50 protein-coding genes, 2 rRNA genes and 2 riboswitches (1 of these 54 running past the window's edge) are annotated in these 57671 nt (G+C 48.5%); of the genes, 47 read left to right on the forward strand and 5 right to left on the reverse strand.

The annotated features are described in order from the left end of the window. From KNP99_RS10565 to ligA, 22 genes are all read left to right on the forward strand, one after another. Nucleotides 1-135 (forward strand): 23S ribosomal RNA (locus tag KNP99_RS10565); the annotation flags it as partial. A 46-nt stretch (nucleotides 136-181) separates the two neighbouring features. Continuing rightward, a 5S ribosomal RNA gene (gene rrf / locus KNP99_RS10570) occupies nucleotides 182-297 on the forward strand. 117 nt (nucleotides 298-414) lie between these two features. Then, entirely contained in the window at nucleotides 415-615 is a 201-nt protein-coding gene (locus KNP99_RS10575) for an NETI motif-containing protein (RefSeq protein ID WP_029332581.1), read from the forward strand. 441 nt (nucleotides 616-1056) lie between these two features. Further along, nucleotides 1057-1158: riboswitch (purine riboswitch) on the forward strand. Nucleotides 1159-1247: 89 nt separating this feature from the next. Next, nucleotides 1248-1739, forward strand: a complete 492-nt coding sequence (gene purE / locus KNP99_RS10580) for a 5-(carboxyamino)imidazole ribonucleotide mutase (protein ID WP_088836265.1) — start codon at nucleotides 1248-1250, stop codon at nucleotides 1737-1739. Then, the gene (gene purK, locus KNP99_RS10585; protein ID WP_088836266.1) at nucleotides 1736-2839 is read left to right on the forward strand and encodes a 5-(carboxyamino)imidazole ribonucleotide synthase; all 1104 of its coding nucleotides are present in this window, start codon (nucleotides 1736-1738) and stop codon (nucleotides 2837-2839) included. The genes purE and purK overlap by 4 nt, the downstream gene beginning before the upstream one ends. Continuing rightward, nucleotides 2836-4131, forward strand: a complete 1296-nt coding sequence (gene purB / locus KNP99_RS10590) for an adenylosuccinate lyase (protein ID WP_214845854.1) — start codon at nucleotides 2836-2838, stop codon at nucleotides 4129-4131. The genes purK and purB overlap by 4 nt, the downstream gene beginning before the upstream one ends. 59 nt (nucleotides 4132-4190) lie before the next feature. Further along, nucleotides 4191-4898, forward strand: a complete 708-nt coding sequence (purC, locus tag KNP99_RS10595) for a phosphoribosylaminoimidazolesuccinocarboxamide synthase (protein ID WP_214845856.1) — start codon at nucleotides 4191-4193, stop codon at nucleotides 4896-4898. After that, nucleotides 4895-5143: a phosphoribosylformylglycinamidine synthase subunit PurS gene (purS, locus tag KNP99_RS10600; protein ID WP_159172781.1), complete on the forward strand. Its 249-nt coding sequence runs from the start codon at nucleotides 4895-4897 to the stop codon at nucleotides 5141-5143. The genes purC and purS overlap by 4 nt, the downstream gene beginning before the upstream one ends. Then, a complete protein-coding gene (gene purQ, locus KNP99_RS10605) occupies nucleotides 5140-5823 on the forward strand; it encodes a phosphoribosylformylglycinamidine synthase subunit PurQ (protein ID WP_214770117.1) in 684 nt (227 codons plus the stop codon). Before purS ends, purQ begins: the two co-directional genes overlap by 4 nt. Then, on the forward strand, nucleotides 5804-8023 hold the full coding sequence (gene purL / locus KNP99_RS10610) for a phosphoribosylformylglycinamidine synthase subunit PurL (protein WP_214770115.1): 2220 nt from the start codon (nucleotides 5804-5806) through the stop codon (nucleotides 8021-8023). Before purQ ends, purL begins: the two co-directional genes overlap by 20 nt. Next, nucleotides 7999-9408: an amidophosphoribosyltransferase gene (gene purF / locus KNP99_RS10615; protein ID WP_214770112.1), complete on the forward strand. Its 1410-nt coding sequence runs from the start codon at nucleotides 7999-8001 to the stop codon at nucleotides 9406-9408. Before purL ends, purF begins: the two co-directional genes overlap by 25 nt. Before the next feature lie 19 nt (nucleotides 9409-9427). Then, entirely contained in the window at nucleotides 9428-10462 is a 1035-nt protein-coding gene (gene purM / locus KNP99_RS10620) for a phosphoribosylformylglycinamidine cyclo-ligase (protein WP_214770109.1), read from the forward strand. Beyond that, on the forward strand, nucleotides 10459-11034 hold the full coding sequence (purN, locus tag KNP99_RS10625) for a phosphoribosylglycinamide formyltransferase (RefSeq protein ID WP_214766759.1): 576 nt from the start codon (nucleotides 10459-10461) through the stop codon (nucleotides 11032-11034). The genes purM and purN overlap by 4 nt, the downstream gene beginning before the upstream one ends. After that, nucleotides 11031-12551, forward strand: coding sequence for a bifunctional phosphoribosylaminoimidazolecarboxamide formyltransferase/IMP cyclohydrolase (gene purH / locus KNP99_RS10630; protein WP_088836279.1), 1521 nt, complete (start codon nucleotides 11031-11033; stop codon nucleotides 12549-12551). The genes purN and purH overlap by 4 nt, the downstream gene beginning before the upstream one ends. Nucleotides 12552-12566: 15 nt before the next feature. Continuing rightward, nucleotides 12567-13820 carry a phosphoribosylamine--glycine ligase gene (gene purD, locus KNP99_RS10635; protein WP_088836280.1) on the forward strand — a complete coding sequence of 418 codons (1254 nt, stop codon included), beginning with the start codon at nucleotides 12567-12569 and terminating at the stop codon, nucleotides 13818-13820. A gap of 662 nt (nucleotides 13821-14482) precedes the next feature. After that, nucleotides 14483-16222, forward strand: a complete 1740-nt coding sequence (locus KNP99_RS10640) for an adenine deaminase C-terminal domain-containing protein (protein ID WP_088836281.1) — start codon at nucleotides 14483-14485, stop codon at nucleotides 16220-16222. Nucleotides 16223-16290: 68 nt separating this feature from the next. Next, on the forward strand, nucleotides 16291-16605 hold the full coding sequence (locus KNP99_RS10645; protein WP_029332595.1) for a YerC/YecD family TrpR-related protein: 315 nt from the start codon (nucleotides 16291-16293) through the stop codon (nucleotides 16603-16605). Between the two features lie 39 nt (nucleotides 16606-16644). After that, nucleotides 16645-18024 (forward strand): TrkH family potassium uptake protein, encoded by a 1380-nt coding sequence (locus KNP99_RS10650; RefSeq protein ID WP_088836282.1) that lies wholly within the window; start codon nucleotides 16645-16647, stop codon nucleotides 18022-18024. A gap of 12 nt (nucleotides 18025-18036) precedes the next feature. Continuing rightward, nucleotides 18037-18261 carry a hypothetical protein gene (locus KNP99_RS10655; RefSeq protein WP_088836283.1) on the forward strand — a complete coding sequence of 75 codons (225 nt, stop codon included), beginning with the start codon at nucleotides 18037-18039 and terminating at the stop codon, nucleotides 18259-18261. A 77-nt stretch (nucleotides 18262-18338) separates the two neighbouring features. Further along, nucleotides 18339-19022 carry a heptaprenylglyceryl phosphate synthase gene (pcrB, locus tag KNP99_RS10660; RefSeq protein ID WP_353049634.1) on the forward strand — a complete coding sequence of 228 codons (684 nt, stop codon included), beginning with the start codon at nucleotides 18339-18341 and terminating at the stop codon, nucleotides 19020-19022. A 43-nt stretch (nucleotides 19023-19065) separates the two neighbouring features. Further along, a complete protein-coding gene (gene pcrA / locus KNP99_RS10665; protein ID WP_088836285.1) occupies nucleotides 19066-21291 on the forward strand; it encodes a DNA helicase PcrA in 2226 nt (741 codons plus the stop codon). Between the two features lie 14 nt (nucleotides 21292-21305). Beyond that, on the forward strand, nucleotides 21306-23300 hold the full coding sequence (ligA, locus tag KNP99_RS10670) for an NAD-dependent DNA ligase LigA (RefSeq protein ID WP_214766753.1): 1995 nt from the start codon (nucleotides 21306-21308) through the stop codon (nucleotides 23298-23300). 116 nt (nucleotides 23301-23416) lie between these two features. On the opposite strand, the gene KNP99_RS10675 is transcribed toward ligA, so the two are convergent. Beyond that, on the reverse strand, nucleotides 23417-23995 hold the full coding sequence (locus KNP99_RS10675) for a class D sortase (RefSeq protein ID WP_214766752.1): 579 nt from the start codon (nucleotides 23993-23995) through the stop codon (nucleotides 23417-23419). A 149-nt stretch (nucleotides 23996-24144) separates the two neighbouring features. On the opposite strand from KNP99_RS10675, the gene KNP99_RS10680 reads away from it, so the two are divergent. From KNP99_RS10680 to KNP99_RS10690, 3 genes are all read left to right on the forward strand, one after another. Continuing rightward, nucleotides 24145-25308, forward strand: a complete 1164-nt coding sequence (locus KNP99_RS10680; RefSeq protein WP_251132020.1) for a CamS family sex pheromone protein — start codon at nucleotides 24145-24147, stop codon at nucleotides 25306-25308. 167 nt (nucleotides 25309-25475) lie between these two features. Next, entirely contained in the window at nucleotides 25476-26330 is an 855-nt protein-coding gene (locus KNP99_RS10685) for a MurR/RpiR family transcriptional regulator (RefSeq protein ID WP_088836288.1), read from the forward strand. A 57-nt stretch (nucleotides 26331-26387) separates the two neighbouring features. Next, nucleotides 26388-27512 carry a M20 family metallopeptidase gene (locus KNP99_RS10690; protein WP_088838420.1) on the forward strand — a complete coding sequence of 375 codons (1125 nt, stop codon included), beginning with the start codon at nucleotides 26388-26390 and terminating at the stop codon, nucleotides 27510-27512. A 41-nt stretch (nucleotides 27513-27553) separates the two neighbouring features. On the opposite strand, the gene KNP99_RS10695 is transcribed toward KNP99_RS10690, so the two are convergent. Beyond that, a complete protein-coding gene (locus KNP99_RS10695; RefSeq protein WP_029332605.1) occupies nucleotides 27554-27745 on the reverse strand; it encodes a YwbE family protein in 192 nt (63 codons plus the stop codon). 197 nt (nucleotides 27746-27942) lie between these two features. Here KNP99_RS10695 and KNP99_RS10700 point away from each other — a divergent pair, with 197 nt between their 5' ends. The 3 genes from KNP99_RS10700 to glsA all read left to right on the forward strand — a co-directional run bounded on the left by KNP99_RS10700 (nucleotide 27943) and on the right by glsA (nucleotide 32513). Next, nucleotides 27943-28806: a DnaJ C-terminal domain-containing protein gene (locus KNP99_RS10700; RefSeq protein WP_088836289.1), complete on the forward strand. Its 864-nt coding sequence runs from the start codon at nucleotides 27943-27945 to the stop codon at nucleotides 28804-28806. A 6-nt stretch (nucleotides 28807-28812) separates the two neighbouring features. Continuing rightward, a complete protein-coding gene (clpB, locus tag KNP99_RS10705) occupies nucleotides 28813-31386 on the forward strand; it encodes an ATP-dependent chaperone ClpB (protein WP_215193232.1) in 2574 nt (857 codons plus the stop codon). A 194-nt stretch (nucleotides 31387-31580) separates the two neighbouring features. Then, nucleotides 31581-32513 carry a glutaminase A gene (glsA, locus tag KNP99_RS10710; protein ID WP_088836291.1) on the forward strand — a complete coding sequence of 311 codons (933 nt, stop codon included), beginning with the start codon at nucleotides 31581-31583 and terminating at the stop codon, nucleotides 32511-32513. Here the strand turns inward: glsA and KNP99_RS10715 are convergent. Continuing rightward, the gene (locus KNP99_RS10715; protein ID WP_088836292.1) at nucleotides 32510-33292 is read right to left on the reverse strand and encodes a CHAD domain-containing protein; all 783 of its coding nucleotides are present in this window, start codon (nucleotides 33290-33292) and stop codon (nucleotides 32510-32512) included. The genes glsA and KNP99_RS10715 overlap by 4 nt on opposite strands. 97 nt (nucleotides 33293-33389) lie before the next feature. On the opposite strand from KNP99_RS10715, the gene KNP99_RS10720 reads away from it, so the two are divergent. From KNP99_RS10720 to KNP99_RS10745, 6 genes are all read left to right on the forward strand, one after another. After that, nucleotides 33390-34745: an MATE family efflux transporter gene (locus tag KNP99_RS10720; RefSeq protein ID WP_088836293.1), complete on the forward strand. Its 1356-nt coding sequence runs from the start codon at nucleotides 33390-33392 to the stop codon at nucleotides 34743-34745. Further along, complete coding sequence (mprF, locus tag KNP99_RS10725; protein ID WP_214770094.1) at nucleotides 34742-37300, forward strand: bifunctional lysylphosphatidylglycerol flippase/synthetase MprF; 2559 nt, start codon at nucleotides 34742-34744, stop codon at nucleotides 37298-37300. Before KNP99_RS10720 ends, mprF begins: the two co-directional genes overlap by 4 nt. Before the next feature lie 165 nt (nucleotides 37301-37465). Continuing rightward, the gene (gene nagA, locus KNP99_RS10730) at nucleotides 37466-38605 is read left to right on the forward strand and encodes an N-acetylglucosamine-6-phosphate deacetylase (RefSeq protein ID WP_088836295.1); all 1140 of its coding nucleotides are present in this window, start codon (nucleotides 37466-37468) and stop codon (nucleotides 38603-38605) included. A 15-nt stretch (nucleotides 38606-38620) separates the two neighbouring features. Further along, on the forward strand, nucleotides 38621-39376 hold the full coding sequence (nagB, locus tag KNP99_RS10735; protein ID WP_088836296.1) for a glucosamine-6-phosphate deaminase: 756 nt from the start codon (nucleotides 38621-38623) through the stop codon (nucleotides 39374-39376). Between the two features lie 112 nt (nucleotides 39377-39488). After that, a complete protein-coding gene (gene tnpB, locus KNP99_RS10740) occupies nucleotides 39489-40661 on the forward strand; it encodes an IS200/IS605 family element RNA-guided endonuclease TnpB (protein WP_214845858.1) in 1173 nt (390 codons plus the stop codon). A gap of 278 nt (nucleotides 40662-40939) precedes the next feature. Continuing rightward, a complete protein-coding gene (locus tag KNP99_RS10745) occupies nucleotides 40940-42040 on the forward strand; it encodes an LCP family protein (protein WP_214845859.1) in 1101 nt (366 codons plus the stop codon). A gap of 511 nt (nucleotides 42041-42551) precedes the next feature. On the opposite strand, the gene phnF is transcribed toward KNP99_RS10745, so the two are convergent. Further along, a complete protein-coding gene (phnF, locus tag KNP99_RS10750) occupies nucleotides 42552-43286 on the reverse strand; it encodes a phosphonate metabolism transcriptional regulator PhnF (RefSeq protein WP_088836299.1) in 735 nt (244 codons plus the stop codon). A gap of 127 nt (nucleotides 43287-43413) precedes the next feature. On the opposite strand from phnF, the gene KNP99_RS10755 reads away from it, so the two are divergent. The 12 genes from KNP99_RS10755 to lysA all read left to right on the forward strand — a co-directional run bounded on the left by KNP99_RS10755 (nucleotide 43414) and on the right by lysA (nucleotide 55926). Beyond that, nucleotides 43414-44562: an alanine--tRNA ligase-related protein gene (locus KNP99_RS10755; protein ID WP_214770086.1), complete on the forward strand. Its 1149-nt coding sequence runs from the start codon at nucleotides 43414-43416 to the stop codon at nucleotides 44560-44562. Next, entirely contained in the window at nucleotides 44559-44987 is a 429-nt protein-coding gene (locus KNP99_RS10760) for a GNAT family N-acetyltransferase (protein WP_088836301.1), read from the forward strand. Before KNP99_RS10755 ends, KNP99_RS10760 begins: the two co-directional genes overlap by 4 nt. 121 nt (nucleotides 44988-45108) lie before the next feature. Then, nucleotides 45109-46314 carry an argininosuccinate synthase gene (locus KNP99_RS10765; RefSeq protein WP_088836302.1) on the forward strand — a complete coding sequence of 402 codons (1206 nt, stop codon included), beginning with the start codon at nucleotides 45109-45111 and terminating at the stop codon, nucleotides 46312-46314. Then, nucleotides 46311-47681, forward strand: coding sequence for an argininosuccinate lyase (gene argH / locus KNP99_RS10770; protein ID WP_214845860.1), 1371 nt, complete (start codon nucleotides 46311-46313; stop codon nucleotides 47679-47681). Before KNP99_RS10765 ends, argH begins: the two co-directional genes overlap by 4 nt. Nucleotides 47682-47752: 71 nt before the next feature. Further along, nucleotides 47753-47931, forward strand: a riboswitch (Lysine riboswitch). A gap of 112 nt (nucleotides 47932-48043) precedes the next feature. Continuing rightward, entirely contained in the window at nucleotides 48044-49243 is a 1200-nt protein-coding gene (locus KNP99_RS10775) for an aspartate kinase (protein WP_029332620.1), read from the forward strand. A 12-nt stretch (nucleotides 49244-49255) separates the two neighbouring features. After that, the gene (locus KNP99_RS10780) at nucleotides 49256-50248 is read left to right on the forward strand and encodes an aspartate-semialdehyde dehydrogenase (protein WP_088836304.1); all 993 of its coding nucleotides are present in this window, start codon (nucleotides 49256-49258) and stop codon (nucleotides 50246-50248) included. A 22-nt stretch (nucleotides 50249-50270) separates the two neighbouring features. Then, complete coding sequence (gene dapA, locus KNP99_RS10785) at nucleotides 50271-51152, forward strand: 4-hydroxy-tetrahydrodipicolinate synthase (RefSeq protein ID WP_088836305.1); 882 nt, start codon at nucleotides 50271-50273, stop codon at nucleotides 51150-51152. Beyond that, nucleotides 51149-51895: a 4-hydroxy-tetrahydrodipicolinate reductase gene (gene dapB / locus KNP99_RS10790; protein ID WP_088836306.1), complete on the forward strand. Its 747-nt coding sequence runs from the start codon at nucleotides 51149-51151 to the stop codon at nucleotides 51893-51895. The genes dapA and dapB overlap by 4 nt, the downstream gene beginning before the upstream one ends. Then, nucleotides 51882-52589: a 2,3,4,5-tetrahydropyridine-2,6-dicarboxylate N-acetyltransferase gene (dapD, locus tag KNP99_RS10795; protein WP_088836307.1), complete on the forward strand. Its 708-nt coding sequence runs from the start codon at nucleotides 51882-51884 to the stop codon at nucleotides 52587-52589. The genes dapB and dapD overlap by 14 nt, the downstream gene beginning before the upstream one ends. A gap of 25 nt (nucleotides 52590-52614) precedes the next feature. After that, nucleotides 52615-53547: a branched-chain amino acid transaminase gene (locus tag KNP99_RS10800; protein ID WP_029332625.1), complete on the forward strand. Its 933-nt coding sequence runs from the start codon at nucleotides 52615-52617 to the stop codon at nucleotides 53545-53547. After that, on the forward strand, nucleotides 53544-54602 hold the full coding sequence (gene alr / locus KNP99_RS10805) for an alanine racemase (RefSeq protein ID WP_088836308.1): 1059 nt from the start codon (nucleotides 53544-53546) through the stop codon (nucleotides 54600-54602). The genes KNP99_RS10800 and alr overlap by 4 nt, the downstream gene beginning before the upstream one ends. Before the next feature lie 13 nt (nucleotides 54603-54615). After that, nucleotides 54616-55926 (forward strand): diaminopimelate decarboxylase, encoded by a 1311-nt coding sequence (gene lysA / locus KNP99_RS10810; RefSeq protein ID WP_088836309.1) that lies wholly within the window; start codon nucleotides 54616-54618, stop codon nucleotides 55924-55926. A gap of 121 nt (nucleotides 55927-56047) precedes the next feature. Here the strand turns inward: lysA and KNP99_RS10815 are convergent, their stop codons facing one another. Then, nucleotides 56048-57247, reverse strand: a complete 1200-nt coding sequence (locus KNP99_RS10815) for a LysM peptidoglycan-binding domain-containing protein (protein WP_214802528.1) — start codon at nucleotides 57245-57247, stop codon at nucleotides 56048-56050. A gap of 191 nt (nucleotides 57248-57438) precedes the next feature. On the opposite strand from KNP99_RS10815, the gene KNP99_RS10820 reads away from it, so the two are divergent. Beyond that, nucleotides 57439-57671, forward strand: the 5' portion of a protein-coding gene (locus tag KNP99_RS10820; RefSeq protein WP_088836311.1) for an ABC transporter ATP-binding protein. Its footprint extends 895 nt past the window's final position; the window shows 233 of its 1128 coding nt (coding positions 1-233); it begins with the start codon at nucleotides 57439-57441; the stop codon falls past the right edge of the window.

Here is a 57671-nt window from a genome sequence, read left to right on the forward strand (position 1 = left end):
AGCCCCCTCCAAGATGAGATTTCCCTTTGAGTAATCAAGAAAGACCCCTCAGAGACGATGAGGTAGATAGGTCACGGGTGGAAGCATGGCGACATGCGGAGCTGAGTGATACTAATCGGTCGAGGCCTTGTTCTAGCAGATGATTGTTGATGACTTCAGTTTTGAGGGCGCGAGCCCGTCGTCTGGTGACGATAGCCAAGTGGTCACACCCGTTCCCATGCCGAACACGGAAGTTAAGCACTTGAACGCCGAAAGTAGTTGGGGGCTTCCCCCTGTGAGGATAGGACGTTGCCAGGCAAACGGTGGTTCTGGAGCATACGCTCAAGGGCCGCCGCTTTTTTATGGACTTTTTTTGTATCTTGATGTTTTTTCAAAGATGCATGACTTATATAATAAGGAAGGAACGTGACACACATGGCAAAAAAACAAAAACTTCGAGTGGCTGTTGAAGAGAATGAAACAATCAGCGACTGCCTCGATCGGATTGATGCCATGGGTTATCGTCCGACTGTTCGACGTGAAGAACCGATTTTTGGATTAGATGCGAATGAAGAACCGTATCCGATTCGCCAACAGATCATTTTTGACTGTAAAGCGAAAACAGAATCTGACTGATTCCTTTACATGCGCGCCTCCGGACTATTTGTCTCTGACAGAGGTGCGTAGCTCAGGATATGTATCAGGACGTCACGACCGAGGAACAGGTATAGAAAACGCCGATGAATCCGTATGAAAAACGGGGTCATCGGCGTTTTTGCTTACAAAAATGAACCGTTCCTCCCTTAAATAGAGGTTGAAGCAACTTGTGAGTCAGGCCGTGCAACGTCAATCATCCCAGTTCAGCAAACTACATTTTTTGACTACAGGCTAAGGTGAAGTTCACGTAACCGTGATACTTTGCCTTTTTTTGTACAACCAATAGTAAAAATTCCGAATGCAATTAAAAAAAGCATGAGCTAATTGTGTATAAAGACGAACAATAAATTTTCAGATAATTAAATTGTTCGCCTTTGGTTGACGGATGCTTCCTTGTCTTGTTAAGATGAAGGCGTGATAGGAAGATTGAATATAACACCTCGTATAATAGCAGGGATATGGCTTGCAAGTTTCTACCCGACGACCCTAAATCGTTGGACTATGGGGTATATGGATGTTCGTCGATCGTTCTTTGGCGTACCTTTTTATACCCTAAGCCACCCTTTTAGTCGTGGTTTGGGCTTTTTTTATGCAAAAAGGAGGAGACGAAGATGAGTAATGTGGAAATTGGCGTTATTATGGGAAGCCAGTCTGACTGGTCAACAATGAAAGCGACATGTGATGTACTCGATCAGCTGAACATTCGGTACGAAAAGAAAGTGGTCTCGGCCCACCGAACACCGGACTTAATGTTCCGTTACGCAGAAACAGCGCGCGAACGAGGACTGAAGGTCATTGTTGCAGGAGCGGGTGGGGCAGCCCACTTGCCAGGAATGGTGGCAGCCAAAACAACACTCCCCGTCATCGGGGTTCCGATTAAAAGCAAAGCTCTTCAAGGCATCGATTCCTTACTCTCGATCGTCCAGATGCCGGGTGGTGTGCCTGTCGCTACGGTTGCGATCGGTGAGGCGGGTGCAAAGAACGCCGGATTACTGGCAGCACAAATTCTTGGAACAGTAGACGAGCGGATTGCGAGAGCACTCGACCATATGCGCGTTGAACTAGAAGGACAAGTCATCGCTTCCGAGGTGCATCTGACATGACGAAGATTGGAATCTTAGGTGGCGGCCAGCTCGGACGGATGATGGCATTATCGGCACGCGAAATGGGATACGAACTCCTGACACTGGATCCGACGGAAAATGCACCTTGCGCGCAAATCACGGATCAACAAATTGTCGCAGACTTTACGGACGTCGAAGCAGCAAAGCGTCTAGCGCAAGAATCAGATGTCGTCACATACGAATTTGAGAACATCTCGCACGAAGTCGCGATGGCAATCGGTGATAAGTTGGTCCACGGGACAGAGTTGTTGTTTCAGACGCAACACCGGATTCGGGAAAAAGAGATGATTGAACGACATGGTTATCAGGTCGCACCGTATCATGCTGTCCATACCGTTGCAGACTTGAAAGAAGCAAGCGAACGGTTAGGATTACCTTTCGTCCTAAAGACGGCTCGCTTCGGTTATGACGGAAAAGGGCAGACGGTCATTCGGACGGCAGCTGATTTAGCAGGTGCCATTGAAACGTTCGAACCGACCGAATACGTCGCTGAAAAATGGTTACCGTTCGATCAAGAAATCTCCGTCATTGTCACACGGAGCGAACGGGAAACGCGTGTCTTTCCAGTCAGCGAAAACATTCACCGGGATAACATACTCCATCTGTCAATCGTTCCGGCCCGCATTTCAAGTGAGCTGTCACAACAGGCAATTGATTTGGCAACGAACATTGCCGAAGCAGTCGGCTTGATTGGGACGCTCGCAATCGAACTCTTTGTTGTCGGTTCAGAAATCATCGTCAATGAACTGGCGCCACGCCCACATAACTCGGGGCATTATTCCATCGATGCGTGTGAGACGTCACAGTTTGAACAGCACATCCGTGCCATCTGTGGGCTCCCGCTCGGTGATACCCGTCTGACGACACCGGTCGTCATGGCGAACATCCTAGGTCAACATGTCACAGCATTATCCGAGGAACAACATACATTATCGGCACGGACGAAAGTTCACTTATATGGAAAGCAGGAAGCGAAGACAGGACGGAAGATGGGGCACTTGAACATCTTAGCGGATTCAGTCGAAGAAGCATTAGCCGAAGTCGAGCGCCTGCAAATCTGGAAGGAGACGGTTAGATGATCGAACGGTATACACGACCTGAGATGAAAGCGATTTGGACAGAACAGAATAAATTTGAGGCTTGGTTGAAAGTCGAAATCTTAGCTTGTGAAGCGTGGAGCGAGCTTGGTGTCATTCCAAAAGAAGATGTGAAACTCCTTTGGGACAATGCCTCGTTTGATGTGAGCCGCATCAATGAAATCGAACAAGAGACACGCCATGACGTCATCGCCTTTACACGCGCTGTATCGGAGACGCTTGGTGAAGAACGTAAATGGGTCCATTACGGACTGACGTCAACGGATGTCGTCGATACGGCACTCTCGTATCTCTTGAAGCAAGCAAACGATCTTCTCGCAGCGGATCTTGACCGCTTCATCGAGATTTTGAAAGTCAAAGCGAACGAACATAAATACACGGTCATGATGGGGCGGACACACGGTGTCCATGCTGAGCCAACGACATTCGGTCTGAAGCTTGCCCTCTGGTACGAAGAGATGAAACGGAACAAAGTCCGCTTCGACGCTGCACGTGAGACCGTCGAATACGGAAAAATGTCAGGTGCGGTCGGAACGTTTGCGAACATCGACCCGTTCATCGAAAAATATGTCTGTGAGAAGCTTGGAACGAAACCGGCGCCGGTCTCGACGCAAACCCTGCAGCGTGATCGTCATGCCCATTACATGTCGACGATCGCGTTAATCGCAACATCGATTGAGAAGATGGCGACGGAAATTCGTGGTCTTCAAAAAACCGAAACACGAGAAGTCGAAGAATTCTTCGCGAAAGGTCAAAAAGGATCATCCGCGATGCCACATAAACGTAACCCGATCGGTTCAGAAAACATGACAGGGCTTGCCCGGGTCATTCGTGGACACATGGTGACGGCTTACGAAAACGTCTCGCTTTGGCACGAACGGGACATTTCCCATTCATCTGCGGAACGGATCATTCTGCCGGACGCAACCGGTTTACTCAACTACATGTTGAACCGGTTCGGTAACATCGTCAAAAACTTGACGGTCTTCCCGGAAAACATGAAACGCAACATGGACCGGACGTATGGTGTCATCTTCTCCGGACACGTCTTACTCGCTTTGATTGAAAAAGGCTGGTCGCGTGAAGCCGCTTACGACTTCGTCCAACCACGGGCGATGCAGGCATGGGAAGAACAAATCATGTTCCGTGATTTGTTATGGCAGGAACAAGAGATTCAACAACTCTTTACAGAAGCAGAACTCGATGCTTGTTTTGATCCAACGTATCATACGAGCCGGGTCGATGAAATTTTTGAACGGTGTGGCTTGAACTAATCAACCTGAGACGGGGCATTGTCCCCGTCTACATCTTAGGATCCTGGGGGACGAAAGCAATGCAACCACTTTATGAAGGTAAGGCCAAACGATTATACACGACGCAGGAGCAGGACGTGCTCCGCATCGTCTACAAGGACGAAGCGACAGCATTTAATGGAGAGAAAAAAGCAGAGTTCGCAGGTAAAGGTGAACTGAACAACCGCTTGACGAGTCACTTCTTTGAAGTACTTAAAGCGGCCGACATTCCGACCCATTTCATTGAACGCATTTCCGAGCGCGAACAGCTCGTACGCCGTGTCACCATCATTCCACTCGAAGTCGTCGTCCGCAATGTCGTCGCCGGAAGCCTCAGCAAACGGCTTGGGATCGAAGAAGGAACAGTGCTCGAAACACCAATCGTTGAGTTTTACTATAAAGATGATAGCTTAGGCGATCCGCTCGTCACCCGTGCCCACATCAATTTACTGAAGATTGCGACTACGGAAGAGCTCGATTTACTTGAACAAGAAGCGAACCGTGTCAATACCGTCTTACGTCCGTACTTTGACGAAAAGGGGATCACGCTCGTCGATTTCAAACTCGAATACGGAAAAACACCGACAGGCGAGATTCTACTGGCTGACGAAATTTCACCGGATACATGCCGTCTGTGGGATAAAGAAACGGGAGAGCACCTCGATAAAGATGTCTTCCGTCGCAACATCGGATCACTCATCGACACGTACCAAACACTATTCAATCGCCTAGGGGGAAACACACAATGAAAAAAGTCATCGTATCAATCGCATTACGGGAAAGCATTTTAGATCCACAAGGAGTCGCTGTCAAAGGTGGTCTTGCGCAACTCGGTTTTACGGGTGTCGAAGAAGTCCGGATCGGAAAACGAATCGAACTGCTCGTCTCGGATGAAACGACGGACACGATGATTCATGACATGTGCCAAAAGCTCCTCGTCAACACGGTGATGGAAGACTATCGTTTTGAAGTAGAAGAGGTGACGACGGCATGAAGTTTGCGGTCATCGTCTTTCCGGGATCGAACTGTGATTTAGATATGTACCATGCCGTCAAGGATGCGCTCGGTGAGGAAGCGGACTATGTCTTCCATACCGAAACGTCACTTGAAGGATACGATGGTGTCCTGCTTCCGGGCGGTTTCTCATACGGGGACTATCTCCGCTGCGGCGCAATCGCCCAGTTTTCACCAATCATGGAGGAAGTGAAACGATTTGCAGCAGAAGGGAAAACCGTTCTTGGTGTCTGCAACGGCTTCCAGATCCTTGTCGAAGCGGGTCTTCTCCCGGGTGTCTTGCACCGCAATACCGGACTGAAGTTCATGTGCCGGACAGTCGAACTGAAGGTCGAAAATCACGAGACACGTTTCACGTCAGATTATGCACCGGGTGAAACGATTTCGATTCCAATCGCCCACGGGGAAGGAAACTACTACTGTGACGACGCCACGTACGCGATGTTGCAGACGAATCAACAAATTGCCTTCACATACGTCGACAATCCGAACGGATCGCGCGGCGATATTGCAGGGATTACGAATAAAGCAGGGAATGTGCTCGGGATGATGCCACACCCGGAGCGTGCTGTCGAAATGCTGACAGGCGGAACAGATGGACTTAAGTTATTCACTTCACTCGTCAAACAGGGGGCCCACCATGTTAAAACAACAGTCTGAACCAACGATTGAGCAAATTCAGGAGCAACGGATTTATGCGACGATGGGACTTAGCGACGCGGAGTACCAGATGGTCGTCGACTTACTCGGTCGTCAACCGAACTACACGGAAACAGGACTCTTCTCCGTCATGTGGTCAGAACACTGTTCGTACAAAACATCAAAACCGGTCTTACGCCAGTTTCCGACGACCGGTCCCCGTGTCTTGCAAGGACCAGGTGAAGGCGCAGGTGTCGTCGATATCGGTGATAATCAAGCGGTCGTCTTTAAGATCGAAAGTCATAATCATCCGTCAGCCGTCGAACCCTACCAAGGGGCAGCAACGGGTGTCGGTGGGATCATCCGCGATATCTTTTCAATGGGAGCCCGTCCTGTCGCGTTGATGAACTCGCTTCGTTTCGGACATCTCGGGACACCACGCGTCAATCAGTTGTTTGAACAAGTCGTCGCCGGGATTGCCGGATACGGCAACTGCGTCGGGATTCCGACGATTGGCGGAGAAGTCGGTTTCGACCGTTCGTATGAAGGAAACCCACTCGTCAATGCGATGTGTATCGGACTGATCAATCATGAAGATATTCAAAAAGGTCTTGCGAAAGGTGCCGGGAACTCGGTCATGTACGTCGGTGCGGCAACAGGGCGTGACGGCATCCACGGTGCGACCTTCGCTTCAGAAGATCTCGGGGAGGATACGGAAGCAAAACGTCCGGCCGTCCAAGTCGGTGACCCCTTCATGGAGAAGTTATTGATTGAAGCCTGTCTCGAAATCGTCGGCCATCCGGCACTCGTCGGGATGCAGGATATGGGCGCTGCCGGACTGACCTCGTCGTCAGCCGAGATGGCTTCGAAAGCCGGCATGGGGATTGAAATGCACCTTGATGATGTGCCGCAACGTGAAACCGGCATGACCGCTTATGAAATGATGTTATCGGAGTCGCAGGAGCGGATGTTGCTCGTCGTCGAGCGCGGACGGGAAGCGGAAATCGAAGCCATCGTCAGCAAATGGGGCTTGCATGCCGTTCATGTCGGCGAAGTCATCGAAGAAAAAGTCCTTCGCCTTGTCCAGCACGGAACGATCGTCGCTGAAGTACCGGTCGATGCCCTTGCGGAAGAAGCACCGGTCTATCAAAAGCCATCGCGAGTTCCGGCTTATTATGAAGAGTTCCAAACAATGGAAGAGACGTTGCCGGTCGTCGAGGATGTCGTCGAAACATGGCGTGCCCTGCTCAAACAACCGACGATCGCGTCAAAACGTTGGGTCTACGATCAGTATGATCATATGGTTCAAACGTCAACCGTCGTTGCACCGGGTTCCGATGCAGCCGTCATCCGTGTCCGTGGCACGAACAAAGCACTCGCGATGACGACAGACTGTAACAGCCGCTTCGTTTACCTCGATCCGTTCGTCGGTGGTCAGATCGCCGTCGCTGAAGCCGCCCGCAATATTGTTGCAAGTGGTGCAACACCACTTGCGATCACCGATTGCCTCAATTTCGGGAATCCGGATAAACCGGAAGGCTTCTGGCAACTCGAACAAGCGACGGCCGGGATGGCTGAAGCCTGCCGCGTGCTCGAGACACCGGTCATCGGCGGAAACGTTTCGCTCTACAATGAATCAGCCGGCAAAGCCGTCCACCCGACGCCGGTCGTCGGAATGGTCGGATTACATGACCAGACCGACTGGATCACGACACAACACGTCAAACAAGCAGGCGACGCAATCTACGTGCTCGGTGAGACGTTACCGGAGTTCGGTGGCAGTGAACTCCAATACATGCAATTCGAAAAATCATTCGGGAAAGCACCACGCATCGATTTGAACGTCGAACAAACCCGTTTACGTGCCTTACAAACAGCCGTTCAGGCAGGGCTCGTCACAGCCATCCATGATGTCGCGGAAGGTGGACTCGCCGTCGCCTTGGCAGAAATGACATTCGGAACGACGCTCGGTCTCGACGTGACGTTTGAAGGACCGGCGTTACATCTCTTCAGTGAATCACAATCCCGGTTCGTCGTATCGGTGAAGCCGGAGCACGAGGCAGCCTTCGTCGAACAGACAGGTGCTGAAAAACTAGGTCACGTCACAGCAGAGGATTCGATTCAAATCAAGACAACGGACACACTCATCGAAGCAACACGTTCAACACTGCAAGCCGACTGGGAAGGGGCGATCGCGTGTTATATGACATCAAAGGATTAAATGAAGAGTGTGGGGTATTCGGGATTTTCGGACAACCGGAAGCGGCACAACTTGCTTATTATGGTCTCCACAGTCTGCAACACCGGGGGCAGGAGGGCGCAGGAATCGTCGCGAGCGACGGCAACCTGCTTCTTCCACACCGGGGACAAGGACTTGTGACGGAAGTTTTTTCACAAGAGACACTCGATTCGTTAGCCGGACAGCATGCGATCGGACACGTCCGTTACTCGACAGCTGGTGGCAACACGCTCGAGAACACACAACCGCTTCACTTCAAATCACGGACGGGTGACTTGGCACTTGCCCATAACGGGAATCTCGTCAATGCCGATTCGTTAAAACATTTACTTGAGGCGGAAGGGGCGATTTTCCAGACGACAAGCGATACGGAAGTCGTCGCCCACCTCGTCAAACGGAGTAAATTACCGACACTCGAAGACCGGATTGCCGATAGTCTGGCGCGGCTTGTCGGTGCATTCGCCTTTCTTTTTTTAACGGAAGATACGTTGTACGTCGCCGTCGATCCACATGGTCTGCGCCCGTTATCACTCGGGAAAACATCAGATGGCGGCATCGTCTTTTCATCGGAAACGTGTGCTTTTGATATCGTCGGGGCCGAGTTCATTCGTGACATCGAGCCGGGAGAGCTCGTGACGATCACGACGTCCGGCATGTCATCACGGCAGTATATGGAACCGCATGAGCGGGCGATGTGTTCGATGGAATACATCTACTTTTCCCGTCCCGATTCGATGATTGATGGGGTCAATGTCCATACGGCACGAAAAGCGCTCGGGAAAAAAATGTTCGAAGAAGCACCGGTCGAGGCAGATGTCGTCACAGGTGTTCCGGATTCAAGTATCTCCGCTGCGATTGGTTATGCGGAAGCGAGCGGGATTCCCTACGAGATGGGATTGATTAAAAACCGTTACGTCGGACGGACGTTCATTCAGCCGTCGCAAGAATTACGGGAACGCGGCGTTAAAATGAAACTGTCGGCACTACGGGGTGTCGTCAACGGCAAACGGGTCATCATGGTTGATGATTCCATCGTGCGTGGGACGACAAGCCGCCGCATCGTTGGACTGTTACGCGAAGCCGGGGCAACGGAAGTTCATGTCCGCATCACGGCGCCGCCCATCACGAATCCGTGTTATTACGGCATCGATACGTCGTCAAAAGACGAACTGATTTCCGCCCGCCTGACACCCAGTGAGATTTGCCAAGAAATCGGTGCTGACTCACTGGAGTTTCTGACAGTCAACGGAATGGTCAATGCGATTGACCGTCCGTTCGATGGTCCACTGAAAGGACAATGTACGGCCTGCTTCACAGGCGAATATCCGACACCGATCGGTGCACTTGAACTAGAAGCCAAACTTTGAATAGATGGGGGAACAAAGCATGAGTAAACAATACGAAGCAGCAGGTGTTAGCCTGACCGCAGGGTACGAATCCGTATCCCGGATGAAAAAACACGTCGCCCGTTCGATGCGGAAGGAAGTCATGACGGGACTCGGAAGTTTCGGTGCAATGTTCGACCTCAGTCAATTGAATCTAAAAGAACCGGTGCTCGTCAGCGGGACAGATGGCGTCGGAACGAAGTTAAAACTTGCCTTCGCCCTCGACCAACACGATACGATTGGGATTGATTGTGTCGCGATGTGTGTCAACGACATTATCGTCCAGGGTGCAGAACCGCTCTATTTCCTCGACTACATCGCACTCGGTAAAGCCATTCCGTCGAAAATCGAACGGATTGTCGCCGGTGTCGCCGAAGGCTGTGTCCAGTCGGGGTGTACGTTAATCGGTGGCGAGACGGCAGAGATGCCAGGGATGTATGCAGACGGTGAGTATGATATTGCCGGCTTTGCCGTCGGTGCCGTCGAAAAACAAAAATTGATTACTGGTGAAGGTGTTACACCCGGTGATGTCATTTTAGGGCTCGCGTCGTCAGGGGTTCACTCGAACGGATTTTCACTCGTCCGAAAAATCGTCGAAGAAAGTGGTCTTCAGTATGAAGATGAATTGATGATGCTCGGTAACACGATCGGCAATGCTTTGTTGATGCCGACACGGATTTATGTCGAAGCGGTCAAAGCAGCGCTCGAAACAGAGAAGATTCAAGCGATGGTCCATATCACGGGTGGCGGTTTCTATGAAAACGTACCACGTGTCCTTCCGGAAGGTTGCGGAGCGACGTTTGATCCGAAAAAATGGCCGACGTTACCGGTCTTCGATTGGCTTGAACAAGCCGGAAACATTCCGCGTGACGAGATGTATAACGTTTTCAACATGGGGATCGGCTACATGATGATCGTCAAGCCGGAACACGTGACCGAAGTGACGGCACGCCTGGCGCGCGAAAATGAAACGGCCTATACGATCGGGACGGTGACAGATCAAGACGGGATTCGCATCAAAGGAGTCGACCAATGAGGCTTGCCTGTTTTGCTTCCGGAAGCGGGAGTAATGTTGAAGCGTTATTTGAAGCGATTGAGGCAGGACGTTTACAGGCGACGATTGAACTCGTCGTCTGCGATCAAAAAGAGGCGCTCGTCATCGAGCGGGCACGAAGACGTGGCTGTGATGTGTTTGTTTTTACAGCCAAGGACTACCCGGATAAACCGTCTTTTGAACGCGAAATCGTTGCGGAACTAGAGCGGCGAGACGTGGAACGGATTATCCTAGCCGGATATATGCGTCTCGTCGGTGATGTCCTTCTCGCACGGTATGCCGGACGAATCGTCAACATCCATCCGTCGCTGCTTCCGGCATTTCCAGGAAAAGATGCCATCGGGCAAGCATTTCGTGGCGGAGTTAAAATCACAGGTGTTACAATTCATATAGTCGATGAAGGAATGGATACGGGACCAATCATGGCACAGGAAGCGGTCCGTATCACTGAGGATATGACGCGGGAAACGCTACAGAAAGCGATTCAGCAAGTAGAGCACAGATTGTATCCACAAGTCATCGAAGAGTGGATTAAAGAGGGGGCAAACGTATGAGAGCGTTAATTAGTGTATCGGATAAAACAGGAGTCGTAGAACTGGGACAAGCCTTTCACGAAGCAGGGATTGAACTTGTATCGACAGGCGGGACCCATCAAGCACTTGAGGCAGCAGGACTTCCGGTCATCGGTATCAGTGAAGTCACACAATTCCCGGAGATGCTTGACGGTCGTGTGAAAACGTTACATCCAATGGTCCATGGAGGTTTACTTGGACGTCGTGATTTAGAGACGCACCGCGAACAAATGGCAGAGCAACACATCAAACCAATCGATTTCGTTGTCGTCAATCTGTATCCATTTAAGGAAACGGTTATGAAAGAGGACGTTCCTTACGCAGACGCAATTGAAAACATCGATATCGGTGGACCGAGCATGATTCGTTCTGCTGCGAAAAACCATGCAGCCGTGACGGTTGTCGTTGATCCAGCAGACTACAGCGAAATCATCAAAGAAATCAACCTCGGTGGAACGACGTTTGAAACACGCCAAAAATTAGCAGCGAAAGCCTTCCGTCATACGGCAGCCTACGACGCCTTGATTGCGGACTACTTCTTGACACAAACGGGAGAAAAATTCCCGGAGCAATTAACGATTACGCTCGAGAAGGTACAAGACTTACGCTATGGAGAAAATCCGCATCAGGAAGCGGCGTTTTATAAAACACCGATCTATCGTGGGGCGTCTCTTGCATCAGCGAACCAACTGCACGGAAAAGAATTGTCATACAACAATATTCAAGATGCCAATGCCGCACTTGAAATCCTTGATGAGTTCCGCGAAGCAGCAGCCGTCGTCGTCAAACACATGAACCCGTGTGGCGTCGCTGTCGGTCCGACAATCGACGAAGCCTTCCGCCGGGCGCATGCAGCAGATCCGGTCTCGATCTTTGGCGGCATCGTCGCTCTGAACCGTGAAGTCGATCTCGCGACAGCGGAGCAGCTCAGTGGCATCTTCCTTGAAATCATCATCGCCCCATCGTTTACGACAGAAGCATTCGAGTTGTTGGCAGCGAAGAAAAACCTGCGTTTGCTTGAACTGGATGTCAAACGTGTCCAAGCGATTCGCTATACAGCGGTCGCTGGCGGTATGCTTGTCCAGGATAGCGACGATGAGACGTTAGATGATGCAGCAGCACGTGTCGTCACGGACCGTAAACCGACAGCAGCCGAATGGGAAGACTTGAAGCTCGCATGGCGTGCTGTCAAACACGTCAAGTCGAACGCGATTGTTTTAGCGAAAGATGAAGTGACGGTCGGTGTCGGGGCAGGGCAGATGAACCGTGTCGGGTCGGCGAGCATCGCCATCGCGCAAGCCGGTGACAAGGCGATTGGTGCATCTCTCGCATCTGACGCCTTCTTCCCGATGCGCGATACGGTCGAAGCCGCGGCGGCAGCCGGGATTACGGCAATCATCCAACCGGGTGGGTCGATTCGTGACCAAGAGTCGATTGATGCGTGTAACGAACACGGCGTCACGATGATCTTTACGAATGTCCGTCATTTCAAACACTGAGTGGAGGCGACTTGCATGAAGGTATTAGTAATCGGAAAAGGCGGGCGTGAACACGCGCTCGTCTGGAAGCTAGCACAAGATGAACGAGTCAAAACGATTTATGCCGCGCCGGGAAATGTCGGGATGACGGAAGCCACATGTGTCCCGATTCGGGAAGATGCCATCAGTGAGCTTGTCCAATTTGCTAAAGACGAACAGATTGATTGGACGATTGTCGGACCAGAGGGCCCACTTGTCCTCGGTGTCGTCAATGCCTTCGAAGCAGCGGGTCTTAAGATTTTTGGTCCTTCGCGTGAAGCGGCGGCACTTGAAGGAAGTAAACAGTTCGCCAAAGGATTGATGGAACGGGCAGGGATTCCGACGGCAGCATTCGCTGTCTTTACATCGGCAGAAGAAGCGAAAGCGTATGTCTCCCGTCAAGGGGCACCGATCGTCATCAAAGCAGATGGTCTCGCAGCAGGTAAAGGCGTCACGGTGGCGACGACGCTCGATGAAGCAGTTCGCGCAATTGAAGACATCTTCGCCGGTGACTTCGGTGACCAAAGTAGTGTCGTCATCGAAGAATGTCTCGTCGGAGAAGAGTGTTCCTTGATGGCATTCGTCCATGAAGAGACCGTCATCCCGATGGTCTTGTCGCAAGATCACAAGCGCGCCTTCGATGGTGATGCCGGACCGAATACCGGTGGAATGGGAGCTTACAGCCCGTTGCCTCAATTCGATGAACAAGCCGTCACGGATGAAGCGATGACACGGATTTTGCGTCCCCTCGTCGAGCAGATGGCAAGCGAAGGGATTCCCTTTACAGGATTCTTATACGCGGGTCTGATGTTGACGAACCGCGGACCGTCCGTCATCGAGTTTAATGCGCGGTTCGGGGATCCGGAAACAGAAGTCATCTTACCGCGTCTCGAAACCCCCTTGCTCGATGTCATCATCCCGCTCGCAGCAGGTGAGGAACCTGAAGTCCTGTGGTCTGATGCTGCGACGGTCGGTGTCGTCATCGCGGCAGACGGATATCCGGAACGACCGCAGACAGGACAACCGATTGATCTTACATCAATCGATTCGAAAGTCTTAGTCTTTCATGCCGGGACGACAGAAAAGGACGATACACTCGTTTCAGCAGGCGGGCGTGTCCTCGTCTGTGTCAGTCAAGCCGCGACGATGGAAGCAGCAGTCGCTGATATTTATCAAGGGTTAGCTTCGTTTGATCAAACCGGTTTCTTTTACCGGACGGATATTGCGAAAAAGGCGTTTCGGACAACATGAATTTGAATATAACTGTTATGTAAAAGCCAAGCGATTTCGCTTGGCTTTTTTTTGAAAGAAGGGTTTTGACAAAAAGTTTTTCCTTCTTGTGCTTTTCCTTGTAAGAGTCACGAGAAGCGAAAGCTGTGTCGGGATGTCGTTTTTTGAGAGGTTGGTTTTGACAAAAAGATTCTTCCTTCTCGTGCTTTCCTCGGGCGAGGCGCGAGCCGTTGCTCCTTGATTCTACGAACAAGTAGCAGGGTCTCGCCTGCCTCTGACAGCGCGAACCGCGCTATTCCCCGCAGGAGTCACGAGAAGCGAAACTTTTGTCAGGACGCGACTTCCGACTTGAATCGCTTCTTAGCGAAAAGCAATCAAGAGCGACCCTGCAGCGTAGCGAAGCGGCGCGAAGGATTGCCGCTAGAAGACGATTCGAGAAGGAGAGGAGCGGCTGACATGATAAGCATCAGGTTCGATACAGTCCAACACCGGAAAAAATGTGAGAAGAGCAGACGTTCAATCGAAGGAACAAGCGAAAGTTGATTGTCTTCCTTGACAGTTTTGTGTTATTTTGTCGAAATAGGTCGGATATACATGAAATTACCTTGAAACTTTTTTGATAACATTTTAGTATAAGAAGTATAAGAAAGCGTTTTCAGAAAATAAAAGGAGGTCGAGCTTTCGTGAAAAAGAATTGTGGAAGGTCCCCTTGGACGAAAACTGAAGTACGTGGTCACCAAGCGGTCATCAGCGGACAGCTTGCACCTACACTCGTACTTGAAAATGCGACGTACTTAAATCATGGGTTGAAAGCATGGCGCACGGCGAATATCTGGGTTAGCGGAGACCGGATTATCTATGTCGGACCGGATATGCCGGACCAGGCGGACGAGGTCTACGATGCAACAGGGAAATTCATCGTACCAGGATACATTGAACCGCATGCCCATCCCTTCCAATTATATAATCCGGCGACGCTCGCGAAGTTTGCTGCGGAGCGTGGAACGACGACACTCGTCAATGATAATATGCTCCTTTTGTTAGAGCCCGTCGAGCAAGCGTTTGCACAAGTTGAAGCGTTAGCGGATATTCCGACATCGATGTATTGGTGGGCACGACTCGACGCACAGACGGAACTTGATGCAGATAGTATCTCGATTGACAACAAGCGGATTCAAGCCTGGCTCAAACATCCCCAAGTTATTCAGGCGGGAGAATTGACAGGATGGCCCCGTCTTTCACAAGGTGATGATGAGTTACTTCAATGGATGCAGGACGCGATGAAGCTCGGAAAACCGATTGAAGGGCATTTCCCGGGAGCATCTGCGAAAACCCTGACAAAGATGGCACTTTATGGCGTAACGAGTGACCATGAGGCGATGACGGTCGAGGAAGCATTGACGCGTCTTGAATTAGGATATACGACGACGATTCGTTACTCATCGATTCGTCCTGATTTACCGGACATTTTTGCAGGACTTGTCGAAGCCGGATTACAAAATTATGAAAAGGTTCTCGTGACGACAGATGGTTCGACACCGTCCTTCTATAAGTCTGGTTTGATGGACGAGACGGTCCGCTTGATGCTTGCTGCGGGAATTCCGGCAGAAGAAGCGTACCGGATTGCCTCGTACAATGCAGCACGTCACTTTAATCTTGATCATCTCCTGGGAAGTATCGCACCGGGACGGATTGCCCACTTAAATATTTTAGAAGCGATCGATCAACCGACACCCGTCGATGTCCTAGCACGCGGGACGTGGGTCCGGCGCGACGATATTCCGTGCTACCCCGTTGAAGCACTCGATCAAGCGATGGAATTAATGCAGAAGTCTGAAGTCAGCGTCTCATTGACGGATCAAGATTTTTCATTCAGCATGCCGGTTGGTCTTGAGATGATCAACTCGGTCATCATGAAATTGTATCAAGTTGAACATGATACGAGTGTGCCTGTCTTACCTGCCGATTGCAATGAGTCGTTTTTAATGTTGCTTGATCGGCAAGGGAAATGGCGCCTTAATACGGTTTTGAAAAACTTTGCGACGAACGTCGGGGGGATGGTCAGTTCCTATTCAATCAGTGGTGATATCTTAATGATCGGGAAATCGAAACAAGATATGCAGGTGGCGTTTGAACGGATGAAAGCATTCGGTGGGGGAATTGTTCTCGTCGAAGACGGGGAAGTGATTGCCGAGATTCCGTTGACGTTGATGGGACAGACTTCTGATTTACCGCTCGAAGACTTAATCGTTCAGGAAACAGCATTGCGTGAAGCGTTGTTCGCACGGGGGTACCAATTCGAAGATCCGATTTATACGTTATTATTCCTTGCATCGACGCACTTACCGTATGTCCGCATCACGCCGCAAGGCATCTATGAAGTCCTTCGGAAAAAAGTTCTTTTCCCAGCGATTTTACGCTGATGCTTGAAATTTAAAACGTCGCGCTTTAAACTATTAAAGAGTGATTGAATGGGAAAGGAAGTTACAAGATGCAACTCGATAAATTACGAGGGAAAGAACTCGACCAATTATTTACGGCCATCATGAAGATGGATTCATTAGAAGATTGCTACACTTTATTTGAAGATTTAGCGACGGTCAACGAGATTCAAGCGCTTGCGCAACGTCTCGAAGTGGCACGTCAACTACGTGAAGGAAACACGTATCATAAAATCGAGAAGGCGACCGGGGCGTCGACGGCGACGATTTCACGTGTGAAACGTTGTTTGAACTATGGCTCTGGTGGTTACGATTTAGCGTTAGCACGTTTAGGTTTGAAAGAAGAAACAGTAGCGGATAACTAATCGGTTATCCGCTGCTTTGATGAAGGAGGACGAACCTGGATGGATTTAGCGTTTCAACAAAAGATTCAGCATTTCATTCGAAAACTGACGCCGATCCAGTCGCTCGTCATCATCTATTTCGTTGCTGTCATCATCGCAATCATTTTATTAGGACTACCGTGGTCGACCCGTGGAGACTATGACTGGGATTTTACAGACTTGGTGTTCATGGCGGTTAGCTGTGTCAGTGTGACCGGATTGACGACCGTTTCCGTCTCCGATACGTTTACGACGTTCGGATATTTTATGATCATGATTTTGGTGCAGGTAAGTGGAATTGGCTTGATGTCGCTCCATATCGCGATGTGGGTCATCTTGGGGAAGCGAATCGGTTTTCGAGAACGGCAACTCGTCGTTCGTGATCAAAACCAGACGACGATGCAAGGGGTCGTCAAATATATCCGTGAAGTCATCTTAATCATTCTTTCCATTGAATTGATCGGTGCACTTATTTTAGGCCTTTATTATACGAAATACTTTCCGACGATCGGTGAAGCAATGTTGCAAGGTGTCTTCGGTTCAGTCAGTGCGACGACGAACGCGGGGTTCGATATCACAGGAGAGTCGCTTCTTCCGTTTCGAGGAGACTTATTTGTCGTCTTTATGCAAATCGTCTTATTGACACTCGGTGCGATTGGTTTCCCTGTACTTGTTGAAGTGCGACGATACTTTGCCTACCGGGCAACACGTCAATCGACACGACAACCGTATCACTTTTCGTTATTTACGAAACTGACAGCCTCGACGTTCTTCATCCTCGTCCTGTTCGGGACAGGCAGTCTGTTGCTGTTTGAATGGAACCAGTCCTTTAAAGGATTACCGATTGATGAAAAAATTGTCGATGCGCTGTTCCAGTCGGTTACGACACGAAATGGTGGATTGACGACGGTTGATATTACGACATTTTCACAAGCTTCCGTCTTCGTCTTATCCATTTTAATGTTCATCGGTGCTTCTCCATCATCCGTCGGCGGGGGGATCAGGACAACAACGTTTGCTGTTGCATTACTTAGTGTTGTCGCCTTCATCCGTGGAGAATATGGAATCAAGATTTTCGGACGTGAAATTGACCAATCGGACATTTGGAAATCGTTCGTCGTCATTGTCGTTTCGACGGGAGTGACGATCATCGGATTGATTGTCTTGCTCATGTTCGAGGATGCACCATTCCTTGTGCTGTTCTTTGAAGCATGTTCCGCGTTCGGAACGACCGGGTTATCGCTCGGAATCACGAGTGAGTTATCGAATGTCGGAAAATGGACATTATCGATTTTAATGTTCATCGGACGAATCGGTGTCATCTCGTTTGTCTTACTCTTAAAAGCGAATCAGCCAAAACGAAAATACAATTATCCGAAGGAATCCGTCATTATCGGTTAAGGAGACGATTGCATGAATCGCGCATTTTGGATTAATTTTGGTTACATCTTTGCTGTTCCGGCGTTGCCATTTCTGGCAATCGTCAATGGACGGGCACTCTGCTCGCCTGAATCATCGTTACTCGACGTCCCGGTGCTCGGTTTTTTTCTCGCTGAGCCATGGGCATTTGCCGTCCTTTACGGATTTTTAGCGCTCGGACTCGCAGCACTCTTAACGAAACGACGCGCGACTACTTGACCTATCTCGCCCTGCGCGAGATGGGTTTTTGTTTTATACTAATTAGAGATGAACAAGATAGGAAGGATGGGACGAACGTGTTACTACCGTATGATGAATGGCGGCATGTCTTTAAATTAGATCCAGCAAAAGAAATCGAGGAGACGACCCTCGCAGCAATCGCGACTTCTGGAACAGATGCAATCATCGTCGGCGGAACCGATGATATTACGCTGGATGCGACGCTCGACTTACTGATGCGTCTGCGAAGATATCCGGTCGCGGTCGCACTTGAAATTTCTGAGCTCGAAGCGGCGACGATGGGGTTTGATACGTATTTGACTCCGAGCGTCTTAAATAGTGGTACGCTAGAATATCTGGTCGAAAAACAGGTCGAAGCCTTACAGGAAGTCGGGCATATGCTGGCCCATGCCGACCTGGTCGGGGAAGGCTACATCGTCTTGAATCCGGAGGCGAAGGTCGCGCACGTCACAAAAGCAAAAGTATTACAGGACGAAGAAGTCGTCGCCTACGCTCAACTCGCGGACAGTGTGTTCCGTCTGCCGATCGTCTATCTTGAGTACAGCGGCGTCTATGGCAATCCGGAAGTCGTCGCAGCCGTCAAGGACGTCGTCCGGCAGGCGCGGCTGTTTTATGGGGGCGGAATCAATTCCGTCGAGCGGGCTCGGGAAATGTTCCGGTATGCTGATACGATTGTCGTCGGAAATATCATTTATGAGGATTTAAAAGCAGCACTTGCGACAGTAGAAGCAACGCGATAAAATATAAGAACAAAAGTTCGGAAAAAAGAAATGAGGCTATTACATGTTTAATTTAAGTGAACAGCTCGTGAGCGGATTGAATCCGGAGCAGGCGAAAGCGGTCAAACATACGGACGGTCCCTTGCTGATCATGGCAGGAGCCGGTTCGGGGAAGACACGTGTTTTGACGCACCGTGTCGCCTATTTGATGGCGGAAAAACAAGTCGCGCCATGGAACATCTTAGCGATTACCTTTACGAATAAAGCCGCACGGGAAATGCGTGACCGAATCGGTCGTTTAGTCGGCGGGGTCGCAAACGACATCTGGGTCTCGACCTTCCACTCGATGTGTGTCCGGATGTTACGTCGTGATATCGATAAGCTTGGTTACGACCGGAACTTTACAATCCTTGATTCAAGCGATCAGCAGTCGGCACTTAAATTGGTCTTGAAAGAACAGAACCTTGATCCGAAGAAATGGGATCCACGGTCGATGCTCTCTATTATTTCAAGTCAAAAAAATGAATTACGGAGTGCTGAGTTCTATGCGTCAATCGTGACAAATCCATATGAAAAAACAGTCGCTGAAATTTATAAAGGATACGAATCCGTCTTACGCCGCAATAATGCGCTCGATTTCGATGACTTGATCGGGAAGACAACGGAGTTATTCAAACAAGCACCGGACGTACTCGCCTTTTATCAAAAAAAATTCCGTTACATCCATGTCGATGAGTATCAAGATACGAACAAAGCCCAATACGATCTCGTTAACTTATTAGCAGCCGCACATCAAAACCTCTGTGTCGTCGGTGACTCCGACCAGTCGATTTATCGCTGGCGTGGTGCGGATATCGCGAACATCTTGTCGTTTGAAGAGGATTATCCGACAGCCCGCGTCATCTTGCTCGAACAAAACTATCGTTCGTCCAAACGAATTCTTGATGCGGCAAACCATGTCATCAAAAACAACAGTACACGAAAAGATAAAAAGCTTTGGACGGAAAATCTCGAAGGGGAAAAATTGATTATCCATACGGCGGAAAACGAGCGGGAAGAGGCCTTTTACATCGTCCAAGAAATTCGCAATTCGCTACGTTACGGGATGAAGCTTAACGACATCGCAATTTTGTACCGGACGAACGCTCAATCGCGTGCAATCGAGGAAACGTTACTGAAGTCAAACGTACCGTACAAAATGATTGGCGGAACAAAGTTCTACGATCGAAAAGAAATCAAAGACGTTCTTGCCTATCTCCGCCTGATTTCGAACCCGAACGAGGATTTATCCTTTGCCCGAATCGTCAATGAACCGAAACGTGGAATCGGGGCGACAACGATTGATAAATTACGTGACTTCGCTGATCTTCAGGGTGTGTCCTTGATGGATGCCATCCGTGATATCGAATTGTCGAATATCGCACCAAAGACGGCAGCTAAATTGACGGATTTCCGGACGATGATCATGGGGTTACGCCAGATGCAGGAATTTATCAGCATCTCGGAGCTCGTCGAGGAAGTTCTTGAAAAATCAGGCTATCGTCAAGTCTTAAAGGAAGACAAGACGCTTGAAGCACAAAGTCGTCTTGAGAACATCAACGAGTTCATCACTGTCGCGCAAAACTTCGAGAAGGAGACAGAAGGAGAAGATCCGGAAGACCGGACGATCATTGCCTTCTTGACCGACTTGACACTCGTCGCCGATGTTGATTCCCTTGATGAAACGGATCCAGGTGAGCAAGTCACGTTGATGACGTTGCACTCGGCGAAAGGGCTTGAGTTCCCGGTCGTCTTCCTGATTGGAATGGAAGAAGGTTTGTTCCCGCACAGCCGTTCGCTGCAAGATGAAGACGAGATGGAAGAAGAACGCCGCCTGGCCTACGTCGGCATCACGCGAGCAGAAAAACGACTTTATCTCTCGCATGCGCGGATGCGCTCGTTATACGGACGGACAAATGCGAACCAAGAATCGCGTTTCTTAGCCGAGTTACCGGAAGAAGTTATCGAACGGACTGGTAAAAAACCCAAACCACTCCCATGGGAAGATCGTCCGGTTCCGCAAGGGAAAGCTGTTATCGGTCGTTCGGTCACGAAACCGACAGCGATGAAAACATCCGGCGCCGAGTCACTTGGCTGGAATGTCGGGGACAAGGCAGAGCATGGTAAGTGGGGGCAAGGAACGGTCGTCCAAACACGTGGGTCTGGCGATAGTCTTGAGATTGATATCGCGTTCCCGGCAGTCGGGATTAAACGGTTGCTTGCAAAATTCGCACCAATTAAAAAGGTATGAGTGGAGGCGTCAAAATGGAAGACCAAGCACGCATCGAAGCATTGCGCCAAAAACTAAATCAGTACAGCTATGAATATTACGTAAAAGATCAGCCGACCGTACCGGATAGCACGTACGATCAATTGCTACGGGAACTGACTGAACTGGAAACGGCCCATCCGGAACTGATTACGGCGGATTCTCCGACCCAACGTGTCGGAGCAGCGCCACTCGAAGCATTCGAAAAGGTGACGCATGACTTACCGATGCTCTCACTTGGCAACGTCTTCGATGAAACGGAGATCCGGGAATGGGTCGAGCGGATTGAACGGTCGCTCGGTCGTGCAACGACATATGTCGCGGAGCTGAAGTTCGACGGACTCGCGATTTCTTTAAAGTATGAAGACGGACTACTCGTTCGTGGGGCGACACGAGGTGACGGAACGGTCGGGGAGAATATTACCCAAAACTTACGGACGATTAAAGCGTTACCGTTACGTCTGCGTGAGCAGGAGACGGTTGAAGTTCGCGGCGAAGCCTACATGCCGAAACAATCGTTCGAGCGCTTAAACGAGGAACGGACGGCACGCGAAGAAGCATTATTCGCCAATCCACGAAATGCCGCAGCCGGTAGCTTACGGCAACTCGACTCGTCGATAACGGCGTCACGCAATTTATCGTTATTCGTCTACGGTGTCGGCGTCAATACGCTGACGGCGCGCTCTCATAGTGAAGCGATGGAACAACTGGCACAGCTCGGTTTACCGACGAACAAAGAAATGAAAACATGTCAGACGGTAGAAGATATTTTAGCGTTCATCACGTACTGGACGGCAGAGCGTGCGACATTGCCGTATGAAATCGATGGCATCGTGCTCAAGGTCGACCGCTATGACGATCAAGAAGAATTAGGTTTTACGGCGAAGAGTCCACGGTTTGCGACCGCCTATAAATTTGCTGCTGAAGAAGTGATGACGACCGTCGAAGAAGTTGACTTTAGTGTCGGACGGACCGGGAAAGTGACACCACGCGCAAGGTTCGCACCCGTCGTCGTTGCTGGTTCGACCGTCAGTTATGCGACGTTACACAACGCGGACTTCATCACGGAAAAAGATATCCGCCTGCACGATCAAGTCATCATTAAAAAAGCGGGGGACGTTATTCCGGCTGTCGTCAGTGTCGTCGTTTCAGAACGAACGGGGGCGGAACAACCGATTGAATTCCCGAAACAATGTCCTGCCTGTCAGTCGGAGCTCGTCCGCCTCGAAGGTGAAGTCGACGTGCGCTGCGTCAGTCCGGAATGTCCAGCCCAGTTGACGGAAGGCATCATCCACTTCGTCTCGCGCCAAGCGATGAACATCGATGGGCTTGGTGAAAAAGTTGTCCGTCAACTGTATGAACATCAAGCAATTCGGACGCTTGCTGACTTGTATCGTCTCGATCGTGATGAACTCTTGACCTATGAACGGATGGGAGAAACGTCAGTCGATAAGTTACTGGCGGCAATCGAGGCGTCGAAACAAAATTCGCTCGAACGCCTCGTCTTTGGTCTTGGGATCCGTCTCGTCGGTCAAAAAGCAGCGTATCTGCTCGCAGAACGTTTTGATACGTTAACCGGAATCGCGCAAGCAAGTTACGATGAAATTGTGGCGATCGACGGAGTCGGCAGTAAAATTGCTGACTCGATTACGCAGTACTTCGAGCATCCGGAAGCACAGGCACTAATTCAGGATTTAGCAGCGCTTGGACTGAACCAACAGTTTCTTGGTCAACGGATCGATCAATCGAATGCACCGTTCTCCGGGAAAACGATTGTTTTGACCGGGACACTGGAATCGCTAAAACGTTCGGAAGCTGGAAAGCGTCTTGAGGTACTCGGTGCAGACGTGACCGGGAGTGTGAGTAAGAAAACCGATATCTTAGTCGCAGGTGAAAAGGCGGGGTCGAAGTTGACGAAGGCTGAATCACTCGGAATTGAGATTTGGGATGAGGCACGATTGCTGGAAGAATTGGCACAACACGAGGCGTGATTTAAAATAAGCGATTCAGAGTAGGGTCTACGCCTTAAAAAAATCCGAGCGATTCTTCTTTTGAAAAGAATCACTCGGATTTTTGTTTGTGTTTGAAAGCAGATGAAGTGCTAGACTCAATCAAGTGTTTCTGTTTTAATCAACACACCTTGTTTGATTAAGCGGTTTGTCGCGGTTTCCGGTGGATCACAAGTGATGAGTGTAATCATCGGTTGTTTGACGTTTTGATCGAGAACGGAGAGATCCGTCGGCTTGACGAGTTTTGAACTTTCCATGCGGTACGTATAACGATGGTCTTTTGTGGTGACGATGACATCGGCTCCTGTTTTCAGTTGCGGTAACTTGTTGAAATGAAGTCCTTTCGTAAAACTTCGGTGTCCTGCTAAAGCATAGTTTCCTTTTCCCGGGGCACCGGTTTCTTTGATGTGCCCGATACTGCGATCAAGAACATCGGTCGAAGCTCCTTCTAAGATGACTTGTTCGAAATCAAGTGAAGGGATTGTTAAGAGTCCGTCACCTTTTGTCGCCAGTGGTTTTGTCGTTTCTTTTGCATCAACCGTTTGTAAGCTTTTTTTCCATTGTTGCTTTAAATCAGTCGTTGTTGCTTGTTTTTGATAGGTATTCCAAATGGGCCAAAGCATGAATAAAATGCCTGCTGATAAGAGAAGGAGCCCGATGACTTGTCGTTGTTTCATATAAGATTGTCCTTTCGCGCGATTAAAAGTCACGCAGTGCTTTTTGAAAAGTAGGGGAAAACTAGTGCTTCCCCGATTGAAAACGATTCTGTTATGATAAAGAGAACGATTTTAAAACATGGGGTGCAATGATGATGAGATATAGAAAAATGATAGCATTGACATTGACGAGCACACTATTTTTAGGTGCTTGTTCGATGGATCTATCACAAGACAGCGATACGAAAGAAGTCATTACTGAGAGCGAACAAGGTAAAGAAGTCCAAGCAGTTGTCAGTCCGGCAATCGATACGACCGATTCGTACTATCGAACGGTACTTCCGTTTCGGCCAAGCGTCGCCCGCGGGATGACACAAAAGCGGGTCAGCTCACGGCTTGAACTGGATGAGATTGAGACCGGGCTGATGCGCCATTCAACACAGTTTTTTGACCCGGAAAAATACTATTACCAAGAAGGTCAACTGCTGGAAGCGGACCAAATCGCAACGTGGTTGCTTCGAACAGGAAAAGCAGATACGAGTGGGAGTGATCCAGAAGGATTAAACCCGGCGTACACGACTGGAAAATCATATAAAGAGAAAAATCAGAAGTCTCCTTTGATTTTATCGCACATCTTAGAACAAGACTACATGCTCGAAGAAGATAAAAAACTCGAACTGGGTGGGACATCGATTGCGTTAGTCTTAAATAGTGAGTACGTTTTCCAAGATGAAAACTATGGGCCGACATATACTGTGAAATTAGATGAGAAAAAAGTCATCGAGCAAGGCAAGAAAATGGCAAACGAACTCGTCCAAAAGATGCGGAAGACGGACGGGATGAAGACGACACCAATCCACGTTGCCCTCTATTTACAAGAGAAAGAGGGTTCACCGGTTTCAGGTCACTACCTTTCATCGGCCTTCATCGGTCGCGGGAACCAAATTAGTGCGAATGACTGGAAAAATTATGATGAGAAGTATTACTACTATCCTTCTTCAGCAGCAACGAATGACGTTCGTGATGACGCGGCGAAATTCGACTTGTTCAAGGACCGCCTCGAAGACTACTTCCCGAACTACACGGGGATGATGGGTGAAGGATTCTATCAAGAGGGTGAATTGAAGAAGCTTGAAATTAAAATCCCGGTTCAATTTTACGGAAAAGCAGAACTTGTCGCCTTCATCCAATACGTGACGTATCTGCTTGAAAACCGGTGGGAGTATAACCGGAATGTTCCGACGACGATTACCGTCACGAACTTAAACGGAGATACGGAAGCGATGTTATTCCTCGAACCCGATACGAAAAAACCAATCGTTAAAATTCGTTGATAAAGTTTTTCCTGTAAGCTGAAGGATCCATGCACATGGGTCCTTTTTATTATGATTAAATTTTGGAATACAATAATTGAATTGAAATTAAGTTTCATAAAATGTACACTAAATGTATAACATGAAAACGAATTCTAAAAGAACGTCAAGTCAAAGGAGCGGATTGAATGAAGGGTGGTATCTTTTCACAAATTGAAGCAGTACGCGAGGAGTTGCCGTCCTCGTCACGAAAAGTAGCTGATTTTGTTTTATCCCACGCAAACGAAATCGCCGGGATGACGATTCATCATTTGGCAGAAGAATCGAATACGAGTGCTGCAGCCGTCGTCCGATTTTGTCGTGCGCTTGGATTAAAGGGGTATCCGGAACTGCGGATGCGGATTTCTGCTGATACGGCACGAACGGATTTGACAGGATATCACGATATCGAAGAAAACGAACGTCCAGCAGATTTAATCGAAAAAACGCTTAGTAACAGTATGCAAGCCCTACAAGATACAGCCAAACAATTGAACGATGTCCGAATCGCAGAAGCGACAAAAGCGCTCGATCAAGCACGTGCTATCTATTTTTATGGAATCGGTGCTTCGAACGTCGTCGCACTTGATGCAGCTCAAAAGTGGACGCGCGTCGGGAAGTTAGCGATTCAAGAATCGGATCAGCATCTTTTAGCGACACTCCTTGCAAATGCGAGTCCGGATGATGTCTTCTTCGCGATTTCTTACAGCGGGGAAACAGAAGAAGTCGTCGAACTGATGCGACTGGCAAAAATTCGCGGTTTAAAAATGATTAGTCTAACCCGATTTGGTGATAACCGAATCAGTCAGCTGGCAGATATCGCATTGTGGACATCGCGTGCACCGGAAGCACCGCTTCGAAGTGCGGCACTCAGTTCGCGCTTGGCACAATTGTTTGCGATTGATGTGCTCTTCTTGTCTTATGCAGCAATTCACTATACGGATACGATTGAACGACTTCAGTACACACGTGAAAGTGTAAAGATGTTGCACGGAAAAAAATAAGGGGGCTACTTAGTGGATCAGTCGATAGCGAGCCGGATCGAACAGCTATTTCCGGAAATGGTTGAACGCCGACGATATTTACATCAACATCCTGAACTTTCTTTTCATGAGGTTGAGACACCGAATTATATCGCAAGTCGTCTCGAAGAACTTGGAATCGAAGTCCGACGAAATGTCGGAGGACGTGGTGTCGTCGGAACGATTCGAGGAGGAAAACCGGGGAAAACGGTCGCATTACGGGCAGATTTTGATGCGTTACCGATTCAAGATGAAAAAACGGTTGATTATCGTTCGACTGTTCCAGGAGTCATGCACGCGTGTGGTCATGATGGTCATACCGCGACATTACTCGCCGTTGCGGAAGTTCTCGCCAGTCAAAAAGAACAGCTGACGGGAAATGTCGTCTTGATTCACCAGCATGCAGAAGAAGTGGTACCGGGGGGAGCGCGTGAGATGATTGCTGACGGCTGTCTTGACGGAGTCGATGTCATCTTCGGAACGCACCTTTGGTCGACGACCCAGCTGGGGACGATCGGAACACGGGTCGGTCCCGTCATGGCAGCGGCGGATAAATTCGAGTTAACGTTGTTCGGCCGAGGCGGACACGGGGCAAAACCGCACGAAACGATTGATGCCGTACTACTCGGGGCGACCATCGTCAAAGAACTTCAAAGTATCGTCAGCCGTCGTCTCGATCCATTGCAGCAAGCCGTCTTGACGATCGGGACGCTTCATGCCGGGAATACGTTCAACGTCATTGCTGACCGGGCACAATTGACGGGGACCGTCCGGACGTTTGATGAGACGGTTGCTCAAAAAATCGTCTCGGAGATGGAGCGGACGATTAAAGGGATTTGTGATGCAGCGGGTGCGACGTATACGTTTCACTATGAAACAGGGTATCCGGCTGTCATCAATGACTTGGTTGAGACACGTTTTTTAGAAGCTGTCGCCCGCGACGTGATCGGGGATACAAGTGTATTTGAAATTGATCCGACAATGGGCGGGGAAGACTTTGCCTATTATTTAAAGGAAGTTCCGGGGACGTTCTTCTTTACCGGTGCAGGTGATGCATCACATTATCCGCATCATCATCCACGATTTGACTTTGAAGAGCCGGCGATGGTCGATGCAGCGAAGATATTAGTCGAAGCGACATTACGTTATTTAGCGACACGGTAATCGAAAAAGGCGTTCCACGACGGGAACGCCTTTTTATCTACTTAAAGAATTTCCTGAACACGACCGACTTGACCATCTTCAAGGCGTACTTTAATGCCGTGCGGGTGGTTCGGTGATTTCGTCAATAAGTCTTTGACGATTCCTTCCGTCCGTTTCCCCGTACGCTGATCTTGCTTTAAGACGATGCTGACACGTAGTCCAGGCTTGACGTCTGCACGTTTTTTTCCATCCATTTGTTTATCGCTCCTTCTTGTGAATAACTATGGGTATCAGTATAGCATGAGTCGGTTCATGAAACTTGTTTGAAGAAAAACCGTAAAGTGAAAAGATGAAGAGAAGCCGTGACAAAAAAGTTTGACTATATTTGACCAATTGACGATTCGATTTTATAATTAAGATACAGAGTTAATAAGTGAAGGAGTGAAGTGAGATGGCAAAAGATTATTACCGGACGCTTGGTGTCGAAAAGTCGGCAACGAATCAAGACATCAAACGAGCGTATCGGAAACTTGCGAAACAGTTTCACCCGGACGTCAATAAAGAGGCGAGTGCAGATCGCCGTTTTAAAGATATTCAGGAGGCTTTTGATGTCCTCGGGGATGAAGAAAAACGGACGCAGTATGATCGTTATGGAAGTGACTTTGAACGCATGGCTGGCGCGGGTCCGGGGCAATCAGCAGACTACGAGGACATCTTCCGTCAATACAATGGACGACAGTCTCGACCGACCGGTGGCGGTCAATCCTTTGGTTTTGAAGACATGTTCGGTTCGTTTTTTAACCAAGAAGAAGAATCGACGGATGAAGAACTTGAACTGACGGTACCACTCAGTCACCTCAGTACAAATGAAAAAGTAACGATTCGTTTAGCTTCAGGGACGATTCAGATGAGTCTTCCGAAAGACGTCTACGAAGGGAAGAAAGTTCGTTTACGCGGAAAAAGTTCATTGCGTAACCGAAGTGGAGTGGCGGGTGACGTCTACGTGACGATTCATCTCAAAGATGACGACCGATTCCGTCGACACGAACAGGATGTCATTTCAACGGTTCGTGTGTATCCGACGACGTTTGTCTTGGGTGGCGAAGTGATTGCCGATACGCTTGAAGGAAAACGTGTCAAGTTAAAGGTCAAGCCGGGGACGAAACCAGGTGCAAGACTACGCATTCCAAATCGTGGCTTAAGTAATCAAGACGGGCATCGGGGTGCTTTACTTGTTCAATTAGAAGTGAAGTTGCCTGAGATGGATGCAACGTTTTATGAAGAATGGGAAAATCAATTATCAGTAAAGGAGTAATGCGACATGGACTTTGAGAAATTAACGGATCGTGCTCATGAGGCAATCGTATCAGCGCAAGCGATTGCGAAACAACGTCGGCATAGTGAAATCACAGAGTGGCATTTATTACTCGCTTTAATCGCACAGGAAGAAGGAATCGCTCGGATCGTCTTTGAAAAACTCGATCAGCGGATGGATCAGATGGAACAAGCCATCAATCAAGTGATTGAAAAATTACCGGCGCTCGCGCAAGTCTCGACACCACGGATCAGTAGTTCTTTATTGAACGTGTTGACGGAAGCGGAAACAGAAGCCCGTTTGATGCAAGATGAGTATGTTTCGGTCGAACACCTCTTACTCGCACTCTCGAAACAAACGAGTCCTGCAACACAATATTTACGGGGGCAAGGTGTGACGGAAGAAACATTACGCGAAGCCATCATAGCGATGCGTGGTAATCGGAAAGTGACGACTAAAAATCCTGAAGCGACATTTGATGTCTTAAAAAAATATGGACGGGATCTTGTCGCTGATTTTCGTTCAGGGAAAACAGACCCCGTCATCGGTCGGGACGATGAAATTCGCCGCGTCATCCGGATACTCAGCCGAAAAACAAAAAACAATCCCGTTCTGATCGGGGAACCCGGTGTCGGGAAGACGGCAATCGTGGAAGGGCTTGCCCAACGTATCGTGCGTGGTGATGTACCGGAGAGCTTAAAAAACAAACAGTTGTTTAGCCTGGATATGAGTACGCTCGTTGCAGGTGCAAAATACAGGGGTGAATTTGAGGAACGTTTGCAAGCCGTCTTGAACGAGGTCAAGGAAGCAGAAGGGCAAATCCTTCTCTTCATCGATGAGCTGCATACGATTGTCGGAGCCGGAAAAACAGAAGGGGCGATGGACGCCGGTAACATGCTCAAACCGATGCTCGCCCGTGGTGAGTTGCACTGTATCGGAGCGACGACACTCGATGAATATCGGAAATATATTGAAAAAGATCCGGCACTCGAGCGCCGGTTCCAACAAGTCCTCGTCGCAGAACCGGACGTCGAAGATACGATTTCGATTTTGCGCGGATTAAAAGAACGGTTTGAAATTCACCATGGTGTCAGAATCCATGATAATGCCCTAGTCGCAGCGGCCATTCTCTCCGATCGCTATATTACGGATCGGTTCATGCCGGACAAAGCGATCGACTTAGTCGATGAAGCGTGCGCGATGATTCGGACGGATATGGAATCGATGCCAGCAGAACTTGATTCACTCGTTCGCCGGGTCATGCAACTTGAAATCGAAGAGGCAGCTCTTAAAAAAGAAACGGATGAGGCCTCGCGTAAACGCCTTGAGACGCTTCAACAAGAATTAAGTTCAGCGCGTGAAGATGAGAGTGCGCTTCGGACACGGTGGGAACATGAAAAAGAAAGTTCGCAAGGTGTCCAGCAGCTGCGGGCAGATCTCGAAAAAGCAAAACTTGCCTTACAAGAAGCAGAAGGCCGGTATGATTTAAATACGGCTTCTGAAATCAAATACGGACAGATTCCGGAACTCGAAAATCGGTTATATGTAGCAGAAGAATCAGCAGAACACGTCTCTCATGAGTTAGTCCGCGAAGCCGTAACAGACGAAGAAATTTCAGATATCGTTTCGAAATGGACGGGGATTCCGGTTACACGTCTTGCGCAAGGTGAACGGGAGAAGTTGCTCCATCTCGAAGATACGCTGCATACACGGGTCTTCGGTCAGGACGAAGCCGTCCGCCTTGTATCAGACGCCGTCATCCGGGCTCGGGCCGGAATCAAAGACCCGAACCGGCCGATCGGTTCGTTCCTCTTCCTCGGTCCGACCGGTGTCGGGAAAACCGAGCTTGCGAAAGCACTTGCGGCAGCGATGTTCGACAGTGAAGATCACATCATTCGGATTGACATGTCGGAATATATGGAAAAACACAATGTGTCCCGTCTCGTCGGTGCGCCTCCGGGTTATGTCGGATACGAAGAAGGCGGACAACTGACAGAAGCGGTCCGTCGCAGTCCGTACTCGGTTCTCTTATTTGATGAAATCGAGAAAGCACATGGCGATGTGTTCAATATCCTGCTTCAACTGCTTGATGATGGCCGCTTGACGGACGCACAAGGACGTGTCGTTGACTTTAAAAACACGATTGTCATCATGACCTCGAATATTGGAGCGAACATTTTGTTAGAAGCAGCCAAAGATGGTTACATTGATCCAGCCGAAGAAGAAGCTGTCCGTCAAGAACTGAAAAATCATTTCCGGCCCGAATTCTTGAACCGGATTGATGACACGATTTTATTCCATCCATTGCACCGCGCAGAAATCGAGCGGATCATCGATAAAGCGGTCGCGAAGATGGCAGATCGTTTATCAGGTCGGGAAATTACGATTGATGTGACAGAAGCCGCCAAGACGCTGATCTTCGATGAAGCCTTCGAACCTCAGTACGGTGCCCGTCCAATCAATCGTTATATCCAGCGGACGATCGAGACAAAACTGGCCCGTGCACTGATCAGCGGGGAAATCCAGGATGGGTCGCACGTCGCGATCGACGCAGACGGTTCAGAACTCGTCATTCGTTGATGGAACGTCTGCTTGTTAAAAAATCTGAACGTCGTCGACATTCAAAGTATGAATCTCGATGATGTTCAGATTTTTTTGTTGTTTTTACAGTAACTTTTCCCGAGCTTTTTGCTTTCACAGACAAAACTACGTCTTGCCATATCTCGTTCTGACAAAGCATGATAAGCTATAAAAAAACAGGAAGAGGGAAGTACATGAACGTTACACAACAACAACTAGAAGAATTAATTGATGAATGCCGTCCTTATGCAGTACTCGGACAAGTTGCGAGTTATATTCCGGAGCTTGCGAAGTCAGAACCGACGCAACTTGGAATCGCAGTTTGCAATGCCGACGGGACATTTGTGTCTGCTGGTGAGGCGGACACTTTATTTACGTTACAAAGTGTCTCTAAAATTATCACACTTGCTTTTGTTCTCGAAACATTTGGTGAGGATTATGTCTTTTCAAAAGTTGGAATGGAGCCGACGGGGGATGCCTTCAACTCGATTGCGAAGCTTGAGGAGACGATTCCAACAAAACCGCTCAACCCGATGATCAATGCAGGAGCGCTTGCCGTGACGAGTATGTTACCTGGGGAAGATGCGGCAGATAAACTGCTCAAACTGCGTGAATTCATCGCGAGTCTGCTCGACATCGAAGTCGAGATGGTCAAGTACGACGCGGAAGTCGCAAAATCCGAATTCGAAACGACGGATTTGAACCGGGCATTGCTGTACTTCATGCGCTATCACGGAGTCATTGAAGGAAACGTCGAAGAAATCATCGATGTCTACACAAAACAATGCGCAATCTTGACGAACTGTAAAGGACTCGCGATGATGGGTAAAATTTTAAGCCAGTCAGGAAAAACACCATCCGGCCATCAAGTCATCTCTCGTCGTAATGCGCGAATCATTCGTGCGATCATGACGACGTGCGGCATGTATGATGCTTCTGGTGAGTTTTCTGTTCAAGTCGGACTTCCCGGGAAAAGTGGTGTCTCGGGTGCCATCGTGGCCTGTGGACGTAGTGATTTCGATATGGCAGATCTCGGAATCGGTATTTTTGGACCAGCCCTCGATTTAAAAGGAAACTCAATTGCGGGCACAAAAATGCTCGAGCTGCTCGTCCAGCGTCACCCTTAAGCGAGTGAAAAGTCGTCCAGTGCCGTCACTAAGGCTTGTTCGAGTCGTGCAACTTCTTTTGCGCGTTTCAATTGGTATTCATCCGGTGGTGTAAACGCGCGCCACCGTTCGAGCCGGTTGTACGTATCATTGATTTGGCCAAGCTGGGTCTGAACGCGTTTTAGACGATCGACGGTCGACTTCGGAAGAGTGGTATAAGGACGCAAGTATTCTAATGTATAGCGGTAGTACTTTGTCGCAAGACGTAATTCGTGCATCTTTTGGATTCTTTTTTGTCCTTCTGTATGGTGCACTTTTTCGTATTTTTGTGCTTTTTTATCAAATTGTTTTTTTGCCGCGTGAATCAAATCGTTTTCATCCATCCGTTTTAATCGTTTTGTCAGCGGTCCTGCTAAGAAACGACGGACGGATTTATCGAGTTCACTTGAGATGAGCAGATGCATCGTTTCAAGTAGCGTTGCTCGTTTTCCTTGGAGTTGGAGCGCGAGGTGTTCGGCGAATAGTTGCTCGACGGGTGACGTGACAGATTGTTGTTCGAGTTGGACGTCTAAATCACGGACCTCGCCAAATGCGCGCATCAGTCGTCTCCAAATCAGATAAACAGGTTCATCCGTCTCACCGACAAGTGTAGCGAACGTAATCAACTTCCGAAGACGGATTCTTGCTTGGTGGACATCTTCCGGATTTTTAAATTGTTGGGCTTCTTTTGCATAGTGGTTGAATGTCGCCCACGTTTCAAGTAGTTCGAACGTTAAGTTTTCAGTATCGCGATGATTCATATGAATCCCTCCTCACAATTTTTACGTAGAACAAGCTAATAGACAGAAATAATGATTAAAATAGAGCCGTTTCTTAGCTCTGGAATGTGGTGAAGTCATGTTAGAAACGTTTACGTTGTCTGGAAAGATTCAACAATTCATGAAAATTTTCTTTCCAATCTTAGTGACGCAAGTCGCTTTTTATTTGATTAGCTTTTTTGACACGGTCATGGCTGGACGATACGGCTCAGCTGATTTAGCTGGTGTCGGTGTCGGAGCAAGTCTTTGGGCGCCTGTCTACACAGGTCTGACGGGTATTTTATTAGCCGTCGCGCCGCTCGTCTCGCAAGCAATGGGTGCAAGGAAGGAGCGTGAAGTCAAACGAATCGTCGTTCAGGCACTTTACGTTTCAGTACTCATCATCGTTGTCACATTAGTACTCGGTTTACTGTTCGTCAATCCGATTTTGAATCAGATGGAATTATCGGGTGAAGCAAGACGTGTCGCACGTGTCTATCTCATCATGCTCGGATTTGGTATCATTCCGATGTTTATCTTTTTTGTCCTTCGCACATTAGTCGATTCTCTCGGGAAGTCAAACATCACGATGGTATTATTATTATTCTCTTTACCCATTAATGTTGCTTTCAATTATCTCTTTATCTTCGGAAAGTTTGGTTTTCCGGAGTTGGGGGGTGTCGGGGCAGGGGTCGCGACGGCAATCACATATTGGTTATTGTGTATCGCCATTACCGGGATCGTTCTAAAAGGGGAACTGTTCCAGCGCCTCGGTATTTTACGGCGATTCTACAAACCGGATTTTACTCGGATTAAGGAACTGGTCTTTTTAGGGGCGCCGATTGGACTAGCAATTTTTTCCGAGGTCAGTATTTTCTCAGCCGTGACGTTGTTACTCGGTGCGTATGGGGATGTCGTAATCGGTGCGTATCAAGCTGCAATCAACTTTGCATCCTTCGTCTACATGCTCCCCCTGTCAGCTGCGTCAGCTTTGACGATCACTGTCGGGTACGAAGTTGGGGCGAAACGCGTCAAGGATGCCGTCCAGTACATTTGGATTGGGCTGTTATTATGTATTGCTGTCTCGCTCTTCTCCGGCGGACTCTTGTACTTACAAAATGAACGGGTCGCGGCACTCTATAGCAATGATCCGGAAGTAATCAATCTAGCCGCACATTTCATGATTCTCGCGATTTTCTTTCAGTTATCCGATGCGGTCGCAGCACCGACTCAAGGCGCGTTACGTGGTTTTAAAGATGTCAATGCCACATTCATTTTGACGATTTCGGCGTACTGGGTGATTGGCTTACCGCTCGGTTTTTATTTCGAACGGTTTACGACACTTGGACCGGACGGTTACTGGTGGGGACTCATTATTGGTCTTGCGGTCGGAGCAACGTTATTGCTCTTACGATTGGTCTATCTCGTCAAGAAGTCAAAGGAGGTTGTTGGATGAAGCTCAATAAACAACGAATCGTTACGATCGCGAAAATTATTTTACCGATTGCTTTAATTCTCTTTATCTTGTATCAAGGACAAAGTGAATTGAAAAATTTATCTTTAAATGAATCGATTCAAGCCATTCAGCAAATCCCATCATGGAAGTTCATTCTTTTAGTCGGTGCCGGTCTCCTTGCCGTCGCGACGATGTTCTTTTATGACGTCATCCTGTTACGTTCTTTGGAGGTCAAAGCGCCGCTCGGACTCGTCTTCCGGGCTTCGTGGATTGCGAATTCGTTTAACGGAATCATCGGATTTGGTGGTCTTGCCGGTATGGGGGTTCGGACGGCGCTTTATCGGCCTTTCGTTGAAGGAAGTCGTCTCCTGAAGGCAATCGGCTGGATGGCGCCGACGTTGATTAGTGGACTATCGATTTTATCTGCATTGTCTTTATTAAATATTTTCCCGGCGTTCGAAGTGCTCGATTTTAAAAAATGGCTTTGGCCCGTTATCATTGGTGTCGCACTTTTCTTCCCTTTATATCTCCTGTTTACGTTCAGACGCGGGGCGAGTAGCATTCGACCATCGTCGATCGTACTGTATTCACTCGTCTCGCTCGTAGAATGGTTCAGTGCCGGTGTCGTCGTCTATTTAATTTTACAGGCACTCGGAACGGACGTCAGTTTTGCGAAAGTCATCGGTGTATTCATCATCGCGGCGACGGCCGGATTGATTTCGATGGTTCCCGGGGGTTTTGGTTCGTTTGACTTGGTTTTTTTGATTGGTATGCAACGCGCTGGTGTAGCGGAAGGAAGCGTCTTGACGGGACTGTTGATTTACCGTCTGGTCTATTACATAGTGCCCTTTGTGATTGGGCTGGTGTTCTCAGCACGCGAATTTAGTGGACCTGTTGTCAAAATGATTGAAGATAAGCCGATCGTCGGACCATCCGTCGAAGTCGGTGGAGTCATTTGGCGCTTGCAACTGCGCTTTTTAAGTAAGGTCCGTCATTTTGCGTTAGCCTTGATCACGTTGCTCGCAGGTATTGCGATTTGGGGACTTGCGATTTTACCGCCGGTCTCGTCACAATACGATTTTCTAGAAGCCCGTTTACCGCATGAATTATTACTACTTGGGAACAGTTTCTTCTTGATGGGCGGGTTATTATTCGTCTTACTGGCACCCTCGTTATATCGACGGACGAAACGTTCGCTCTATATGGTATACGGGGCATCATTCTTCGCACTGATTGGGATGGCCTTACGAGGATTCAACTTAATCTCGCTTTCTGCGGTTCTCGTTGTGCTCATTTTGCTGACGGTTTCGGCAAAATCTTTCCACCGCGAGCGGACGCTGATTACGACGATGCGGTTAATGCGTGCATCGTTGGCCGGGATACTTTACCTCGGTGGATTTGTTTTCTTCGGGTATACGTTTTATACGTTAGGGTCTGCAGACGGAACGGAAGTGTATCCGTCTCATGAAATTTCGATGTTTGCAGCAAGTGCAACGATTTTTGCACTTGTTTACTTGTTAGTGTTCATTCGCCTGTTCAACACGTTTAACCATCCGGTCCTCGGAGAGGCTTTTGATGAAACGAAAGTCCGTCAGACGTTGACGGAAGAAGGCGGAAACTACTTGAGTCATTTGGCTTTTTTAGGAGATAAACGATTTTTCTTCTCAGAATCGGGTCGGGCATTTCTTCAATTCAGTCAGACGGGAAATCGGATTATTGTGTTGGGTGACCCGAGTGGGAACCCGGATGAACATTCGCAATTGATTGGTACGTTTCTACGCCGCGTCGAGGATTTGGGCTACATTCCGAACATCTATCAGATTCAGGCGCAAAACATGTCCCTGTATCATGATTTTGGTTTTAACTTTTTTAAGTTAGGTGAAGAAGCAATTGTTGATATTACGACGTTTACGGTTTCTGGTAAGAAGCGAGCTGGACTACGTTCCATTAAAAATCGTTTTGAACGAGAAGGCATGACGTTTGAAGTTGTAAAACCGCCATTTTCAAATGCCTTACTTACATCGTTACGTGACGTATCAGATGACTGGTTAGGGAACAAAGTAGAAAAAGGGTTTTCACTCGGATACTTTCAGTCAGACTATTTGAATCAAGCACCCGTTGGAATCATGCGTGACGCGGCAGGCGACTTGCTTGGCTTCATGACGTTCATGCCTGCTTATCAAGACGGTGTCTTATCAATCGATTTGATGCGCTTCCGTCCTGATGGACCGAATGGGATTATGGATGCGATGTTCATCCGTTTGTTTGAGTATGCAAAAGAAGCAGGCTATCATACGTTCAATATGGGAATGGCACCACTATCTGCTGTTGGAGAAGACGAAACGTCATTTTGGCAAGAACGTGTCGCGGCTGACGTCTTCAATAACATTCGTTACATGTATAGCTTTACAGGCCTAAGACGCTACAAAGAAAAATATGATCCAAAGTGGGAAGGACGTTACTTGGCGTATCGCAAACGTCAATCGTTGACGATTGCGATTTTAAAAGTGACACGTCTCATTTCTAAAAAGAAAGACCGTGTGTTACTGCCATGACGGTGAGGATTACGCGTTTATCAATCAGGGAAGATTCCAGTGAATGTGTGGAATCTTCTTTTTTTATTAAACAAATGTATAAAGGTCTATACAACTAGAAATAGAGGCGTTATACTAAACAGAGAGAAACGACTCTTGAGGCAAAGCAAGAAAGGAAGCGAAGATATGACTGTCATCATCAATGCGAACATCTATACGGGTCAGACCGTGATAGAGAAGGGATTCATTCGGTTTGAAGAGACGATCAGCGAGCTAGGCGATATGACGAAGTATGTACCAGTGGCGGAAGAAGGGGTACTTGATTTAGAAGGGAAGCAATTGATTCCAGGAATGATTGATGTTCATATTCATGGGGGATATGACGTCGATACGATGGACGCCGATAAAAAAGGCTTAATGCGTCTTAGTCAAGCGATGTTAGCGGAAGGTGTCACGTCCTTTTTTGCGACGACGATCACACAAGACTGGAGTCAAATTACGCGCGCACTCGAGGCGGCGCGGCAAGTGATGGAAACCGAGACAACGACAATTGAAGGCATTCATCTTGAGGGACCGTTTATTAATCCGGATTATGCGGGTGCCCAACCACTCGACTATATCGTTGAGCCGGACGTCGAACAATTTTTAAAGTGGCAACAGGCAGCAGGTGGTCAGATTAAACTCGTCACCTATGCACCCGAACGACCGGGAGCGCGGGCATTTGAAGAAGCGGTCCGTCTGACGGGGGCAGTTCCGTCAGCCGGCCATACCGACGCAACATACGAGCAGAATGAGCAAGGGAACGTCGTCCACGGGACACACTTGTACAATCAGATGCGGGCACTGCATCATCGCGAGCCGGGAACAGTCGGATACTGTCTACTCAATCCAGCGGTTCGTGCGGAAATCATTCCGGACGGGATTCATAGTGCAAAAGAAATGGTTGATTTTGCGTACCGGATGAAAGGAGCAAGCCGGTTGACCGTCATCACGGACGCGATGCGGGCAAAAGGCTTACCAGAAGGTCAGTATGAGCTCGGTGGCCAAGCGGTCGACGTAAAAGATGGAGCAGCGCGACTAGCGAGCGGAAATTTAGCCGGAAGTGTCCTGACGATGGATCAAGCGCTCCGGAATATTATTGCCTTTACAGGGTGTTCCCTTGAAGAAGCGGTACGGATGACTTCAATCAATCAGGCAGAAGAATTTGGTCTGACGAAAAAAGGGGTGCTCGAGATTGGTAAAGATGCTGATTTCGTTGTGTTAGATGAATCATTATTTGTCGAGCGGACGATTCATCGTGGAGCAGTCCATACATTTAAAAAATGAAGGGAGTCTATTTTTATGAAATGGATGATTGTCGAAAAGGCTGAAGAATTGGCACAAGTCACGTATCAACTTCTCAAAAATGAAATTCAACGGCAAGAGGAGGGGTTGACGATTGGGCTGGCGACAGGGAGTTCGCCTGTCGGCGTCTATGAAGAGTGGTGTCAAGATACATTAGACTGTTCGCACGTGACGACGGTCAATCTTGATGAATATGTCGGACTTAGTCCGACGCATCCGCAAAGTTATCACACGTTCATGAAGGAACATCTGTTTAATGCAGTTGCCTTCAAGAAATCATATCTTCCATTCGGAGATACGGAAGATGCCCATGCAGAAAGTGAACGTTATGAACACCTGGTTCGTAAGCTTGGTGTCGATCTTCAATTGCTTGGAATCGGTTCGAACGGACATATTGCCTTCAACGAACCCGGCACCTCATTTGACGCGACGACTCACGTAACGAAGTTGACAGAATCGACGCGTGAAGCGAATCAGCGGTTCTTCGAAAAGTTAGAAGATGTTCCGTCACATGCAATCACGATGGGGCTCGGTACGATCATGGAAGCGAAAAAAATCTTGCTCGTAGCCTCTAGTGCCAGAAAAGCAGAAGCCGTGCGCGATATGATGGAAGGTCCGGCGACGCCCGATTGTCCGGCGACGATTCTACAACGTCATGCTGACGTGATGATTGTCCTGGACGAGGAAGCTGCCGCCTTATTGTCTGAAGAAGCGAAACGTACTGGACGCGCAGCCTATACGAATTTTATCTAAATCAGGCGAGAATACGCCCACTTCTAAACGATCAGGGTGAAGCCCTAGTGAAAGTGGGAGATGAATCGCCACCCTCTCTTTCAGGTATATCCGTTGTAAGGAGGTGAACATCATGCCGACACACAAGGCCTACACATTCAGAATACACCCGACAAAAGAGCAGGAAATCCTGATTGCGAAGACGATCGGTTGTTCGCGCTTCGTCTTCAACCACTTCTTAGCGAAGTGGGATGAGACGTATAAAGCGACAGGTAAAGGACTATCCTTCGGGTCTTGTTCGAAAGAACTCCCGGTGTTGAAGCAGGCGTTCGACTGGCTGAAGGAAGTCGATAGCACGTCTGTGCAGACGAGCGTCAAACATCTTGCTGATGCCTTTGACCGCTTCTTCAAGAAACAGAACGAACGTCCTCGCTTCAAGTCGAAGAGCAATCCCGTTCAATCGTACAAGACGAACATTCAAGGGAAATCTCAACTTCCCGAAGTCTCTATAATCGGCAACAAGTTAAAACTCCCGAAGTTGAAATGGGTCCGTTTCTCTAATTCGAGGCAGGTCGTCGGACGCATCTTGAACGCGACCATCCGGCGTAACGCTTCAGGAAAATACTTCGTCTCCCTGCTCGTCGAGCAGGAGAGCAACGAAATGCCGAAGACGGGCTCATCCGTCGGCGTCGATGTCGGATTGAAGCACTTCGCCATCCTGTCGGACGGCACGGTGTACAAGAACGACCGTTACTTCCGTTCGCTTGAGAAAAAGCTGGCGCGCGAGCAACGCAAGCTTTCTCGTCGTCAACGGTTGGCCTTGGACAAGAACGGAAAACTTTCCGAGGCGAAGAACTATCAGAAGCAGAAGCGGGAGGTCGCCCGCATCCACGAGAAGATCGCCAACAAGCGAACCGACTTCCTGCACAAGGTATCGACCGAAATCGTCAAAAACCACGACGTCATCGGCATCGAGACCTTGCAGGTGAAGAACATGCAGAAGAATCGCAAGTTGAGCAAGTCCATCTCCGAGGTCAGTTGGTCGGAGTTCTTCCGCATGCTCGGATACAAGGCGGCATGGTACGGGAAGACCATCGTGAAAGTCGGCAAGACCTTCGCCTCCAGTCAACTGTGCTCCAGTTGCGGGCATCAACACAAAGACGTGAAACATCTTGGCTTGCGTGAATGGACATGCCCGAGTTGCGGGATCCATCACGACCGGGATGTGAACGCAGGATTGAATCTTAAACAAGAAGCTGAACGCCTCTTAGCTTCTTCAACCGTCGGGACGACGGGGTTAGCCTGATCAGGTTTCGACCGTGAGGTCGGATCACTCAGGAATCCTCCACCTCTAAGCGAAGCGTAGGTGGAGGTAGTTCAAAAAATGATTGACTACAGGAGGTACGTGATTCCGCTATGCGGTTTCCCGGACCTCTTTTTTCGCTAGGAGATACGATGTCTTTAGTGCATGGTGTTGCACGCGTCATAGTTTAATCGAATCGTAAATTGACATTTCAGTAAATGTAGGGATAATGGAGATTAGCGCACTTTACAGAAAATTTACGTGAAAATGAGGGCTTGAACATGCAAACGAGATCAGCAAGAAAGAGGCAACCGAGCGCTGGTAAGATGTTCATAAAAGTGATAGCAGCACTTTTATTACTTCTAACAGTGATTGGTTCTGGTTATGCTGGAGCGGTTTTTATAAAAACACAAGAAACTTTAGCAAAAACACAGATTACAATCCCCGGCTCAAAAGTGAGTTCGAAATATGATGATGTCCCGTCCGAATCCTTCTTGATTTTAGGAACCGATGAAACAAAAGCAAGTAAAGATCGGAATGAACCGGCACGTTCTGACGTCATGATTGTCGGTATCTTGAATAAAGAGTCGGAGCAACTCGTTTTAACGAGTATTCCGCGTGATTCACTCGTCAACATCGACTACTCGAACTATGATGTACCTTATGGAAAAACAGGGGTCGAACAAGATAAGATTACCCACGCGCATTATTTTGGTTCGATGGATCAATCGAACTCATACAACGGGATTAAGTTAGCGCGTGAGACAACGGAGAATCTTCTCGGGATTCAAATTGATCATGTCGTCAAAGTAAATTTCCAAGGATTCGTTCAATTGATTGATGCATTAAACGGTGTCGATCTTGACGTCCGTTATGCATTTAAAGAACAAGATTCTGCACGTAAGGCAGATACGATTACCGTGGAAAAAGGGATGCAGCACCTGACGGGAGAACAAGCACTCGCTTATGTTCGTAACCGACATGATGATCCACTCGGTGACATCGGTCGTGGACAAAAGCAAATGCAAGTCATCCAAGCCGTTGCAAAAGAAGCCGCAAGCTTCCGCTCACTCGGTGCATACCGTGATATTTTGAACGCAGTCGGAGATAATGTTGAGACAAACTTAGGTCCAAATGACTACACGCGCCTCGCGGACTACACGACAGCTTTACAAAATACGACGGAATACCAGCTTGCTGGAGAAGGCTATATCGGAATCAGTGGGAAATGGGAGTACCATCTGGATCCGAATCAATTAGAACTCGTCAAAAATAATTTAGCGCAAGCCATGCAGGGGCAAGAAGTTGCGCCGATTAAAGAGGAAACAGAGTTACCGGCGGAAACGGACCAAACGACAGAAACCGATTCGACGATTCAATAAGTGTAAGTTTGATTCTCGATAACGATTTAAAAGACCCTGCCGGCTTTTGCGGCAGGGTCTTTTAAACTGTAGGCAAACTCTTATGAAACGTAAAAATGTGATATCGAGAAGCAACAGTTCGCGCTTCCCTGTCTCGCCTCGTCTTCAAAGCGGCAATCTTCCGCGCCGCTACAGCAAAGCTGCAGGGTCGCGACCGATTGCTTTTCGCGGTTCTAAGCGATTCGAGACGAATCGCGGCGCTCTAAACCGTCTTCATGCCCGGCCTTCCGTCACGGTATTACCTAAAAAGCGTCATGTTTCGTTGACTCCTACGGGAAAAAGTGCGTTTTTAACGCACTTTCAGAGGCAGGCAAGACCCTGCTCGTTGGCCGTGAGGGCCAAGGAGTAACGGCTTGCGCCTCGCCCGAGGAAAGCAACGAAAAAAGACACTTTTATTTTCAGATATCACTTTGTCTACACGCTGAAAGACCCTGCCGGCTTTTGCGGCAGGGTCTTTTTGTGATATTAAACATTAGCGGCGGCGTTCCATTTCAACAGTAAACGTATAGCGATCGCCCCGATAAGCAGAAATGACATACTCGAACGGTTGATCCGTCGCGAGGAAAGTCAATTGTTCAACCGACAAGACGGGCGCAGCTGTCGTCAGTCCGAGATGTTGCGCTTCTTCTTTTGTCGCGAGGCGTGATTCGAACGTCTGGCTTGCACGACCGAGGTTGAGTCCGCTTGCTTCAGCAAAAGCATAGAGTGACGCCGTCGCAACATCCTGATTCAATCCAGGTAACAACTGTTCCGGAATATAGACGGTCTCGAGCGCAAGCGCTTGTTCATCAGCGATCCGGAGTCGCTTCAATTCATACACGGTCGCGCCTTCACGAATTCCGAGTTTATTGGCAATCGTCATTTCGGCAGCAATCATCTGATACGACAACAATTCGCTTGCAGGTTCGAGCCCTAAATGTTCCATTTCTTCCGAAAAGCTTGTCAGTCCAGATAATTGCATGACGATTTTTTTATTCGCAACGAATGTGCCGCGTCCTTTTTGACGAATCAAATAGCCGGCGTTGACAAGATTCGTGATGGCTTGGCGGACGGTCATCCGGCTAATTTGATGGGCTTCAGCAAATTCGCGTTCAGAAGGAATTAAATCGCCGGGTTGCAACACCCCGCCTTCGATTTGTTGTTTTAATGCAGCTTCAATTTGATAGTAGATGGGGAGTGGTGAATTTTTATTGATGTGCTGAATCACGGCATTTCGTCCCTTCGCGGTCGATAGTCTTTCATCTAGTGTACTAGGAAATGGACAAGTCGACAAACGATACTAGGCGAAATATGGCATAATAGCAAATGAATAGATTGAGAAAGGTGGGGTAGACATGCGACTGGAGCAAATTTATCCTGCGGTCCGAAAGTTCGTGACACGCGTGACGAATGTTAAAGAAGAACACGGATACTGGGTTGCTTTAGAAGAAAGTTATTTTTATCCGGAAAGTGGCGGACAGCCGGCGGATCGAGGGACATTAAACGATTTGAAGGTTCGTGACGTTCAACTTAAAGCCGGTATCGTGTGGCATCAAGTTGATCAAAAAATCGAAGGTACTGTTACGGGCGTCATCGATGACGCCGTCCGGACGGATCATGCGGCACAACATACGGCGCAACACGTAATCTCAGCGATTTTGCAGGACGAGTTCAATATCAAGACATTAAGTTTTCGGACGGGCTCTGAAGAATCGACACTAGATATTGAAGCAGGTGAATGGAATGATGCCTTGCAAGCGCGTCTTGAAAAAAGATTGCGCCACGTCATTACATCGGCGTTACCGATTACGGCGAACGAGTACGACGAGGCGGCGGCACTCGCACTGCCTTTACGTAAAACACCCCAAGTGACAGGAAAGATTCGTGTCGTCCAAATCGGTGAACTGGACTATAGCGCCTGTGGAGGAACACACCTCGAATCGACAGCTGATTTAGAATTGATTATCTTGACAGGGCAGGAGCGGGTTCGGGGGAATATTCGACTGATGTACGTCGCGAAAGGGCGCGCATTTGAGTTGTTAACGAAGGAAAGACGTGCCTTGCGTGAAGCCGCTCAATTGTTATCGGCTAAAAAAGAGCAGCTGCCGCAAGCCGTCGAAGAATTAAAACAAGATGTCGTTCGCTTGAATCGGATGATTGAAACAGTTCAAGCCGCACATGTCCGTACGGAACTCAATAAACTACTGGCGTCGACGGAGGATTGGATTTTCGTAAACCATGCTGACGAGGCATTGCCATTCTCTGAAAGACTAGTCAAAGCGATTGCGGAAGCAGGACGTCTCGGACTCATTTGGAACGAATCAGCTAAAAAATTATTGATGCAAGGATCAAGTCCGGTCCACCTCGGGAAATTTGCCAAAGTCCATTTGAAGACGTTCAATGGACGTGGTGGTGGTAGCGAGCACGTCGCACAGGCGATGTTCAACACGCATGAGGATGCAGTTGCTTACATAGAACGATTGAAGGAGGAACAAGTAACATGACAGTGATTCAAGTAAAAACAGCAGAGCAGCACCAAGCAGTCCGAATGATTCGCGAACGGGTCTTCGTCGAAGAACAAGGGGTTCCTCGTAATCTTGAATATGATACCCATGACGAAACAGCGATTCACTTGCTTGTCCTTGACGAACAAAATCGCCCTGTCGCGACAGGACGGACACGTCCCTACGACGATCAACGGATGAAGGTCGAACGTGTTGCGACGCTAGCTGCGACACGTGGGAAAGGCTACGGCGGTGAGCTGATGCGAGCAATGGAACGCGTGGCGAGACGAGAGGGTCGGAGCATCTTGACGCTTGGTGCTCAAGTTCAAGCGATTCCTTTTTATCAAGGCTTAGGATACAACATCATGTCCGACGAATTTGATGATGCCGGCATCCCACACCGAACGATGGAAAAGAAAGTTTAATTGAGAAATTTTAAAGAAATCCTGTAAAAAGGGTTTCTTTTTTTGAAATTCTATGTATATATATAATTAATAATGAATTTTTATACAGACAGATGAATTCGAAATCAGGGAGGAATTAATAATGACGAAACAAAAATTAATTTTAGCGTATTCTGGGGGACTTGATACATCGGTGGCAATCAAATGGTTGAGTAAGGATTATGATGTCGTCGCTTTATGTATGGACGTCGGCGAAGGAAAAGATTTGACTGTCATCAAAGAAAAAGCGTTGCTCGTCGGAGCCGTCGAATCGATTGTTCTTGATGTCAAAGAAGAATTCGCAAATGAATTCGTCTTACCAGCACTTCAATACGGCGCCCACTACGAAGGCGCGTATCCACTGATTTCGGCACTGTCTCGCCCGCTGATTGCTGAAAAGCTCGTCGAAGTTGCGCATCAACATGGCGCAACGGCCGTTGCACATGGTTGTACAGGAAAAGGAAATGACCAAGTCCGGTTTGAAGTTTCGGTCGCAGCACTCGATCCTTCACTGGAAGTCATCGCCCCTGTACGGGAATGGAAATGGTCACGTGAAGAGGAAATCGCTTATGCAAAAGACAACAATGTCCCGATTCCAATCAATCTCGACAGCCCATATTCAATCGATATGAACCTTTGGGGACGGAGTAACGAATGTGGTGTCCTTGAAAACCCTTGGACAGAACCGCCGCAAGATGCTTATGCACTGACGGTCGCACCGGAAGAAGCACCGGATCAAGCAGAAGAAGTCATTATCGGTTTTGAAGCGGGTGTTCCGACTTCAATCAACGGAACAGTCTACCCACTGGCGAAGTTGATTACAGAACTCAACATCATCGCCGGAGCACATGGTGTCGGACGGATTGACCACGTCGAGAACCGTCTCGTCGGAATCAAATCGCGGGAAGTGTATGAATGCCCGGGAGCAACGGTCTTGCTAAAAGCCCATGCCGCACTCGAGACCATCACATTGACGAAAGACGTCGCTCACTTCAAACCGATTTTAAGTCAACAATATGCAGAAACAATCTACAACGGTTTGTTCCACGCACCGTTAACGAAAGGTCTGAAAGCATTCTTAAAAGCGACGCAACAAGACGTCACGGGCGAAGTACGGGTCAAACTCTACAAAGGGAATGCGACGGTCACAGGACGTCAGTCACCGGTGTCACTTTATGACGAGAAGCTTGCGACGTATACGAAAGAAGATGCGTTCGATCATGAAGCAGCGAAAGGATTCATTAAATTGCACGGTCTTGCGATTGCGACACACGCAAGTGTTCATCGGCAGGAAGGCGTGACAAAATGACGAAACTTTGGGGCGGACGGTTTACAGAAGGGGCTTCCGCTCAGGCTGAAGCGTTTGGGGCATCGATTTCATTCGACCAAAAGCTTGCGGCAGTTGATTTAGAAGGAAGTCTCGCCCATGCCAATATGTTGTATCAACAAGGTATCCTAGAAGAGACGGAATGGAAAAAAATCGAAGCGGGTCTCAAGACGTTACAAGCTTCGATTGGAACACATGTCTATTCGCTTGCTGACGAAGACATCCACATGAATCTCGAACGGTTGCTGACGGAACAAATCGGACCGGTCGCAGGGAAGTTGCATACAGCGAGAAGTCGGAATGACCAGGTTGCGACGGATTTACATTTGTGGATGGAACAACATGTGGTTGATTTAATCGAAAGCCTACGCAACTTGCAGACGGTGATTACGGAACAGGCGGATGTACACATCGAAACCGTCATGCCGGGGTATACCCACTTACAGCGGGCACAACCGATTTCACTTGCACACCATCTACTCGCGTATTTTTGGATGTTCGACCGTGACGTAGATCGTCTGACAGATAATTTGAAACGGATTCGGATTTCGCCGCTCGGTGCTGGGGCACTCGCCGGGACGACATTCCCGATTGACCGTTTCAAGTCAGCGGAACTGCTCGGATTTGAGCACGTCTATCCGAACAGCCTCGATGCTGTATCGGACCGTGACTTCGTCATTGAATATCTCGGGATTGCTTCGACGGTCATGATGCACCTCTCACGCTTTTGTGAAGAAATCATCATCTGGGCGTCGCAAGAATTTTCATTCATCGAATTGTCAGATGCATTTTCAACGGGTTCGAGCATGATGCCACAAAAGAAAAACCCGGACTTCGCTGAATTGATTCGCGGAAAAACAGGGCGTGTCTATGGAAACCTGATGGGGTTCCTGACGACGATGAAAGCATTACCGCTCGCTTACAATAAAGACATGCAAGAAGATAAAGAAGGTGTCTTCGATACGGCAGATACCGTTTTACAATCCGTTCAAATCTTTACGGGAATGCTCGAATCAGCAACGTTTAAGACAGAAGCGCTCAAGAAGGCGACAATGCAAGACTTCTCGAATGCGACGGAACTAGCAGATTATCTCGTCACAAAAGGTGTTCCTTTCCGGGAAGCGCATGAAATCGTCGGAAAAGCGGTCCTCCATTGTGTTCAGACGAATTGTTTCTTAAAAGATTTAACGCTTGAAACGTATCAAACGTTCCACTCCGTCATCGCGGAAGATGTTTATCCGCTCCTCGACCCGGTGCAAGCAGTAGCAAGAAGAGGAAGTTACGGCGGGACAGGTTTTGCTGCTGTTTCTGTACAACTCGATCAAGCGAAGAAAAAACTCGCGGATTAACGGAAAAATGAAAAAATTTTAGCAAATGACTGGATTTAACAAAAAATGTTTGCTATAACTGTAACTAACAACCGACAGATAGAGGCGCGGATGACATCAGTAACATCATTTATTGAAGCGAGCATGCTGAGTGATGTGAAAGGGGAAATCCGCCGAAGTGAATGAGAAAGATGCTTCTTCTCATTTGCTGGTACAACGGTTAAGATCCGTTGTACTGCCGAAACCGATGTTTCGGAGCGCTATCTTACGTAAAAGAACGAAAGACTTTGTCTTCGTTTGTCCGATCGTGATAACGACGGGCCGTAGGAACGCTCCTACCGGCCCGTCGTTTTTTTCTGTTTCGGGACAAAGGAGATAGGATTGTGACAACTGTACTTAAATTTGGTGGTAGCTCGGTCGCGACTGTCGAACAGATTCAGTCAATTGCGAATTATTTAAAAAATCGGACAGAACAAGGTGAAAAATTAGTGGTCGTCGTCTCTGCGATGGGGAAGATGACAGACTCGCTCATCGCACAAGCGCAAGCAATCACGGATCGTCCTGAACGACGTGAACTCGATCGATTGCTCGCAATCGGCGAAGAACAAACGATTTCGTTACTCAGCATCGCCTTAAATTCCGTCGGAGTAAAAGCCTTATCACAAACAGGTGCGCAGGCAGGAATCAGCACGATGGGGGTTCATACGAAAAGTAAGATTAAACAAATTGACGGGGACTTGTTACGAAAGAAACTCGAAACCTATGATGTCGTCATCGTCGCCGGATTCCAAGGTGTCAACGAGCTCGGGGATGTTACGACACTCGGTCGTGGTGGATCAGACACAACGGCTGTCGCCTTAGCGGCCGTCCTTGATAAGCGCTGTGAAATCTATACAGATGTCGACGGTGTCTATACGGCGGATCCGCGGATTCATCAAGCGGCACAGCCGATTCCACAAATTTCATATGATGAAATGATGGAAATGAGTGCACTGGGATCGAAGGTCATGGAGATGCGCAGCGTCGAACTCGGGAAAAAATACGGCGTGCATATCTTTGTTGGGAAAACACTTGAATCGGAAAGAGGGACTTGGATCATGGAGGCAACAGAAACGATGGAACAAAAAGCAGTCACGAGCGTCAGTGTAACGAAAAATGTTTTGACGGTTTCAATCAAACACGTTCCACAAACCAATTCAGCAGTCGCCGACATTTTTGAATTGTTATCGAATCGCCATGTCAATATCGACATGATCAGTCAAACGACCTTTGATAGTGACGTGTTCCTCTCGTTCTCTTGTCCACTCGATGAAGAAGAGTTTCTCGAAGAGGCACTGAAAGATATCATCGATCGTTTTCCGACCGTTAAAGTCGATCGTCATAACGAGCATGCCAAGTTATCGGTCGTCGGAATCGGAATGCGTGACGCAACGGGCGTCGCATCAAAATTATTTGCGACGTTCCGTGCCGAGAACATCACGTTTTATCAAGTCACGACATCAGAAATCAGTATCTCGTATACAATCGCACAAGCAGATATCGAACGAACGGTCGCGGCGATCGCGAACGCGTTTAGCCTGTAAGGAGGAATGAACATGTACCACGTAGCAGTCATCGGTGCGACAGGCGCCGTCGGACAAAAGATGTTACAAGTCTTGAAGGAACTCGATTTTCCAGTCGGTCAACTGTCGGCGTATGCTTCAGAACGATCAGCAGGAAAAGTCGTTTCGTTTAATGGAACGGACGTGACGATTACAGCTTTATCGGAAGACATCATCCATCACGGGATCGACGTCGCATTATTCGCAGCCGGTGGAGCAATCAGTGAACAGTATGCCCCCTTGCTGGCAGAACACGGAACACTTGTCGTCGATAATTCAAGTGCTTTCCGGATGCAAGAGACGATTCCGCTCGTCGTACCAGAAGTCAATCCGGAAGCGGTCAGCAGCACCGACCGACTGATCGCTAATCCGAACTGCTCGACGATTCAATCCGTCGTTGCCCTGGCACCACTCAAACACTTAGGTTTTGAACGAATCACGTATACGACGTATCAAGCAGTCTCCGGTTCCGGTCAAAAAGGAATTGAGGACTTGGCGCGAGGCAGCCGCGGTGAAGAACCGGTCAACTATCCGCACCCGATCCATGATAATATCTTGCCGCATATCGATGTCTTCTTAGAAGACGGGTACACGAAAGAAGAGCAAAAAATGATTGACGAGACACGGAAGATTTTTAACCAACCGAACTTACCGGTCAGTGCGACGTGTGTCCGTGTTCCCGTCACAAATTCGCATTCGGTTGCAATCAACGTGACGTTTTCAAACGAGACGACGGTCGAAGCGATTCGCACAGCACTTGCTGACGCGCCAGGCGTCGTACTGGTTGATGATGTTTCGCGAAATCAGTACCCGATGCCGCTTGATGCAAGCGGGACGGACGAAGTGTACGTCGGGCGGATTCGTCAAGATCAAACGCTCGCGAACACATTCCATCTGTGGTGTGTCGCGGATAACATTCGAAAAGGCGCGGCGTCAAATGCAGTCCAGGTCGCGCGTCATGCTTTAGAAAACGGCATCCATTCTTAATCATACTAAGGAGGAATTTAACATGTTCAAAGGAGCAGGAACAGCACTAGCGACACCGTTCAATTCAGCAGGTGAACTCGACTTAGTCGTTTTTGAACAGTTGATTGAACAGCAACTTGCAGCCAATATCCAAGCGCTCGTCGTCGCCGGGACGACAGGTGAAGGATCGACGCTTTCGAGCGAAGAGTTCGAAACGTTACTTGAGACAGCAGTCCGTGTCACGGCAGGTCGTGTTCCGGTCATTGCCGGTACGGGAACGAACAATACGGCACAGACGATTGAAAAAACGAAAACGGCTCAGCGGCTCGGAGCGGATGCAGCGATGCTCGTGACACCGTATTACAATAAAACGTCACAAGCCGGTTTGATTGCTCACTTTACCGCAGTCGCGGATGCTGTCGAATTACCCATCATGTTATACAACGTACCTTCACGGACGGGTGTCGCGATTGCAGTTGAGACAGCTGTAACACTCGCGGAGCATCCGAACATTCAAGCATTCAAAGAAGCGAGCGGGGATGTCAGTTTCATGGGTGAATTGATGACGGCACTCCCCGAAGGTTTTGCAGTCTTCTGTGGCAACGACGATCAAATCCTGCCGTACATGGCATGGGGAGCACAAGGTGTCATCTCGGTCCTGTCGAACCCGTACCCGGCAGAAACACAAGCGCTTGCTGAAGCCGTGCTCGCAAACGACTTAGTGACGGCACGACGCATTCAAAGTGATTTAATGCCTGTCATCGCAGCCATCTTTAGTGACGTCAACCCGATTCCTGTTAAAGCAGCACTCGAAGAAGTCGGGTTTGCAGTCGGTGCACCACGCTTGCCGCTCGTTCGCCAATCCGAAGCCGGGCATGCACACTTACTCGAGACGATGCGTGCTTATAAAGGAGTGGTTCGATGAAGCTTGCCATTCATGGATATGGTGCGACAGGGCATTATGTCGAGGAATTGGCACCCGCTGAAGTTGTCGCCGTTATCGATCAGACGAAGTCAGCGGAGAAAATTCCTTCGTATCAAACGGTGTCCGAGCTAACAGAAGAAGTCGATGCCATCATCGATTTCTCTCACCCGAGCTTGTTGCCGGATTTACTGGCGTATGGCCTCAAAACGAAAACACCGCTCGTCATCGCGACGACCGGATTTTCGGAAGCGGAGTTACAAACGATAAAAGACGCTTCGACTGAAATTCCAATTTTTCAGTCGTACAACATGTCGTTCGGGATCGCGATGATGCAGCAATTGTTACAGGTGCTCGTACCACTCGCCAGTTCGTTCGATATCGAACTATTAGAAAAGCACCACAATCAAAAGGTCGATGCACCAAGCGGGACGGCAGAACTCTTATTGCGGACGATTCAAGAACTCCGTGACGTCCAGCCGGTCTATGAACGTGAATCGACACGGGAAAAACGCCAAGCGTCTGAGATCGGCATGCACTCGATGCGTGGTGGAACAATTTTCGGTGAACATGAAGTGTTGTTCGCCGGGGTCGATGAATTGATTGAAATCAAGCACACGGCATTATCAAAAAAAGTATTTGCTTCAGGTGCGATTAAAGCAGCCGAAGCACTCATTCAAAAATCGGCGGGACTCTACACGTTAGAGACGCTCTACTCACAGGAGGATTCACATGTTACTAACTGATGCTTACGAAATTGCGAAATTCATTAAAGATGCTAAAAAACAGACACCGGTCAAACTTTACGTCAATGGCGATTTAGCGGGCTTGACGATTGAAGGGGCGACAGCTTTCGGATCGGATGAATCAAAAATTTTCTTTGCAGATGCAGGACTTGCTGCGACTTTCTTAGAAAAGTATTCAGACCGAATCACGGACGTCCACGTCGAATACGATCGTCGGAACAGTGCTGTACCGATGCTTGACACACGTCACTTGAATGCGCGAATCGAACCGGGTTCGTGGATTCGGGATCATGTCGTCATCGGCGATAACGCCGTCATCATGATGGGTGCAATCATCAATATCGGTGCATCGATCGGAGATGGTACAATGATTGATATGAACGCCGTCGTCGGAGCACGTGGCACGATTGGGAAAAACGTTCATGTCGGCGCAGGTGCCGTGGTCGCAGGTGTCCTTGAGCCACCTTCAAAAACACCGGTCATCATCGAAGATGGTGTCTTGATCGGAGCGAACGCCGTCATCTTGGAAGGCGTCCGTGTCGGAAAAGATGCAGTCGTTGCAGCAGGCAGTGTCGTCACAGAAGACGTCCCTGCAGGTAGCGTCGTTGCTGGAACACCAGCACGCGTCATCAAACAGAAAGACGAAAAAACAGCAGAGAAGACGCAACTAGTGGATGATTTACGTTCACTCTGATTGACGTCGAAGAGGAGGAAAACACATGGCAGTGGATACACAGTATGGTGAAGCGATTTGGTTAGACGGGATTTTTCATGATCCAAAAGAAGCGAATACGAGCGTCATGTCACACGCGATTCATTACGGAAGTGGTTTTTTCGAAGGGATTCGTGCTTACGCGACGCCTGACGGTCCGGCAATTTTTCAATTGACGGAACACATCGAACGTCTCTTCCGGAGTTGCGCGTTCTATCACGTCACGATTCCATATACAGTGGAAGAACTTGTCCAGGCAACGATTGATCTCGTTGCGAAAAATGGCTTTGAGTCTTGTTACATCCGTCCATTCGTTTTCCTCGGTACACCGTGGCAAGCCTTGATGGCAAAAGATACGACGGTTCACGTCGGCATCTCATGTTGGGAACTTGGTGAATACTTCGATAAAGGTGTCGGCATTCGTGCGAAAGTCGCCTCTTACCGTCGGGTATCGTCAACGATGATGCCGATGCAAGCGAAAGCCGCTGCGAACTATATGAACTCACAACTCTTAAAAGGCGAAGCCCTTCGTGATGGATTTGACGAAGCAATCGCACTCGATATGAACGGTAATGTCAGTGAGGCAAGTGTCGCGAACTTATTCATGTTGAAAAACGGGACAATCTACACGCCGTCACTAGACTGTTCTGTCCTTGACGGCATCACGCGTCAAGTCATCATGCGCCTCGCGCAAGATCAAGGGTACCCGGTCGTCGAACGTCATATCGGGCGTGACGAGCTGTATGTCGCAGACGAGATTTTCTTAACAGGGACAGCGGCAGAAATCACGAGTGTTGGTGAAATCGACCATATTACAATCAACGGCGGAACACGGGCTGTCGCGGATGAATTACTCGAGCTTTACCGACAAACGGTCTCAGGACAACTCCCGCAATATGCAGACTGGTTGACACACGTCACACCAGCGGTAGCTGAATGAATACACGTACACGCGTAACAATCGATCGGGAAGCGGTGCGACAAAATGTCGCATCGGTCTTCGCTCGATCGCAAAAACAGATTTTCGCCGTGGTGAAGAATAATGCCTATAACTTAGGTATGCTTGAAATGGTCGGGACATTGATGGAAGCGGGCGTGCATCATTTCGCTGTCGCTGAAGTTTATGAGGCAATTGAAATTAAAACGAATTTTCCAGACAGTTATGTCTTAGCGATGAATCCAGCGACTCAGTTCGAGGCGGCTCGAGACTATGGCATCGCGCTTGGAATCCCGTCGGTAGATTGGTTGAAGCGGTATCAAGCAGACCTTTCGAACATCGAACTCCATTTAAAGGTCAATGTCGGGATGAACCGTTTTGGTGTCAGTTCACTTGAAGAAGCGCAAGCAGTCCTTGAAGTAGTGCAGGAGCAACAGCTCTGTTTGACAGGGCTATATACACATTTTCCGCTCGCAGACGAGCCGGGAGCGGACCATGATGGACAAGTCGAGCGTTTCTTAGCGATTGCGAACGTCGTCCAGACACAACATGAATTTACGTACATGCATGCTGAAAATAGTGCGACGATCGTCAAACATGACGAGCGCCTCGCCTTTTGTAACTATGTTCGTCCCGGTATCTTTTTGTTCGGTTATTCACCGATTGAAAAGATGGACTGGTTAGTCCCTACATTACGGATGACGACAGAAGTCGTTGAAATCCGTGAAGTTGGGGCGGACGAACACGTCGGATACGGTACGTCTTACACGACGGATCAACCGCTTCGTGTCGCCGTCTTACCGGTCGGTTATGGTGATGGTGTCGTCCGAGGGCGGTCCGCTTTACCTGTATTGATTCACGGGAAACCGTATTCAATCATTAGTAAATTATTCATGAGCCATACGTTCGTTGCCGTTGATTCGACAGTCGAAGTCGGGGATGAAGTCGTCTTGTACGGGGACGGAATTGAAATCGACGACATCACACGGACGGGAACGGCAAATAATTCGGAACAGATGTGTGCACGCTCATGGCGATTGGCACACCGTTATCTATAAGGAGGAACTATTTATGTACGGAAGCTCGTATTTGACGGAACAAGACAACACGCTTCAAATCGATGGTGTCGCAGCAACAGATTTAGCAGCACAATATGGAACACCCCTTTACGTGATGGCAGAGCGTGAACTGACAGACCGTTTAGCGACCGTACGAGATGGTTTCTTAACGAAATATCCGAATACGTATGCTTCCTTTGCTTCAAAAGCGTTGACGATTGGTGCCGTCTATCAGCAAGTCGTACGTCACGGACTCGGAATCGATGTCGTGACGGGGGGCGAGCTTTACATCGCGCGTCAAGCGGGCGTACCGGCAGAACGGATCTATTTCCACGGCTCGAACAAATCGACGCAGGATTTACGGTATGCCGTCGAAGAAGGCGTCGGAAAAATCGTCATCGACCATTACGGTGAGATTGCACAGCTCGAACAAATTGCAGCAGATGCTTGTCAGACGGTAAACGTATTGATTCGAATCGTCCCCCAGGTCATCGGTGGGGCACATACTAAAATTCAGACGGGCGGCGTTGATACGAAATTTGGATTCTCGACCCATGATGAATCGTATCTTGAAGCCGTTCGGGCAATCTTAGCGTCGGAACATCTTGTCCTGCTCGGTATTCATTGTCACGTTGGATCACAAATCCAAGATCTTTCGTTGTTCGAGCGGACGGCGCGGACGATGATGGGGTTTGTCGAAACGATTCGTCAAGAAACGGAATTCACGGCGAGCGAAGTCAACGTCGGCGGTGGATTCGGGATTGCGTATACGAAAGACGATGTCCCGCTTGATTTTGAACAGACGATGGAGCATGTCATGGCAATCATCGAGGAAGAGTCGACACGACTTGGAATCGAACGTCCACGGATTGGGATTGAACCAGGGCGGTGGGTTGTCGCGAATGCCGGGACGACACTCTATACGGTCGGGGCGATTAAAGAAGTCCAAGGGGTTCGGACGTATCTGTCTGTTGATGGCGGCATGGCAGACAATATCCGTCCTGCGCTGTACGGTGCAGTCTACGAAACAGTCATCGCCAATCGGGTGACAGGAACGCTGCGCGAAGTGACGGTCGTTGGTGCTGCTTGCGAATCCGGCGATTTAGTCGCAGAAAAAGCGCAATTGGCGGAACCGGCTAGCGGGGATACGCTGGCGGTCTTCGGGACGGGCGCCTATAATTTCTCGATGGCGAGCAACTACAATCAATTTTTACGTCCGGCAGTCGTCTTCGTCAATCAAGGGGAAGCGCGGGAAGTCGTCCGACGCCAAACATATGCGGATCTCGTTACGTGTGATCTCGGTCTAGAAAACGTACGATCTTAATAAACAGCAAGCCTTCCCCGTCGACCGAAACGAGGAAGGCTTGCTGTTTTAAATTTCAGGAAACAGGTTTATCTGCCGAAAGATGGTGTTTCGAAACGTTTTGAGGGAACATCAAGTCAAATTATTTGGATGGGATGACCAATACTTGTCCGATTGAAATCAAGCTGACATTCGTAATCTTATTCGCTGCTGCGAGCGAGCTGACTGTCACATTGTACTTACGGGCAATCGCATAAAGCGTATCTCCACTTTTGACGGTATAAGAAGTCGTTGTTGGGGGAGGTGTTGTTGACGTACCGGGAATTTTCAACACTTGACCAACAGAAATCAAATTGAGGTTAGTGATGTTGTTTGCTGAAGCGAGTGCACTGACGGAAACGTCGTACTTCCGAGCGATAGAATAGAGTGTATCCCCGCTTTTGACGGTATAAGAAGTCGTTGAGCTTGGGGGAGGTGTCGTCGACGTACCGGGAATCGTCAAGATTTGTCCGACAGAAATCAGGTTAAAGTTGGTGATGTTATTTGCTTTAGCTAAAGCGCTGACAGAAATGTTATAGAGGTTTGCGATTTTATAGAGCGTATCGCCAGACTTGACGGTATACGTTTTACTACCTGAAGTCGGGAGTTGCAGTAATTCAGAAACCGTAACGAACGTATACCCTTTAGCTTTCAGTTGCGTAATCATTGAAGGAAGGGCGGTTGGGGTTCCGGATGCACCGGCACCCGTATGCATTAAGACAATCGATCCCGGAACGATGTTCGGAATGACGCGGTTCAAGATTGCGGTAGAACTGATTCCTTTCCAGTCCGTCGTATCGATGTTCCATTGAATCGTTTTCGTGTAACCTGCATTACCGACGGCTGCTAAAACAGCACTGTTGCTTGCACCAAATGGAGCCCGGAAAATTGGTTTTGTTGTCTGTCCCGTTAATGAGTTAAGCAGACTTTCCGTCCGTGTCAATTCACTTGTCATCTGACTTGCAGACAAAGTCGTAAAATCGGGGTGACTGTAGGAGTGATTTCCAATTTGATGCGTCGGTGTTGCATTCGCGATATTTTTGATCGACTGTGGGTGATTCGCGGCACCGGCACCGGTCAGGAAGAAGGTTGCTTTGACATTGTTACTTTTTAAGATACTGAGAATTTTACCGATGTTTGTACCATCCGCCCCGTCATCGAACGTCAATGCCACCACTTTGTTCGTTGTCGAACCTTTCGTGATGAATGTTGAGCTAGCTGCTTCGACTGGTAGCTGATAACTGGATAATGGAATGAACATCAGTAACAAGACAACAAGTAACCGAAGCCATTTTTTTCGCATTATGATTTCCTCCTTTTCAGTCCGCTGACACTTCCGCAAACGCTTTACTTATCATTACCCTTTTTTAACAAAAAAACAGAACAATTCCCGTTTATTTCGAGATTTAAACAAAAAAACGAAAAATATTGTTTGAATTCAAAAAAAATAGGGAAAACATAATATATGGAAATAGTAAAAGGAGTGAAATATGGATGATCGAATTTAAAAATGTCGGGAAGCAATTTAAGGACAATGTTGTCTTAAAAGGCTTAACGCTAGAAATCAAAGCGGGTGAACTCGTTGTATTCATCGGTCCGAGTGGCTGTGGAAAAACAACATCGCTCAAGATGATCAACCGTTTGATTGAGCCCTCTTCAGGAACGATTTTAGTGAATGGGAAGGACATCATGAAGACGGATACGATTGAACTGAGACGCCATATGGG

Origin of the sequence: Exiguobacterium sp. s95 (genome assembly GCF_018618655.1) — a bacterium.
Taxonomy (GTDB): domain Bacteria; phylum Bacillota; class Bacilli; order Exiguobacteriales; family Exiguobacteriaceae; genus Exiguobacterium_A; species Exiguobacterium_A oxidotolerans.

Excerpts from the sequence above, each read along its gene's own strand:
- KNP99_RS10575 (WP_029332581.1), top strand. The coding sequence starts at position 415 with ATGGCAAAAAAACAAAAACTTCGAGTGGCTGTTGAAGAGAATGAAACA.
- purE (WP_088836265.1), top strand. The coding sequence starts at position 1,248 with ATGAGTAATGTGGAAATTGGCGTTATTATGGGAAGCCAGTCTGACTGG.
- purK (WP_088836266.1), top strand. The coding sequence starts at position 1,736 with ATGACGAAGATTGGAATCTTAGGTGGCGGCCAGCTCGGACGGATGATG.
- purB (WP_214845854.1), top strand. The coding sequence starts at position 2,836 with ATGATCGAACGGTATACACGACCTGAGATGAAAGCGATTTGGACAGAA.
- purC (WP_214845856.1), top strand. The coding sequence starts at position 4,191 with ATGCAACCACTTTATGAAGGTAAGGCCAAACGATTATACACGACGCAG.
- purS (WP_159172781.1), top strand. The coding sequence starts at position 4,895 with ATGAAAAAAGTCATCGTATCAATCGCATTACGGGAAAGCATTTTAGAT.
- purQ (WP_214770117.1), top strand. The coding sequence starts at position 5,140 with ATGAAGTTTGCGGTCATCGTCTTTCCGGGATCGAACTGTGATTTAGAT.
- purL (WP_214770115.1), top strand. The coding sequence starts at position 5,804 with ATGTTAAAACAACAGTCTGAACCAACGATTGAGCAAATTCAGGAGCAA.
- purM (WP_214770109.1), top strand. The coding sequence starts at position 9,428 with ATGAGTAAACAATACGAAGCAGCAGGTGTTAGCCTGACCGCAGGGTAC.
- purN (WP_214766759.1), top strand. The coding sequence starts at position 10,459 with ATGAGGCTTGCCTGTTTTGCTTCCGGAAGCGGGAGTAATGTTGAAGCG.
- purH (WP_088836279.1), top strand. The coding sequence starts at position 11,031 with ATGAGAGCGTTAATTAGTGTATCGGATAAAACAGGAGTCGTAGAACTG.
- purD (WP_088836280.1), top strand. The coding sequence starts at position 12,567 with ATGAAGGTATTAGTAATCGGAAAAGGCGGGCGTGAACACGCGCTCGTC.
- KNP99_RS10645 (WP_029332595.1), top strand. The coding sequence starts at position 16,291 with ATGCAACTCGATAAATTACGAGGGAAAGAACTCGACCAATTATTTACG.
- KNP99_RS10650 (WP_088836282.1), top strand. The coding sequence starts at position 16,645 with ATGGATTTAGCGTTTCAACAAAAGATTCAGCATTTCATTCGAAAACTG.
- KNP99_RS10655 (WP_088836283.1), top strand. The coding sequence starts at position 18,037 with ATGAATCGCGCATTTTGGATTAATTTTGGTTACATCTTTGCTGTTCCG.
- pcrA (WP_088836285.1), top strand. The coding sequence starts at position 19,066 with ATGTTTAATTTAAGTGAACAGCTCGTGAGCGGATTGAATCCGGAGCAG.
- ligA (WP_214766753.1), top strand. The coding sequence starts at position 21,306 with ATGGAAGACCAAGCACGCATCGAAGCATTGCGCCAAAAACTAAATCAG.
- KNP99_RS10675 (WP_214766752.1), bottom strand. The coding sequence starts at position 23,995 with ATGAAACAACGACAAGTCATCGGGCTCCTTCTCTTATCAGCAGGCATT.
- KNP99_RS10680 (WP_251132020.1), top strand. The coding sequence starts at position 24,145 with ATGATAGCATTGACATTGACGAGCACACTATTTTTAGGTGCTTGTTCG.
- KNP99_RS10685 (WP_088836288.1), top strand. The coding sequence starts at position 25,476 with ATGAAGGGTGGTATCTTTTCACAAATTGAAGCAGTACGCGAGGAGTTG.
- KNP99_RS10690 (WP_088838420.1), top strand. The coding sequence starts at position 26,388 with ATGGTTGAACGCCGACGATATTTACATCAACATCCTGAACTTTCTTTT.
- KNP99_RS10695 (WP_029332605.1), bottom strand. The coding sequence starts at position 27,745 with ATGGATGGAAAAAAACGTGCAGACGTCAAGCCTGGACTACGTGTCAGC.
- KNP99_RS10700 (WP_088836289.1), top strand. The coding sequence starts at position 27,943 with ATGGCAAAAGATTATTACCGGACGCTTGGTGTCGAAAAGTCGGCAACG.
- clpB (WP_215193232.1), top strand. The coding sequence starts at position 28,813 with ATGGACTTTGAGAAATTAACGGATCGTGCTCATGAGGCAATCGTATCA.
- glsA (WP_088836291.1), top strand. The coding sequence starts at position 31,581 with ATGAACGTTACACAACAACAACTAGAAGAATTAATTGATGAATGCCGT.
- KNP99_RS10715 (WP_088836292.1), bottom strand. The coding sequence starts at position 33,292 with ATGAATCATCGCGATACTGAAAACTTAACGTTCGAACTACTTGAAACG.
- KNP99_RS10720 (WP_088836293.1), top strand. The coding sequence starts at position 33,390 with ATGTTAGAAACGTTTACGTTGTCTGGAAAGATTCAACAATTCATGAAA.
- mprF (WP_214770094.1), top strand. The coding sequence starts at position 34,742 with ATGAAGCTCAATAAACAACGAATCGTTACGATCGCGAAAATTATTTTA.
- nagA (WP_088836295.1), top strand. The coding sequence starts at position 37,466 with ATGACTGTCATCATCAATGCGAACATCTATACGGGTCAGACCGTGATA.
- nagB (WP_088836296.1), top strand. The coding sequence starts at position 38,621 with ATGAAATGGATGATTGTCGAAAAGGCTGAAGAATTGGCACAAGTCACG.
- tnpB (WP_214845858.1), top strand. The coding sequence starts at position 39,489 with ATGCCGACACACAAGGCCTACACATTCAGAATACACCCGACAAAAGAG.
- KNP99_RS10745 (WP_214845859.1), top strand. The coding sequence starts at position 40,940 with ATGCAAACGAGATCAGCAAGAAAGAGGCAACCGAGCGCTGGTAAGATG.
- KNP99_RS10755 (WP_214770086.1), top strand. The coding sequence starts at position 43,414 with ATGCGACTGGAGCAAATTTATCCTGCGGTCCGAAAGTTCGTGACACGC.
- KNP99_RS10760 (WP_088836301.1), top strand. The coding sequence starts at position 44,559 with ATGACAGTGATTCAAGTAAAAACAGCAGAGCAGCACCAAGCAGTCCGA.
- KNP99_RS10765 (WP_088836302.1), top strand. The coding sequence starts at position 45,109 with ATGACGAAACAAAAATTAATTTTAGCGTATTCTGGGGGACTTGATACA.
- argH (WP_214845860.1), top strand. The coding sequence starts at position 46,311 with ATGACGAAACTTTGGGGCGGACGGTTTACAGAAGGGGCTTCCGCTCAG.
- KNP99_RS10780 (WP_088836304.1), top strand. The coding sequence starts at position 49,256 with ATGTACCACGTAGCAGTCATCGGTGCGACAGGCGCCGTCGGACAAAAG.
- dapA (WP_088836305.1), top strand. The coding sequence starts at position 50,271 with ATGTTCAAAGGAGCAGGAACAGCACTAGCGACACCGTTCAATTCAGCA.
- dapB (WP_088836306.1), top strand. The coding sequence starts at position 51,149 with ATGAAGCTTGCCATTCATGGATATGGTGCGACAGGGCATTATGTCGAG.
- dapD (WP_088836307.1), top strand. The coding sequence starts at position 51,882 with ATGTTACTAACTGATGCTTACGAAATTGCGAAATTCATTAAAGATGCT.
- KNP99_RS10800 (WP_029332625.1), top strand. The coding sequence starts at position 52,615 with ATGGCAGTGGATACACAGTATGGTGAAGCGATTTGGTTAGACGGGATT.
- alr (WP_088836308.1), top strand. The coding sequence starts at position 53,544 with ATGAATACACGTACACGCGTAACAATCGATCGGGAAGCGGTGCGACAA.
- lysA (WP_088836309.1), top strand. The coding sequence starts at position 54,616 with ATGTACGGAAGCTCGTATTTGACGGAACAAGACAACACGCTTCAAATC.
- KNP99_RS10815 (WP_214802528.1), bottom strand. The coding sequence starts at position 57,247 with ATGCGAAAAAAATGGCTTCGGTTACTTGTTGTCTTGTTACTGATGTTC.